Origin of the sequence: Natrialba sp. PRR66, assembly GCF_034808065.1 — an archaeon.
GTDB lineage: Archaea > Halobacteriota > Halobacteria > Halobacteriales > Natrialbaceae > Natrialba > Natrialba aegyptia.
The window spans coordinates 1-57,671 of record NZ_JAXHGN010000004.1 but is presented as its reverse complement, the minus strand read 5'-3'; the positions used below and the strand labels follow the sequence as shown (position 1 = coordinate 57,671).

At 52.5% G+C, this 57,671-nt stretch carries 45 protein-coding genes and 10 pseudogenes (1 of these 55 running past the window's edge); 39 read left to right on the top strand and 16 right to left on the bottom strand.

What is annotated here, in order from left to right:
• Nucleotides 1-590, bottom strand: partial view of a helix-turn-helix domain-containing protein gene (locus SM755_RS14390; RefSeq protein ID WP_323173267.1) — the 5' portion only. 55 nt of this gene lie to the left of the window's left edge; the window shows 590 of its 645 coding nt (coding positions 1-590); it begins with the start codon at nucleotides 588-590; its stop codon lies beyond the left edge, outside the window.
• 190 nt (nucleotides 591-780) lie between these two features.
• On the opposite strand from SM755_RS14390, the pseudogene SM755_RS14385 reads away from it, so the two are divergent.
• The 10 genes and pseudogenes from SM755_RS14385 to SM755_RS14340 all read left to right on the top strand — a co-directional run bounded on the left by SM755_RS14385 (nucleotide 781) and on the right by SM755_RS14340 (nucleotide 13,191).
• A pseudogene (locus SM755_RS14385) lies at nucleotides 781-1,446 on the top strand (helix-turn-helix domain-containing protein).
• A 58-nt stretch (nucleotides 1,447-1,504) separates the two neighbouring features.
• On the top strand, nucleotides 1,505-1,912 hold the full coding sequence (locus SM755_RS14380; protein ID WP_323173266.1) for a hypothetical protein: 408 nt from the start codon (nucleotides 1,505-1,507) through the stop codon (nucleotides 1,910-1,912).
• A gap of 433 nt (nucleotides 1,913-2,345) precedes the next feature.
• Nucleotides 2,346-4,003 (top strand): annotated as a pseudogene (locus SM755_RS14375) (transposase).
• Nucleotides 4,004-4,495: 492 nt separating this feature from the next.
• The gene (locus SM755_RS14370; RefSeq protein WP_006667125.1) at nucleotides 4,496-4,855 is read left to right on the top strand and encodes a VOC family protein; all 360 of its coding nucleotides are present in this window, start codon (nucleotides 4,496-4,498) and stop codon (nucleotides 4,853-4,855) included.
• 110 nt (nucleotides 4,856-4,965) lie between these two features.
• Nucleotides 4,966-6,624 carry a transposase gene (locus tag SM755_RS14365; protein WP_323173265.1) on the top strand — a complete coding sequence of 553 codons (1,659 nt, stop codon included), beginning with the start codon at nucleotides 4,966-4,968 and terminating at the stop codon, nucleotides 6,622-6,624.
• A gap of 364 nt (nucleotides 6,625-6,988) precedes the next feature.
• Nucleotides 6,989-8,107, top strand: a complete 1,119-nt coding sequence (locus tag SM755_RS14360; RefSeq protein WP_006825347.1) for a tyrosine-type recombinase/integrase — start codon at nucleotides 6,989-6,991, stop codon at nucleotides 8,105-8,107.
• 377 nt (nucleotides 8,108-8,484) lie between these two features.
• Entirely contained in the window at nucleotides 8,485-8,844 is a 360-nt protein-coding gene (locus SM755_RS14355) for a hypothetical protein (RefSeq protein ID WP_152422662.1), read from the top strand.
• Nucleotides 8,845-9,294, top strand: a complete 450-nt coding sequence (locus SM755_RS14350) for a PEP-utilizing enzyme (protein WP_323173264.1) — start codon at nucleotides 8,845-8,847, stop codon at nucleotides 9,292-9,294. It begins immediately after the preceding gene.
• Nucleotides 9,295-11,682: 2,388 nt separating this feature from the next.
• Nucleotides 11,683-12,523 (top strand): annotated as a pseudogene (locus tag SM755_RS14345) (IS1595 family transposase).
• Nucleotides 12,524-12,651: 128 nt separating this feature from the next.
• Entirely contained in the window at nucleotides 12,652-13,191 is a 540-nt protein-coding gene (locus tag SM755_RS14340) for an Rrf2 family transcriptional regulator (RefSeq protein WP_006825352.1), read from the top strand.
• 41 nt (nucleotides 13,192-13,232) lie between these two features.
• Here SM755_RS14340 and gdhB read toward each other — a convergent pair whose 3' ends face one another.
• On the bottom strand, nucleotides 13,233-14,513 hold the full coding sequence (gene gdhB / locus SM755_RS14335; protein WP_049915112.1) for a glutamate dehydrogenase GdhB: 1,281 nt from the start codon (nucleotides 14,511-14,513) through the stop codon (nucleotides 13,233-13,235).
• Between the two features lie 192 nt (nucleotides 14,514-14,705).
• Nucleotides 14,706-14,923: pseudogene (locus tag SM755_RS14330) on the bottom strand (transcription initiation factor IIB 3); the annotation flags it as partial.
• A 186-nt stretch (nucleotides 14,924-15,109) separates the two neighbouring features.
• Here SM755_RS14330 and SM755_RS14325 point away from each other — a divergent pair.
• On the top strand, nucleotides 15,110-17,077 hold the full coding sequence (locus tag SM755_RS14325) for an acetate--CoA ligase (protein WP_323173263.1): 1,968 nt from the start codon (nucleotides 15,110-15,112) through the stop codon (nucleotides 17,075-17,077).
• Nucleotides 17,078-17,231: 154 nt separating this feature from the next.
• Here the strand turns inward: SM755_RS14325 and SM755_RS14320 are convergent, their stop codons facing one another.
• Nucleotides 17,232-19,061, bottom strand: coding sequence for a multicopper oxidase family protein (locus tag SM755_RS14320; protein ID WP_239640940.1), 1,830 nt, complete (start codon nucleotides 19,059-19,061; stop codon nucleotides 17,232-17,234).
• Between the two features lie 633 nt (nucleotides 19,062-19,694).
• Between SM755_RS14320 and SM755_RS14315 the strand changes: the two genes are divergently transcribed.
• A complete protein-coding gene (locus tag SM755_RS14315; protein ID WP_006667323.1) occupies nucleotides 19,695-20,495 on the top strand; it encodes an IclR family transcriptional regulator in 801 nt (266 codons plus the stop codon).
• A 346-nt stretch (nucleotides 20,496-20,841) separates the two neighbouring features.
• Here SM755_RS14315 and SM755_RS14310 read toward each other — a convergent pair whose 3' ends face one another.
• Entirely contained in the window at nucleotides 20,842-21,123 is a 282-nt protein-coding gene (locus tag SM755_RS14310; RefSeq protein WP_006667324.1) for a hypothetical protein, read from the bottom strand.
• A 46-nt stretch (nucleotides 21,124-21,169) separates the two neighbouring features.
• Entirely contained in the window at nucleotides 21,170-22,504 is a 1,335-nt protein-coding gene (gene trkA / locus SM755_RS14305) for a Trk system potassium transporter TrkA (RefSeq protein WP_006825359.1), read from the bottom strand.
• Between the two features lie 708 nt (nucleotides 22,505-23,212).
• Here trkA and SM755_RS14300 point away from each other — a divergent pair.
• Both SM755_RS14300 and SM755_RS14295 read left to right on the top strand, forming a co-directional pair.
• Nucleotides 23,213-23,392 (top strand): DUF5786 family protein, encoded by a 180-nt coding sequence (locus SM755_RS14300; protein WP_152422665.1) that lies wholly within the window; start codon nucleotides 23,213-23,215, stop codon nucleotides 23,390-23,392.
• A gap of 60 nt (nucleotides 23,393-23,452) precedes the next feature.
• On the top strand, nucleotides 23,453-23,587 hold the full coding sequence (locus SM755_RS14295) for a hypothetical protein (protein ID WP_006825360.1): 135 nt from the start codon (nucleotides 23,453-23,455) through the stop codon (nucleotides 23,585-23,587).
• Between the two features lie 153 nt (nucleotides 23,588-23,740).
• Here the strand turns inward: SM755_RS14295 and SM755_RS24430 are convergent, their stop codons facing one another.
• Both SM755_RS24430 and SM755_RS14290 read right to left on the bottom strand, forming a co-directional pair.
• Nucleotides 23,741-23,923 (bottom strand): DUF2243 domain-containing protein, encoded by a 183-nt coding sequence (locus SM755_RS24430; protein WP_204366372.1) that lies wholly within the window; start codon nucleotides 23,921-23,923, stop codon nucleotides 23,741-23,743.
• Between the two features lie 212 nt (nucleotides 23,924-24,135).
• A pseudogene (locus SM755_RS14290) lies at nucleotides 24,136-24,810 on the bottom strand (DUF2270 domain-containing protein); the annotation flags it as partial.
• A gap of 249 nt (nucleotides 24,811-25,059) precedes the next feature.
• On the opposite strand from SM755_RS14290, the gene SM755_RS14285 reads away from it, so the two are divergent.
• On the top strand, nucleotides 25,060-26,031 hold the full coding sequence (locus SM755_RS14285; protein WP_323173262.1) for a deoxyhypusine synthase: 972 nt from the start codon (nucleotides 25,060-25,062) through the stop codon (nucleotides 26,029-26,031).
• 406 nt (nucleotides 26,032-26,437) lie between these two features.
• Complete coding sequence (locus SM755_RS14280) at nucleotides 26,438-26,638, top strand: TFIIB-type zinc ribbon-containing protein (RefSeq protein ID WP_323173261.1); 201 nt, start codon at nucleotides 26,438-26,440, stop codon at nucleotides 26,636-26,638.
• Between the two features lie 99 nt (nucleotides 26,639-26,737).
• Here the strand turns inward: SM755_RS14280 and SM755_RS14275 are convergent, their stop codons facing one another.
• Nucleotides 26,738-26,953 (bottom strand): hypothetical protein, encoded by a 216-nt coding sequence (locus SM755_RS14275; protein WP_323173260.1) that lies wholly within the window; start codon nucleotides 26,951-26,953, stop codon nucleotides 26,738-26,740.
• Between the two features lie 185 nt (nucleotides 26,954-27,138).
• Between SM755_RS14275 and SM755_RS14270 the strand changes: the two genes are divergently transcribed.
• Together SM755_RS14270 and SM755_RS14265 are read left to right on the top strand one after the other, a co-directional pair.
• Nucleotides 27,139-27,564 (top strand): PKD domain-containing protein, encoded by a 426-nt coding sequence (locus SM755_RS14270; RefSeq protein ID WP_241433880.1) that lies wholly within the window; start codon nucleotides 27,139-27,141, stop codon nucleotides 27,562-27,564.
• 134 nt (nucleotides 27,565-27,698) lie between these two features.
• A pseudogene (locus tag SM755_RS14265) lies at nucleotides 27,699-28,001 on the top strand (IS5/IS1182 family transposase); the annotation flags it as partial.
• A gap of 227 nt (nucleotides 28,002-28,228) precedes the next feature.
• On the opposite strand, the pseudogene SM755_RS14260 reads toward SM755_RS14265, so the two are convergent.
• Nucleotides 28,229-28,577 (bottom strand): annotated as a pseudogene (locus tag SM755_RS14260) (transposase); the annotation flags it as partial.
• A gap of 52 nt (nucleotides 28,578-28,629) precedes the next feature.
• On the opposite strand from SM755_RS14260, the pseudogene SM755_RS14255 reads away from it, so the two are divergent.
• The 5 genes and pseudogenes from SM755_RS14255 to SM755_RS14235 form a co-directional block, all read left to right on the top strand.
• Nucleotides 28,630-29,358, top strand: a pseudogene (locus SM755_RS14255) (IS6 family transposase).
• A 65-nt stretch (nucleotides 29,359-29,423) separates the two neighbouring features.
• Complete coding sequence (locus SM755_RS14250) at nucleotides 29,424-29,654, top strand: hypothetical protein (protein WP_083873423.1); 231 nt, start codon at nucleotides 29,424-29,426, stop codon at nucleotides 29,652-29,654.
• A gap of 370 nt (nucleotides 29,655-30,024) precedes the next feature.
• The gene (locus tag SM755_RS14245) at nucleotides 30,025-31,335 is read left to right on the top strand and encodes an NRAMP family divalent metal transporter (protein WP_006667336.1); all 1,311 of its coding nucleotides are present in this window, start codon (nucleotides 30,025-30,027) and stop codon (nucleotides 31,333-31,335) included.
• Between the two features lie 5 nt (nucleotides 31,336-31,340).
• Nucleotides 31,341-32,105, top strand: a complete 765-nt coding sequence (locus SM755_RS14240; RefSeq protein WP_006667335.1) for a sulfite exporter TauE/SafE family protein — start codon at nucleotides 31,341-31,343, stop codon at nucleotides 32,103-32,105.
• Between the two features lie 214 nt (nucleotides 32,106-32,319).
• A pseudogene (locus tag SM755_RS14235) lies at nucleotides 32,320-32,912 on the top strand (IS6 family transposase); the annotation flags it as partial.
• Between the two features lie 576 nt (nucleotides 32,913-33,488).
• Here SM755_RS14235 and SM755_RS14230 read toward each other — a convergent pair.
• The gene (locus tag SM755_RS14230; protein WP_323173259.1) at nucleotides 33,489-34,358 is read right to left on the bottom strand and encodes a hypothetical protein; all 870 of its coding nucleotides are present in this window, start codon (nucleotides 34,356-34,358) and stop codon (nucleotides 33,489-33,491) included.
• A 276-nt stretch (nucleotides 34,359-34,634) separates the two neighbouring features.
• On the opposite strand from SM755_RS14230, the gene SM755_RS14225 reads away from it, so the two are divergent.
• The 12 genes from SM755_RS14225 to SM755_RS14170 all read left to right on the top strand — a co-directional run bounded on the left by SM755_RS14225 (nucleotide 34,635) and on the right by SM755_RS14170 (nucleotide 51,164).
• Nucleotides 34,635-35,099, top strand: coding sequence for a pilin (locus SM755_RS14225; protein ID WP_083873422.1), 465 nt, complete (start codon nucleotides 34,635-34,637; stop codon nucleotides 35,097-35,099).
• A gap of 169 nt (nucleotides 35,100-35,268) precedes the next feature.
• Complete coding sequence (locus tag SM755_RS14220; RefSeq protein ID WP_323173258.1) at nucleotides 35,269-36,885, top strand: hypothetical protein; 1,617 nt, start codon at nucleotides 35,269-35,271, stop codon at nucleotides 36,883-36,885.
• Complete coding sequence (locus SM755_RS14215) at nucleotides 36,882-37,745, top strand: hypothetical protein (RefSeq protein ID WP_239640942.1); 864 nt, start codon at nucleotides 36,882-36,884, stop codon at nucleotides 37,743-37,745. The genes SM755_RS14220 and SM755_RS14215 overlap by 4 nt, the downstream gene beginning before the upstream one ends.
• Complete coding sequence (locus SM755_RS14210) at nucleotides 37,746-38,954, top strand: hypothetical protein (protein WP_323173257.1); 1,209 nt, start codon at nucleotides 37,746-37,748, stop codon at nucleotides 38,952-38,954.
• Between the two features lie 5 nt (nucleotides 38,955-38,959).
• Nucleotides 38,960-42,265, top strand: coding sequence for a conjugal transfer protein (locus SM755_RS14205; RefSeq protein WP_323173256.1), 3,306 nt, complete (start codon nucleotides 38,960-38,962; stop codon nucleotides 42,263-42,265).
• Entirely contained in the window at nucleotides 42,258-43,445 is a 1,188-nt protein-coding gene (locus tag SM755_RS14200) for a hypothetical protein (protein WP_323173255.1), read from the top strand. Before SM755_RS14205 ends, SM755_RS14200 begins: the two co-directional genes overlap by 8 nt.
• Nucleotides 43,435-46,512 carry a type IV secretion system DNA-binding domain-containing protein gene (locus SM755_RS14195; RefSeq protein ID WP_323173254.1) on the top strand — a complete coding sequence of 1,026 codons (3,078 nt, stop codon included), beginning with the start codon at nucleotides 43,435-43,437 and terminating at the stop codon, nucleotides 46,510-46,512. The genes SM755_RS14200 and SM755_RS14195 overlap by 11 nt, the downstream gene beginning before the upstream one ends.
• A gap of 336 nt (nucleotides 46,513-46,848) precedes the next feature.
• Nucleotides 46,849-48,159, top strand: a complete 1,311-nt coding sequence (locus tag SM755_RS14190; RefSeq protein WP_323173253.1) for a hypothetical protein — start codon at nucleotides 46,849-46,851, stop codon at nucleotides 48,157-48,159.
• A 514-nt stretch (nucleotides 48,160-48,673) separates the two neighbouring features.
• Entirely contained in the window at nucleotides 48,674-49,156 is a 483-nt protein-coding gene (locus SM755_RS14185) for a nucleotidyltransferase domain-containing protein (RefSeq protein WP_323173252.1), read from the top strand.
• Nucleotides 49,153-49,611 carry a DUF86 domain-containing protein gene (locus tag SM755_RS14180; protein ID WP_323173251.1) on the top strand — a complete coding sequence of 153 codons (459 nt, stop codon included), beginning with the start codon at nucleotides 49,153-49,155 and terminating at the stop codon, nucleotides 49,609-49,611. Before SM755_RS14185 ends, SM755_RS14180 begins: the two co-directional genes overlap by 4 nt.
• Before the next feature lie 885 nt (nucleotides 49,612-50,496).
• Nucleotides 50,497-50,772, top strand: coding sequence for a helix-turn-helix transcriptional regulator (locus SM755_RS14175; RefSeq protein ID WP_323173250.1), 276 nt, complete (start codon nucleotides 50,497-50,499; stop codon nucleotides 50,770-50,772).
• Between the two features lie 92 nt (nucleotides 50,773-50,864).
• Complete coding sequence (locus SM755_RS14170; RefSeq protein WP_323173249.1) at nucleotides 50,865-51,164, top strand: hypothetical protein; 300 nt, start codon at nucleotides 50,865-50,867, stop codon at nucleotides 51,162-51,164.
• A gap of 142 nt (nucleotides 51,165-51,306) precedes the next feature.
• On the opposite strand, the pseudogene SM755_RS24425 reads toward SM755_RS14170, so the two are convergent.
• Nucleotides 51,307-51,492 (bottom strand): annotated as a pseudogene (locus SM755_RS24425) (hypothetical protein); the annotation flags it as partial.
• Between the two features lie 222 nt (nucleotides 51,493-51,714).
• On the opposite strand from SM755_RS24425, the gene SM755_RS14165 reads away from it, so the two are divergent.
• Nucleotides 51,715-51,936 carry a hypothetical protein gene (locus SM755_RS14165; protein ID WP_323173248.1) on the top strand — a complete coding sequence of 74 codons (222 nt, stop codon included), beginning with the start codon at nucleotides 51,715-51,717 and terminating at the stop codon, nucleotides 51,934-51,936.
• 43 nt (nucleotides 51,937-51,979) lie between these two features.
• A complete protein-coding gene (locus SM755_RS14160; RefSeq protein ID WP_323173247.1) occupies nucleotides 51,980-52,711 on the top strand; it encodes a CPBP family intramembrane glutamic endopeptidase in 732 nt (243 codons plus the stop codon).
• 178 nt (nucleotides 52,712-52,889) lie between these two features.
• On the opposite strand, the gene SM755_RS14155 is transcribed toward SM755_RS14160, so the two are convergent.
• The 4 genes from SM755_RS14155 to SM755_RS14140 all read right to left on the bottom strand — a co-directional run bounded on the left by SM755_RS14155 (nucleotide 52,890) and on the right by SM755_RS14140 (nucleotide 55,581).
• Nucleotides 52,890-53,174, bottom strand: a complete 285-nt coding sequence (locus SM755_RS14155) for a PadR family transcriptional regulator (RefSeq protein ID WP_323173246.1) — start codon at nucleotides 53,172-53,174, stop codon at nucleotides 52,890-52,892.
• A 95-nt stretch (nucleotides 53,175-53,269) separates the two neighbouring features.
• Nucleotides 53,270-53,533 carry a hypothetical protein gene (locus SM755_RS14150; RefSeq protein ID WP_323173245.1) on the bottom strand — a complete coding sequence of 88 codons (264 nt, stop codon included), beginning with the start codon at nucleotides 53,531-53,533 and terminating at the stop codon, nucleotides 53,270-53,272.
• Nucleotides 53,534-53,983: 450 nt separating this feature from the next.
• Nucleotides 53,984-54,973 carry an HNH endonuclease gene (locus SM755_RS14145; RefSeq protein ID WP_323173244.1) on the bottom strand — a complete coding sequence of 330 codons (990 nt, stop codon included), beginning with the start codon at nucleotides 54,971-54,973 and terminating at the stop codon, nucleotides 53,984-53,986.
• A gap of 269 nt (nucleotides 54,974-55,242) precedes the next feature.
• Nucleotides 55,243-55,581 carry a hypothetical protein gene (locus SM755_RS14140; RefSeq protein WP_323173243.1) on the bottom strand — a complete coding sequence of 113 codons (339 nt, stop codon included), beginning with the start codon at nucleotides 55,579-55,581 and terminating at the stop codon, nucleotides 55,243-55,245.
• 308 nt (nucleotides 55,582-55,889) lie between these two features.
• Between SM755_RS14140 and SM755_RS14135 the strand changes: the two genes are divergently transcribed.
• Both SM755_RS14135 and SM755_RS14130 read left to right on the top strand, forming a co-directional pair.
• Nucleotides 55,890-56,813 carry a DUF955 domain-containing protein gene (locus SM755_RS14135; protein WP_323173242.1) on the top strand — a complete coding sequence of 308 codons (924 nt, stop codon included), beginning with the start codon at nucleotides 55,890-55,892 and terminating at the stop codon, nucleotides 56,811-56,813.
• 240 nt (nucleotides 56,814-57,053) lie between these two features.
• The gene (locus SM755_RS14130; protein ID WP_323173241.1) at nucleotides 57,054-57,389 is read left to right on the top strand and encodes a hypothetical protein; all 336 of its coding nucleotides are present in this window, start codon (nucleotides 57,054-57,056) and stop codon (nucleotides 57,387-57,389) included.
• Nucleotides 57,390-57,671 lie beyond the last annotated feature (282 nt).

Sequence of the window (57,671 nt, the reverse complement as noted above, 5' to 3'; positions counted from 1 at the left end):
CGTGACGATAGTGATTGCTGGGTGATGTCGAGCTCGTCAGCGATCTCTTCGAGCGACGCCTCGCGTGGGGTGTCGAAGTAGCCCCGCTCGTAGGCCAATACCAGCGCCTCACGTTGAGTCTCGGTCAACTCGTAGCCTTCCCCCTGGATCGGAAGCATTGCGTGGACGGCGGTGATCGCTATCGAAATATCGTTTTCCTGGCAATACTCTCGAAACTCGGTGATTGCCTCCTGACTCTCGGCGCGCACCTCGAATCGCCACTCGTCTTTCGTACCGATTCCGGAGAGCACAACGACCTTGGCCTCGGCAAGCGCACTCAAGATACCGAAGTACTCTTGCTCCCACTCGGCACGCATGAGATACTCGTCTTCGACGCTATCAACCACTCGGATGTTGCTCACGCCAGCGTGTTGTTCGAACGCCGCTTCGATGTCCTCCGTTTCCGCATCTCGTACCCAGAAATACGGGATAATCAGCGTCTCGTGTGGGATAAGTTGCTCCAGTTCGACGGTCACACCCGGCAAATTCTCGAACACAGTCCCCAGTGGAAACTCCGCTACCGGACTCGTGAACTCCATCACAGTCGCCATGTGGAAGCGTTCGTTCGGCAGGCGGATAACCAGCATGGGTGATATACCATGACTTCGAGACGAGCCAACGCACCGTTGATGGCCGGGATAATGTGTTCTGCGAGCGGGAAGTCCGTTGGTACCCGGAGGGCCATGGTGCACCATGTCGTCTCCTTTTGTACGACCGACCAATCTAGTCTTACAAGTTAGCATGAGTGTGATAACGGAGATTCGCATCCCACCCGATGATTTTGAACTCGGGCAAATTCTCAGTCTAGAGGATGCGTCGGCCATCGAACTCGAAACGCTCGTCCCGAGCGGGGACGTGACCGTGCCGCTCTTTTGGGTCTACGAACCGGTCGCAAACGGCTTTCTTGATACCGTCGAACGCTATCCAACTGTCAACAGCGTCACGGAGGTGGACGTGTTCGACGACCGGACGCTCATCAGGCTCGACTGGGATGCGAGCCAGGACCACCTTTTTCAGTGCATTTTGGAACACGACGGGCAAATACTGGGTGCTACTGGATAACCGGAAGGGTGGAATTTCGAAATACGATTCTCAGACCGCAAGGAATTGAGTCAGTGCCAGGACTGTTGTGAGGACGCACACATCTCTCTGGAACTAACCCGTGTATACAATCCGACGGACCCCGAGGCCGGCCCGTGGTACGGCTTGAGTGAGCCCCAACGAGAAGCGCTGACGCTCGCCGTTCGAATGGGATACTACGACATTCCACGTGGCTGTACGACCGCGGAATTAGCTGACGAGCTCGGGATTTCCGACCAGGCAGTGACAGAGCGACTGCGTCGTGCCATTGGTACGTTCGGAAGGTACGCACTTCTCACGCCTGAGTCAGCGGCACAAGTGGACTGACTGTTTCCATTATACACCATGGGGCAGGACCAGGCAGTTGGGCCTACGCTAGGTGAGTATGGATGAGAGTCGAAAGCTGGGGACACGTGATATCCAGTCAACTAAAGAGGTTTCCGGTTCTTCGGGGCGTGAGAGGCTAATCTCCCCCGATACGATTCTATCGGCAGTAGCGAACGAACACCGACGCGCCACCCTCAACGCGTTGGACAACGCTTCCGAGAAGACACTGGAATACGATGTGCTCGTAGATCGCGTTGCAGACCGGGTTCGAGACGAAGACGCGAAGCGGGAGTCAGACGAACACCGACAACGCATCCGGATCGTACTTCACCATACTCATCTTCCAAGACTGGACGAGGCACGGATAATCGACTATGAGGCTGAAACGGGACACGTCCAGTTTGTTGGCGGTGAACTGGAACAGAAGATCCGGAGGTTGGTCGAGCCGTACGACGTCCACGAGTAAGAGGCGGGTGTGATTGAGGATGAGTAGCTCCAGTTTCAAACTCAGTTCACTCGCCCAACGTGGTGATGTATTCACCAAGTGAAGAGTTGTGGCTCCATTCAGCGAATCGCTGCGATTCAGGATGGGTAGGAATTTGGGGGTCGTATTTCCTGACTTTGCAACAACGCGTGGATCTTTCGGATGTCTCCCGGACCAGACTATCGATTTTGATGTTTTCTTGACGATAAATAATCGAGATCCATTCAATGAACCACCAGAGCATTCAAAGCCCGATCAAAATGGCTTGAAACAATCGAAGCCAAAACGCTGAACCCATGTTCTACATGCAATTTCTATCAGGGGACAGTTAGATCACAATCTGTCGCGTTACATCCTTTGCCTGTACTGATCAGTATAGATAGACTCTTGCGATCGAGTTAGAAGCGTTCGACCAATGGCCTCCACGCAGTCTTCGCGACGCGATGTCTTTCGAGCGATCGCAACGGATTCGTATCGAGAGTGGCCAGCGTACGACACAACACAGTTGTACGACTGGAGTTCGCTCGGGACACTCAAAGAAGAGATTGGGACTGTCGTATCGGTCTGGTTTGCTCACAAAGCCCATAACTCGGTTGATGAGTTCATTTGCAAACTCCCGTTGCAATACGTTGATCTGACTCCGCATGATCAGTACAACGAGCCAGCAACGTACGAAATGCGAACGCTGGTACTGGCGTTTCTGCTGAAAGAAGCCTACGGCTGGGATCATGAAACAGCACTCCTCAAACACCTCAAAAACCGGCCATCGATCCAACAGCAGCATGGCTTCGAGACGGTTCCCGATCAATCAACACTCTGGCGGACGTGGCACTGCAGGTTCCCACCTGATCTGCGGGAGACAATCCAGAAGAGCGCACGACTTCTCCTCATCAACGCTAACAGAGAAGGCAGCGACGTTCCCAGAGATCCGTTTCATGATTCCGAGAGCCATGAAGAGACCAGCCCCACCGATTACGAAGTGCTCACCCATGCAGCCGAGATTACTGAACAGGTGAGCCACATCGTCTATCCGGCGTTCTCGCTCAATCGCGGAGACAGCTGTGAGATTCATCCGAATGCATTCTGGGATCTCCAGACGTATCTCGGGCTTCGGGAGAACTTGGCGGCGAACGAAGGAGTACGCAGCTTTCTCTATGACTCCCAGCGAGATCGGACACCGTTAGGACACGCTCATCGGGATCATATCCGTGGTCTCTCGATCGAATCGGTTCGCGAGATGTATCACGAGGCGTTGCAGCGGCTCCTCGACCGAGTGTCGGAGACAGAAGTTTTCCATCGTGCTGGACTCGTTGCGATCGACATGACCGAAGCAAAGCCCTTCACAGGCGATCGAACAGGCCACGAGGACGAGATACTCGGTACGAAAGATGGCAAGTACGCTTACCAGTGGGCAACCGTACAGTTGGTTGGGAAGGCTGTCCCGTTAGTCCTGGATGCTCGGCCGATCCGAAAGGGCGAGAGTCGCCGCAAGATCGTTGAGGACTTGCTAGACTCGGCGCAGGACCTTGTTCACGTCGATCGTGTGTTGATGGATCGAGCGTTCGACAGCCAACATATTCTTGAAGAAATCGATCAACGCGGCCTCGGTATGTTGTTCCAAAGCGGATATACACGAGCGAACGAGCTCAAGCAAAGCGTCTACTCCGGTGGGATCAGGATCGCTACGTTACTGACCGGAAACTGCACTTGGGGCAGAATGAATGGCATGAGACCACCCTAATCTACAGACGACGAGAGAGCGCTGAGAGTAACGACTACACGCAGTACAGTGTCTTCATGACGAACTGCCGACCAGGGGCAGTCCACTTCTACAATTCGCGGTGGGAAATCGAGAGCGGTTACAAGAGTATCAAGCGGTTCATAGCAGCGACGACCTCGAAGAACTTCGTACTACGGTTCTTCTACTTTGCATTCGCCTGTCTATTGTATTCGATCTGGCGAGCAGTTGATTTGCTCGTGCAGGTAGAGATGACTGATGAATACGAGCACACACCGCTTGTGACGGCTGAGAACACGCTCACGCTGTTGAAGAATGAGACGGGAATCGGGTGAAAAGTCACTCTACCCGCACGAGAGAGCTGTTTCTGAGTGGCGACACTGGAGGTGTTCTTGGAAAATCGCCGAAACTACTCTTTGGCTAACAGGAATTGGCGGCTGAGGGAGAGTCTGAAAGATTGCCGATAGACAGATTTGTCCGAATTCACCCATAACAAGCCTGCTAAACGGCCTATAGTCTCATCTTCTGACGCAATTGGAAGTTGAGACTGCGTCGCCCAATGCATATGGAATTGGTATCGTTTCGCCACTTCGTTTCAGCAAATCTTCACTGGAAGAGTCTATAGAGAGAAAGTGCTTGTTGATCACTGCGACCTTTATCAGATCTCTATAAGGTATCTCATCTTGTGCTGAATAGCAAGAGAATATGGTATCAAATGTTGCTCTAATTTTCTTTATTCCGTCATTCGATTGCATTATAGTAGATTTTATAACGATTATCACCGTGACCGGTAAGCTTTCATTGGAACCGCTTGATGCTTGTTGTGCATGACTCAAATCAAAACTATTACTTTCGCTTGTGAAAACTCGAGTCAGCTAGCATCGTTTTGGGCAGAGGCTATGGAAGGCGACCGCCGAGATCTTCCGTCCTATATTGATCCAGAGGTGGTTAATTTACCAGGAGAGGGACCAGATTTATTGTTCAAAGAAATGCCAAAGGGGACGCAACGAGATTTGCCGATTCACATTGATCTGACTGTAGAGGACCGCGAGTTGACCGTCAAACGGTTCTGTGACCTAGGAGCGTCCGTCCGCGAGACTAAGACTGAGACCTACGGACCGAACACGGAAACTTGGACAATAATGGAGGATCCAGAAGGCAACGGCTTTTGTGTGACTGAACAGTAAATTACCATCATCTGTTGTTCGATACACACCCAAATCAATCAAAATAGCTACTCCGCCTGTACTGATCAGTATAGATAGGCTCTTGCGCTCGACTCAGAAGCGTTCGACCAATGGCCTCGACGCAGACTTCGCGACGTGACGTCTTTCGAACGATTGCTACAAGTTCGTACCGAGGGTGGCCAGCGTACGACACGACAGGGTTGTACGATCGCAGTTCGCTCGGGGCACTCGAAGAAGATATTTGGACTGTCTCATCGGCCTGGTTTGCTCACGAAGCCCACAACTCAGTTGACGAGTTCATTTGTGAACTCCCGCTGCGATACGTTGATCTGACTCCCCATGATCAGTACGACGAGCCAGCAACGTACGCAATGCGAACGCTGGTACGGGTGTTTCTGCTGAAAGAAGCCTACGGCTGGGACCACGAAACAGCGCTCCTGGAGTATCTCAAAGACCAGCCAGTGATTCAACAGCAGCTTGGCTTTGAGACGCTTCCCGATCAGTCAACACTCTGGCGGACGTGGCACTGCCGGTTCTCATCTGATCTCCAGGAGACGATTCAGAAGAGCGCACAAACTGTTCTCATCAACGCTAACAGAGAAGACAGCGAAGTTCCCAGAGACCCGCTTCGTACCTCTGAGAGCCATGAAGAGACCAGTCCCACCAATCACGAAGTGCTCACCCATGCAGATGAGATTGCTGAACAAGTGAGTCATATTGTTTATCCGGTGTTCTCGCTCAATCGCGGAGACGGTTGTGAGATTCATCCGAATGCATTCTGGGATCTCCAAACGTACCTCGGGCTTCGGGAGAACTTGGCGGCGAACGAAGGAGCGCGCAGCTTTCTCTATGACTCCCAGCGAGATCGGACACCGTTAGGACACGCTCATCGGGATCATATCCGTGGTCTCTCGATTGAGTCGGTTCGCGAGATGTATCACGAGGCGTTGCAGCGGCTTATCGATCGAGTGTCGGAGACGGAAGTTTTTCATCGGGCTGGACTCGTTGCGATCGATACAACCGAGGCAGAGCCGTTTACAGGCGATCGAACGGGCCATGAGAATGAGATTCCCGGTACGAAAGATGGCGAGTACGCTTATCAGTGGGCGACTATACAGTTGGTTGGGAAAGCCGTTCCGTTAGTCTTAGACGCTCGGCCGATCCGAAAGGGCGAGAGTCGCCGCAAGATCGTTGAGGACCTGCTAGACTCGGCGCAGGACCTTGTTCACGTCGATCGTGTGTTGATGGATCGGGCGTTCGATAGTCAGCACATCCTCGAAGAAATCGATCAACGCGGCCTCGGGTATGTTGTTCCAAAGCGGATGTATACGAGTGAACGCGCTCAGGCAAAACGGCTACTCCGGTGGGATCGAGACCGCTACGTTACTGACCGGAAGTTGCACCTGAGGAAGAATGAGTGGCATGAGACGACACTGATCTACAGACGACGGGAGAGCGCTGAGAGTGCTGATTACACTCAGTACAGTGTCTTCATGACGAACTCCCGCCCAGGAGCAGTCCACTTCTACAATTCGCGGTGGGAGATCGAGAGCGGCTACAAGAGTATTAAGCGGTTCATGGCAGCGACGACATCGAAAAGTTTCGTGCTGCGGTTCTTCTATTTCGCCTTCGCCTGTCTGCTGTACTCGATCTGGCGAGCTGTTGATCTGCTCGTGCAGATCGAGTTGACTGGCGAGTACGAACAGACGCCACTGGTAACGGCTGAGAACACGCTCACGCTGTTGAAGAAGGAGACCGGAATCGGGTGAAAAACTGCTCTATCCGTATGAGAGAGCTGTTTTTTGAGTGGCGACACTGGAAGCTACCTCGGAAGAGCGCCGAACCCATTCTAAGACTAACAGGAATTAGCGGCTGAGAGGGAGTCTGAAGTATCGGAGCTGGACTGATTTGTCTGAATTCACGCTTTATAGGCCTGCTACACCTACTGTAGTCTCAACTTCCCGCTTGTCTATTTTATATAGCGACATATGGTTCACAGGTGCGCGTATTGTAGGTAGATGCTCTATAACCGCCGTCTATCCTCGATAGAGACAGTACCCTAATCACTTGGCTAAAAGGTAGTTTAACCAAGTAAGTTTAGGAGGGTGGACGCTGTACCCCACAGTGAGACTCATGGATTCGGGAAATTCGAGGCCTGCAACTGGTTCTCGCGATCGTGACCCCACGGATACGACCATCCAACAGTCGGTCGACCGCTACCTGAACTCGCTCGACTCGGGCGGTAGCCGCGCGAGTATGCGCCCGGCGCTGACCGAGTTCAGTTCGTTCTGCCACGAGGAAGGAATCGACGGCGTAGCCGATCTCGACTCGAGTGATTGCCGCGAGTACGGGCTTTGTCTCCGAGAACGCACGATCAACGGCGACCTCGCCGGGTCGACGGCGAATACGTACTTCCGCTACGTGCGGGCGTTCCTCTCGTTCTGCGTTCGCGACGAGCAGCTCGCGACGAACCCCGCCGACACCGAGCGCGCCGAGGAGTTCCTTCCTGAAGACCGAGCGACGAGAGACACGCAGTTCTGGACCGCCGAGCAGCGCCAGCAGTTACTCGCGTACGCGAACGAGCGCGTCGAAATGGCTCGCGAGGAAACCATTGAAGTACCACTCGAACGGGCCTATCGCGACCGAACCATCGTCGTCCTGCTCGCGGAACTCGGCGTACGCGGGGCCGAACTCTTTCGCGATCAGAACGACGACGATCGGCTCGGCCTTCGGTGGGGCGACGTCGATCTCGACAATCGGACCATCGAAGTGTACGGCAAGTCCCGCGAGTACGAGGCCGTCGGGCTGACCGCTCGGGCTCACAACGCACTCTCGCGCCTGCAGCGTGTTCACGAGCCGCCGATCGACGACTGGCCAGTGTTCCCGACCGGCCATACGGCGAGCAAGTACAACGCCGTCGAAGACGCTACGGGAGACCGGCCCGAGCCTGGTAGCGATATCGACGCGATCCTACGTGAGCAGGCGATCGCGCCGCCCTCGATTACGAAAGAGGCCGGCCGGCAGATTCTGAAACAGTTGACCGAGGAGGCTGGGATTGAACTCGAGGGCGACCAGGAGTATCTGAAACCCCACGGGGCGCGACGGGCGCTTGGTGCGGAACTGTACGAGCAGGGTCATTCTGAACTCGCACAGGCAGCGCTGCGGCACAAGTCAATCGAGACGACCCATGATGCCTACAGTGATATTCAGGCCGCTGACGTTGCCAAGTCGATCGATGAGGTTCGGGAGTGAGACGCGGGACGATCAGCTCGGTTATACCCGGTGTGTTCGAAATACATACTCGGTTTGACAATCCCTGTTATCGATTCCGAACCTAACAGGTTCGTCTGAAACTTGTCGGGACGCACATCATCTTCGACATCAGCGATGCACTGCTTCTTCTAACGGGAAACATTCAGAACTTCGGACTCTCAGCTACCTGCTCGTGAGACTCAGTACTTTACAAAGCCGTAGTTGAGAAGTCCGCTTGCTGAGTTGTATCCAAGTAACCAAAGCAAGCGGACGGTGAAATCCACGAGGACCATCTCCTTAACGTCCTTATCGGTACCTTCTCGCTTGATCTCGGTGAGAACGCTGAAATCAATCTTGGTCTAGGGGACCTCGCTGACTTGGCGAGTGGCTATCCAGCGGTCGTCCATGCACTGCGAGAGGGTACATCGCTCGAGGGAGGCGAGGCGTTCCATGCTGCCCTCAACGACTTTCTTGAGGCGTTCGGCCACCGTGCGACTGGTGAACTCGATATCAGCCGTCCTCGATGGTGCAATGAATCCTCCGGATTACTCACAATGGTTCGGGCGACCCTCAAACACGAGCAGGCAGGTGAACACCGTGAGCATCTCCGCCAGATGGTACGGCAGGCATCCGCAGTGACGGAGCAGCTCGAAGAACAGGCAAACCACGGAATATTCGGCCCGCTTTGCAAACAGATTGTCCGTCGTCTGATCCGAACCTATCGCGGCTACATCTAGATGTGCGAGCATCCGAAACATGGTCTTGCCCACCTATTCGCGGCGTGGCACAAAACCTTGGACGCACCACCCGTGTTAACCAGTCAGAGTGAAGCGCTAAGTGATCGCATCGAATGCGAAGACGTTCCCGAGGGGGCGCTCGTCGGCACTGGTGTCTCTGGTGGCGTCGTCAAAGGGGTCGCTCGGGTCGTCCGTGATCCATCCGGGGTGACGATTGAGAAGGGTAAAATTCTCATCGTGCCGTCATCCGATCCAGACTGGACGCCGTTGTTCCTGAACGTGGTAGGGATGGTCGTGGTGGTCGGTGGCCACGGTGCGCTCGTCGCCCCCGAATACGGACTTCCTGAGGTAGCGTTGGTGTCCGAAACAACCCGTCGCATCGAAACGGGACAATGGGTACGAATCGATGGGACACAAGGAATCGTCGAGATCATCGACGATGATGAATGACGAATCGGAGTACGGATTGCAGGGAAGTTTGAATTTCAGTCGGTAGTGAGAGAATCTCTCGGTTTCCCTATAAACATTCTACGCCTACTGTTCGGAGGTTTACTGCTTCTACTCGCTGATGATGGTTTCATATCGTTCCGCTGAGGGGGCGAGTTCAACCGGCAGGTCATGTCTGAAAGTGAAAACTGAGGGTGATACTCATCAGCTACGTGTATGCATCGGATAGACGGACAAAAGAAAGGTACGCATCAAACTCATCCTCCGAGGTTGTGCGATTGCTGTTAATCTCTTCTATAGCAATTATTCCTAGTAAATTCTTCTTACTTACTTCTGCCGTGAAAGGAGTTATGGAGAGTAGACTTAATAGCTGAAATGAAAATATCAATCTTAAATACTCAAATGAATTATATAATAGCATAATATAGAAACTACTATGAAGATAAAAATAATAATGGCTGGTAAGAATATCCCGTCTATTTCTTGTCCCAATAAGTAAGCAATATACAGCGAACTCGAGATAATTACAAGAGCATGGGAAGCAAGAGCAAAACTGGGCTTGCTATTATGGATGGACCGGAGAAATGATAAGTGGGCGATAAGATTCACTACCCAAAAAAAACCCCAATTCTATTATCATAAAACATTCTCTTCACGATAGTTTGGGCCAGGTTATATTATATCTTCCTATCATTCCCTAGTATAACTGTGATAGCAGAATTCCCTGCTGAGTTGAATAACGATCTAACCGGCTGATATCACTGGTTAGAAGGGTGAAGTCGAGGAAGTCGACTCTGTCCGTGCATTGATCACTGCAATTGCTTCCGAACTCCCGGCAAAACCTCAGCTTCCTCTCTCTCGGTTGAGCATCCTCAACATTCACATGGTTGCTGTCTGTGAGATAGATCCGTGTCTATCACCATCGACGACCGCCGTCTGGTTCAAGCAGGCAGTGATCAAACCTTGGACCTACACCACTTGAAAAACGTCCCGAAGCCCCGAGTTCAAACAGAAAGCTTCGCCCGTGCTGGATCTGTACAACGATGCCTGGAACGGTAGAGAACGCTGACAGGAACGTCATAGTCTGTGCTGACGAGAAGAGGGCCATTCGTGCCCGGTATCAGAGATCGCCGGGACCGGGCCGCCCACTTCGGGTTGACCATTAGTACGAATGCCACGGTGCTGTACGTATCAGGTAGCCCTCATCGTTGGGACAGAAGAGGTCTACGGGCCGTGTGTGGTGAAGAATTTGCGAGCGAATTTCGAACGGGTCGTTGAGATGGTGATGGCCAAGCCGATCTGCCAGTAGGCAGATCGCGTCTTCTGGATTACCGACAGCGGGATCTCTCACCACCCAAATACGTTCACAGGGTGGCGGAAAAAGTAGTACGATAACATCGAAGGGTTCCATCTTTCCACGGAAGTGTCATGATTGATTCTACTTTTCAGTGCTGACGCGGAAAGCGCTCAGCGGTGAGAGCTTCGATTCAAGTGACGTTATTGCATCAGATAAGTGGATTCGAAGTGCTATGGAACAGAGTTCCAGAGCCGTTCGAGTGGACCTACACGAACGAAGATTTGGAGAAGTTGCCCGCGATAGAATAAAGCTCGTTGGTGGCGTCTAAGTAGTATGATAATAATCCCTGTGCAGGCACGCCAGACCCTTACTGATCAGCTGGATTCCCACGCGCGCACCGCTTGGAGTGAGCGATGCGCGCGTGTTGATGCCCGATTCCGTGGCGAATACGCTTACACCGACGCCTTTGAGAGCAACCCTTGGTTCGGACCTAACGCGACCGAAGAAGAAAAAAGAACGAATTCGGCAGATCCCAACCAAGCTGTGCCAGTTAGCCTGGACCGAGGACCCGGACTCGTGGGGATTCGTCTTCTACAAGTATAGCGACAATCGGTACGAGCCGTCGATTATGCTCGACAACTCGTTCGCTAGCCCACCAGAATCTTGCTCCGACACCGCCGCCCAACTCTACCTCCAGTAGGGAGCGCAACCGGGTACGGGCTTAATGAATGGTCCACTGAGTCTCGCTCTCAAGAAGCGAACGAGTAAGGTAGGGCAGCCCATATATCTTAGCAAACTTTTCTCTCCCCTATAATCGTCCTATTATACTATACGCTTATTACAGATGTAGATAGATGACTGTTATCATTACAATCGTGCGACTGTAATATAACTCAACTTCGAAGTACGACAATCGCTTTATTGCTGTCATCGCTCCCTATTCTATCACTCTATGTCCGTATATATAGTACTATTATATACCCTCATCCCACAATTTCACCAAACGCTCTTCTGTAGGAGATTGTTGATGGTGCACAGCTGTCGCTCTGGAACCGAAGAAAGCAAGGATACCCCGTCAGCGGTGTCCGTTAGGCATGATTCCGCTGGATGTGTTTAGGTCGGAATCTGCCGCAGTGGATCTGTTGCAGCAGGTTCTCTGGCGAACGGAGTTACTTGCCCTTGCTGCCGTTCTGACCGAACGGTCAAGAACGGAGGCTATGGGCGCTTTCAGCGCTATCTCCGTAAGAATTGCGACCGCACGTTCAACGACAAGACTGGCACGATTTTCGCCCATTCAAAGATTGCACTCAGAAAGTGGCTGTTCTCGATTTACGCGTTTCTTCGGTTTAACACGAGTCTCCGTCAGCTTTAGTTCGAAATCGACATCCAGTACAAAGCGATCTACCAGCACGTCGAGCGCCTTCATGAAGCGCTCGACGCACCTTCGCTCAACCTCGTTGGTCCGGTCGAGATCGACGAAGTCTACATCTCTGTGGGGATGAAAGACCGCGAGCGCGACCGGTCGTCGCGCTCGCGTGGCCTCTTCAGGTGCGGACAAGGATCGTACGAACAGGACAAACCACCCGAGTTCACAATCGTCGATTGTAGCACCGGCGACCGATACGTAATCCCCGCGAAATCCACCGATGAATCGATGATTCGTCTCCTTCTTGTAAACCGCGAGAAGGAGCCACTGACCGTCTACACTGACGGATTTCTTGCCTACGATCCACTCAACGAGGACAACGCATTTGATCACGGATACGTCGTCCACGGTGACGGCCAATACGCGGATGAAGACGTTCACGTCAACACTGCGAGAACCACGGATCGTTGCTGCGACCGTGGCTCTCGCCACATCGAGACATCTCGAAGGATAAACTTACACAGTATCTCTGATCCTTTCATATTCGACAAGAATTGCTGCGGAAATAGGGGAAAGAAGTGCTCAAACACGCCATCAAAGCTACGCTGTGAGATCAGCAAAGTGCTACACAAGAGCGCTCAACCAAAATAATTCTTTGTTCGGCGACCTTAAATGGACAAGAACCGAACGGATAGGTATGGAGGCAATTGAACTAACGAGTAGCCAAGAGAAGATTCTTCGTACAGTGATCGATCTTCACACGAAGCTGCAGACGACAGTGAAGGGCGATGATATTGCTGATGAGGTTGGGTTGAAGGCCGGAACTATCCGAAATAAAATGCAGAGTCTCAAAGCACTACAGCTCGTAGAAGGGTTCCCTGGTCCAAAGGGAGGATACAAACCGACCGCTGCAGCATACACTGCCCTTGAAATTCAGCAGATAGATGACCCATCTGCCGTCACAGTCAAATACGACGGGGAGATGGTGGACAATGTGATTGTAGAAGGTATCTCCCTTTCGAGTGTACACCATCCCGACCTCTGTCGAGCCGAGATACGTATGCAGGGAGAGGTGGATAATATCTCTGAGGGTGATTTACTTACTGTTGGTCCAACTCCACTCTCGAGATTGACTGTAAAAGGAACAGTAGAACAAAAAGATAGAGCCTCTAATATTGTTACCCTTCAGATCGAAGGTATGCAAACCACGGAAAGTGAATCACCGCGAGTACGGTAGCATGTGACTTCCGTGGGTGGCTCAAGGTGTTTGAGAGACCGTCAGGGCCATAGTCCACGTGACTCGTGTGCATCAGCAATACGCGAAAGGGCGACAATATACGCAGCATCTCTCCACGAGACATCTCGACTCTCATATTCAACACATACCGCATTCCATGCATCGACCATTTCTGTCTCGAGTTCCTCCCGAACCGTTTCGAGGGTCCACGATCGTCGATTGATATCTTGGAGCCATTCGAAGTAACTCACTGTCACACCACCGGCATTAGCGAGGATGTCCGGAATGACCGGGACGCCTCGTTCATTAAGGATGGTATCTCCAGTTGACGTCGTCGGTCCGTTTGCACCTTCCACTACGATATCTGCTCCAATCCCATCGGCGGTAGCTTCAGTGATGACATTTCCTACTGCTGCTGGAATGAAAATATCCACATCGAGCTCGAAGAGTTCATCGTTCGACAGTACCGTGTCTGCATATTCTGTGACCGCATTAGGTTCCTCATCATACGAGGGAACAGCGTGAGTATTGATTCCTGCCGGGTCGTACATTGTGCCGTTCACGTCGCTAACGGCAACAATAGTTGCACCCCACTCATCGAGGAGGCGTGCAGCGTTTGCACCAACGCTCCCATAGCCCTGAATGGCGATCGTCGCTTCCGAGAGTGGACGGTCGTAATAGTCACAGGCCGCACGCGTAATTATCGCAACACTTCGGCCGGGTGCTTCAGTACGTCCTTTGCTCCCGCCAACGATGGGTGGCTTTCCAGTAACAACACCTGGAACTGTTTCTCCTTCCTGCATCGAATACGCATCCATCAACCATGCCATTGTCTGTGGGTCGGTCCCCATATCCGGAGCAGGGATATCGTGATTTGGCCCCAGTACATCTCGAAGCTCTTGAGTAAATCGCCGAGTGAGACGCTCTTTCTCGGCAGTGCTCAGATCCGTAGGGTCGACCGCAATACCACCCTTGGCACCACCAAAGGGCAGGCCCATGACTGCACACTTCCAGGTCATCCACATCCCGAGACCTACACACTCGCTTCTCGTCACCTCTGGGTGATATCGGATCCCACCTTTATACGGACCCTTGATGCTGTCGTGTTGAGCCCGGTATCCTGTGAACACACTAACTGACCCATCATCACGCTCAATTGGGACCGTGACTTCATGAACTTGTTTGGGGTGTTCAAGTCGCGTGATAATGTTCGGATCGATGTCAAGATGATCTGCAGCTCGACGAAGTTGTCTTCGGGCTGTCTCGAGAGCTGACTCTGGCTCAAATTCCTCTTCAGCCGTAGCTTGGTTACTATTAGACATTTTCTCTTTAAGGCGCCTCCCTTCAAATGGCGCCTTGAAGGAGATAATAGGTGTCTAAATATATACTTACTGCTCTGTGAGCTATATCTCGGAATTCTAACCAAAACCTGAGTGGTATACGATAATATATTAACAAGATCGGGGATCACTTCTATGGGCTCTTCTCTGAGACGTTTCTCCAGTCGAGTCAGCGACTAGGCTTGTGACCTCACGGACGCTTTGAGGAACACCGAGTACACTCGCCACGCGATCGATTTCGCTGAGTACGAACTGGAGTTCGCTCACCAGCACCTTCTCCGAATTCGTTCCTGCCATTCCCGTAGCCGATCCGTCTATGAACGCTTCTCCGTGGAAATCGAACGTCCGTATGCATCCTTCTCTTTCCAGTTGGTTTGGGTGGTAAGCCCTCTTGCTATGCAAGTTGAGCCTTCGAGGCAAACATGTACTGGTAACTTTTAGTCGCTGTCCGTAACTGCTTCTCGTAGATCAATTCGGACCCACTATGCTAGTATCTTCCCGTCTCGGGTTTAAACCACATCATCTCCAACGATAATAAATCAAATCTACAGGAGAATGGGTATCAAAGGAACGAATCTATGACCGAAGAGAGACCGGCGTATCCATCCCTCGAGAACCGAACGGCTCGCCACCGAACTCTGCAAGCAATCGGTCGCGACGGTACTACGACGAAGCCAGCCAGTGGCGACTGCTCTGATCGTAAGTGGCCGACGTACTGGATAACCGCCGCATCATTGCTTGAGTGGAGCGATCCTTACGAGCGCATCGTCGACAAGGAAAATGAGCCGTTCTATCGGTGGTTCGTCGGTGGGAGCTTGAACGCCGCGGAAAACTGCATCGATCGTCACCTCGAGGAGCGGAAGAATCAGGTTGCATTGCGGTGGGAGGGGAAACGTGGCGAGCGTCGAACCTATACGTACTACGACCTCTATCGCGAGGTGTCAGCTGTCGCAGCCGCGCTCCGCGAACTCGGCGTCGAAGAAGACGATGTCGTCACGATCTACCTGCCGAAACTCCCCGAGTTACCGATCACGATGCTCGCCTGTGCTCGTATCGGTGCGCTCCATAACGTCGTTTTCGCGGGGTTCTCCCCCAACGCGCTCGCTGAACGGATGCAACGTCTTGACTCACACACGCTCGTCACATGCGACGGTAGCTCCCGTGAGGAGACCGTGATCAATCAGAAGCGGAAAGCCGATACAGCGCTGGCATCGATCGAGGAATCGCTCCCAACAATCGTCGTCGATCGACTCGGTTCGAGTCACGATATGCACCTCGGTGGGAACCAATACGATTATGACAATCTCGTCGAGGCGTTCGTCGGTGCGAACGTGCCCCCAGTGCCGCGGAAGGCGACCGACCCCCTCTTTCATATCCACACGTCAGGAACGACCGGTGACCCGCAACGGATGACTCACGCAACCGGTGGCTACCTCACAGGTGTTGCGTGGACGGCCCAGACCGTATTCGACCTCATGCCGGGGACCACGATCTGGTGTACGGCCGGTGCTGGGTGGATTACCGGTCACTCCTATGTCGTCTACGGGCCACTGCTCTTGGGTGCGACAGTCGTCCTCGCGGAGGGGAGTCTCCGCTATCCGGACCGCTACCGTCCGTGGGAGGTGATTGAACGGAACGGCGTAGAGGTCTTCTATACGACACCGGGAGTAATCCGAACGTTCATGAAGTGGGGCGAGTCGTTTCCCTCGTCCCACGACCTTTCGTCGCTGCGACTGCTCGGTACCGTCGGTGAACCAATCAGTCCGGATACTTGGGAGTGGTACTACACCCACGTCGGCGATGAACGATGTCCGATCGTCGATACGTGGTGGCAGACCGAAACCGGGCGCGTCCTCATCTCGGACCGTCCCGGAATCGACGAACTGAAACCGGGTTTGGTCGGCCGACCGTTACCGGGAATTGAGATCCAGATCGTCGACGAAGACGGCCATGAACTTCCGCCGGGCGAATCCGGCTATCTGACGATTGACCGCCCCTGGCCGTCGATGCTCGCTCCGCTCGAGGGTGACCGGTACTGGGTGCTCGCAGAGTACTGGCAGGCGTTTTCGGACCCGCGGGCAGATACCTGGCAGTACTTCACCGGCGACCGTGCCGTCATCGACGATGACGGGTACGTGACGATCCTCGGCCGCGATGATGACGTTATTACGATCGGCAACCATCGTCTCGGAACGGCCCAACTCGAGGCTGCGATTACGACTGTTGACAGCGTTACCGAGGCTGCTGCCGTCGCTGAGCGTACCGCCGGCGAGACCGCTCTTTGCGTCTTCGCGACGCTTGAGCAAGGACAGCAGGATCGGACCGCCATCCGGAATGCGGTTGCGGATGCGGTCGCCGAACACGTCGGCGAATTTGCACGACCAACGAGTGTCGTATTCACACCCGAACTACCCGAAACCTACTCCGGAAAGACGATGTACCGACTCCTCGAGTGCATCGTCAACGACCGACCGCCCACGGACAGTGACACTCTCAGAAATCCAGAAATCGTCGGTGAGCTTACGACGATTTGGAATCAGGAGTGAGTAGGATGAGAGTGTTCCCGATTACGTTGTCTCGTCCACTGGTGATGGGGTATCTTTGCGGCCTCGAGTCTCTGCTGGCTGTTCGATTCTGTAGGTAACGATGAGAGGCGTTCGTGTCGCCTCCTTCGTCTATTCGTGGTCGATGCCTTGTGTCCTATTTAGTATGAGTCTCACCATCGTCTGTGCGTGGACGGACCTCTAGCGGGCGCATCATATCGTGATCTTCGTGTTCGATCATATGGCAATGCCACATATACGTGCCTGTCTGATCGTTGAATATCCCATCGTACTCTCCGAAGTGGACAATGACGTGGACGACTTCAGCGGGGTTCACAGTGACCACATCATTCCACCCGCGTTCATACGGTGCAGGTTCCTCGAGCGCGCCCGGGTTGATCTCGTCTTCAGCCGGATCGTAATCCCCGAGCGACTGTCGCCCCAGCACTTGGAAATGCACGAGGTGGAGATGCATCGGATGGGACATTGCACTCAGGTTGGCGAAACTCCAGATCTCGGTATCACCGAGCGCGGGTTCTTCGGTCACCGGATCGTCGAGTTCGAGACCATCCGGCTCCTGACCCGTTCCGAGCAAGTATAGCTGTCGGCCGTAGTCATCGGTTGCGCTACCGTTGAGCGTAAGATACCGCTCATTGTCGACTGACTCCACAGAGATTTCAGGAATCTGCGTCAGATTATCGGGGAGTTGATCGTTGTCTCGTGTGTCTCCCGTGCCACCCACGTCTACAAGCATGATCTCGGGAAGCGAGACGATGTCGTCATCGGTTGAACTCATCTCACCGCGGTACTGAGCGGGTGCGTCATTGTGGAGCAGCAGTGTCTCTCCAGCATACTTGGTAAAGTCGACGACGACATCGGCACGCTGACTCGAGCCGAGTTCAAGGCGATCGTCAATCTTGATTGGACTAGAAAGGAGTCCCCCATCGTTCCCGATCTGGACGAACGGTGGTCCTTCGTTGCCGATCTCATTCGACGACTCATCGTACTGGAGAAGTTTGAGGCTATAAAAGCGGCTGTTTGCGCCATTGAGGAGCCGAAAGCGATACGATCTAGGTTCGACAGAGAGCCGAGGCCAAGCCTTCCCGTTGACGACCGACGTATCGCCGTAGAACTGCGGAACGATACCCGGGTCGGGATACGACTCGTCTCCGCCGCCTTGCTCGTCTGAGACGGCCGTTGGATAGAACAGCGACCCGTCCTCGTTAAAACTCCGATCTTGGAGTACGAGCGGAATCTCGTACTCGCCGTCGGGCAGGTCAAGGTTCCGTTCGCGTTCGTTCCGCAGGAGGTAGAATCCTGCGAGACCGGCATAGACGTTGAGTCGCGTGATGCCGAGCGAGTGGTCGTGGTACCACAGCGTCGCCGGTGGCTGCTCATTTACGTAATAGTAGTCTTTCTTCTCGAACGCAGGTCCTGTCTCTTGGAAATCTCGAGTAAACCACGCCTGCGCGTGGCCATCACTTTCGGCTTCGACGTTCCCTCCATGAAGATGTGTGACAATCCGTACACCAGTTGTGTCATACGGAACGATGTCGCTGTGAATCGTCGGGTCTTCGGGCAGGAGGTGTTCGTCTGGGAGTTTGTTCTTCCACCGAACAGAGATCGGCTCGCCTTGCTCAGCCTCGATTGTTGGGCCCGGGTATTGACCGTTGTACCCCCAGACAGTCGTCGCTGGAAGATCACGATGTATCTTCTGCTCGACTTCGCGTATCTCAACCTCGTAATGAGGTTGTCCGTTCTTCGTTCCAGACGAGTCCATGACGTCTGGTCGAGGAACCTTGTCGACCCATCTCTCGAGGTCGGGCGACGAATGGTCCACTATCGTCGTCGGTTTCGTTTCGGAAGTTTGTGGATCTGTACTGTCCGTATTACAGCCTGCGAGAGCCGAAATGCTCGCGGTACCAGTTGCCGCGAGTACCCTACGGCGCGATAACTCCGGCCGGAATCCGCCAGCGTAATCATTCATAGTACATGTAACCGTATGAGCCCACCGTATATTCGGGATCAGCCAATTCCTATCGAGTCAGAATCCGAGGAAGGTACATCACTGGAAGCGGCCTATCGCGTCTGACCATCGTTCCCGAAACATGGAATGAGACATGCGAATCGATCCGGAGCCGATGTGGCTGGAGGATACAGCTACACCAACATCATTATGGTTCATCCGGAACAAACTACCTAGGTACATCGCGGTAGATGTGTCCGCTAGAGATACCTTGATCACTATGAACGAAGTTCCTCCCCGGTTACAGACGTTCGATATTGCGGAAACGAACGACGTAGTTCGAGAGTATCTGAAAACCGAGTGTCTGGAACATCCCACGAGAGGGCCCTACATAAAATCACGAGTACTGTATGAGGGTGTCGAAGACGAAATTGATGACCGGTTCTCCTTGGAACTATTCGGGTTATTCTGTGAAAGCCGAGCGTACCTTGAGAAGTGGTCAAGAGGATACAACGGATCGTATCGGTATCGAATCTTAAGAGAGCACCTCTACTAACGGTGCGTTGCATACGAGTTTCCGATAGGGACGACGGTAGGTACTTAATAGTTCGACTAGGGAGAATCTTTATGCTAACCCAACTGGTATGAAGAGCTATGACCAAACAGACGGCGAAAACGACGAAACGATCACTGGTCGTAATCGATACGATTCAGAAATTGGGCGGTGCAACACTCGAGGAATTGACTGGTGAATTGAAGATTTCGAGAAGTACGATTCACCTCCACCTCCAGACTCTTCTCGAAGAAGGGTATCTCACGAAAGAGGGTGCGGTATATCACATCGGGTTGCGGTTCCTCAATCACGGCGAGTATGCCCGCTCACGCAAGAAGGCGTACACGTTGGCGAAACAGGCTGTAACAGAACTTTCCGATCGAACCGATGAAGAGGTCGAATTCGTCGTCGAGAACGATAATCGCGGCATTCTCGTCCACGAATCCTTTCATCCGGACAGTCACTTTCCATCCAAGGAACGACATATCTCTACCGCGCCTAGCTCTGCTGGGATCTACTATTATCTCCACAGCGTTGCAACCGGTAAAGCGATTCTCGCCGAATTACCCGACGAGCGCGTCGAAGCGGTCTTGAACGACTGGGGGCTCCCCAGACAGACGGCACACACAATCACAGACCGGGACGATCTTTTGCAGGAATTCGAGCAGATTCGCGATCAAGGCGTTGCATTCGCGGACGAAGAGTACGTCGATGGTCTTAGAGAAGTTGGGCGGCGCGTGACAGGTCCCGATGGGAGTGTTCTCGGTGCGATTGCCATTATCGGCCCGAAGTATCGATTCACGGACGAACGGTACACTACCGAGCTGCCGGAGATACTGACGGAATATGTCAACGACCTCGAGACCGAAATCAGAGATTCGTACTTAGACGATTATCGCTAAGTAATCAGATCGCTCACGAGTTTCGGCGAATAGTCCGAATATACTAAGCAATTATATGGTTCCTATTTTTGGAACGAAGTTGTGGACATCCATTACACGCGTGTGCATATAATCCACTTGAAGATGATTTCGAAACTGCACGACACATCGTCAACATATTCGGAAAATAGGATTGCTGTATACTATCGAACATGAACATTGAGTTCTAGGAGAATCGCCGACCGTCGTCAACAGTGCTGATGGCAGCTAGGTTGGGAGGGACCAACTAAAATAAGAATTTCATCACACATTGAATAAAAGAGCCGTAATGAACGGGTCCACAGTACGATACCTAGCGAACAGGCGGTTACGATCCGTCCCTGTTGACTTCAACTACCGTCCCGATCATCGTCCATTCCGATTCGTCTACTCCCTTTCGTCCGACCAGAATTGATTCGTTATCCGTGCTCGTGATGAATCGATAATCCGCATCATCGTCCTTACGAATACCCTCTGCCTGAAATTCCTGCTGAAAGAACTCGGCCCCTGTAATATGAAATACGGCCGTCGTTCCGTCGTTAAGCGTAAGCTCGACGGGTTCGGGACTGATCTGGTGTATTCGCTTCGCGATCGGGTTGAGGTCTGCCATACCTGCGTACTAGCGGTCGCAGCCTATAAGTCGTGCTGATCTCGCGTTAGATCACTTCGGTGACGTTATCGAGTACATCCGTATCTACGAACAGAATGACGTGATCCCCCGGTCTGATTACGGTCGTTCCTCGAGGCGTCACGAGTTCACCAGTTCGAGCGATCGCTCCGATAATAACTCCATCCGGGAGGTTCGCCGTAGAATCCCTGATTTCACGATCTGCGAGAATACTTTCTTCTGTAACTACGATCTCGATCACTTCCGCGCGATCGTGGTCGAGCAGTACGATCTTTTCAGTTGGGATCAGTCGGGTGAATCGAATGATCTCTTCGGCGGTTTCTTCGCGCGGATTCACGGTCACATCGACGCCAGTGGTCTCGAATAATTCGGTGTACTCGGTATCCTCGACGATAGCGACGGTTTCACCGACACCAAACTGGCGGGCTACTAACGATACGAGTAAGTTCCGTTCATCGTGCGGCAATGCAGCGATGACGATATCGGTGTCTCCGATATGTTCGCGCTCCAGAAATCCAGCGTCTGCAGGGTCTCCCTTAAGTACTGTCGTACGTGGAAGCGCTTCGGCCGCGGTTCGGGCGAGATCGGGATCAGGTTCGATTACTCGAGGATGATAGCCATGCTCTTCGAACAGTTGGGCTATTCGAAAGCCAATCTCGCTCGCTCCAGCGATAACAACCTCGTCGGTCGGACTTCGCGATGACAGCGAAATACGGTTCGCGACGTTCGTAACGCCGCTAGCGCTTCCGATGACTACGATTCGATCGGTGGATTCTATTATAGTTTCACCAGTCGGAAGTATCAACTCATCGTTGCGAAAGATCGCCGCGACTGTTACCGATTCATCCAGATCGATCTCGCGCACGGTTCGATCGATGAACGGACTCTCCGGGTCGATTTCGAATGTAGCCATTCGGACGAGACCGTTCGCGAACGTATCGACCTCCTGTGCAGCAGGGAGTCCAGAAATCCGAAACACTGCTTCGGACGTCAACAAGTTCGTGCAAATCATGAAATCGGCACCGAACGCATCCTGACGGTCATTCCACGTTTTGAAGAGCGTTCGGTGCCTCACTCGGGCAACCGTGAATGCATTAGAGATCGTCGTTACGGTCGCACAGATAACGGTATTGACGTCGTCATCGTCGGTACACGCGATTACGAGATCTGCTTGATTAATTTCGGCCTCTCGTAGTGTTTCAATATCTCGGCCGTCTCCGTGGATAACGAGTACATCATACGCGTACGTGAGTTCCTCAATGATCTGCTCATCACAATCAACAACAACTACCTCGTGAAGGTCTGCGAGCGTTGCAGCGATCGTTCGTCCGACCTCACCAGCTCCGATAACCGTTATACGCATCGAACTCTCATTCAACGGGTAATCGAGGCTTGGCTTGAAAGTGACATCAGTAATCGTCATTGATCTCTGTGGACCATCCGATAGACTAATCGACGAGGCCGTAGTCGCTTTGTCCCGGATGTGTCCATAAATAGTACCCATTGACCAATATAAGTTCCGTTCATGACTGATGCAGTCCTCGGCCGGACCCAAATCACAGAGCAACGACGATTGAATTGATTACTATTAGTTCATCATCGTTTCTGTGATCAGTGGTGAAAGATAAGGTCAAGGACAGAAACGGGCTCTCATTCGGAGTATATCTCGTCTAATAGTTTGCTTACCAGTCAGTTGTGTGAATTGAGTGGTCGATTCACCCGATTGAATGTAACTCTCTACTCAAGAGTATAACAGAATAGTCCAGTATATATGGACTATTATTAGGCTATTATGTACGGAAAGAATTCTCAGGCTGACTCTTCAAATGACCGTTGGACTTATTTCTTCTATATTACTATTATTAAATATATGGAATAAAGCTCAGGAGGTGGACTGTTACAGACGTACGTTTGTATAAGCCTATAGATGGAATCGAACGCAAAACGATCGTAATCCTATTATATTGGACTAATAAGTACGGAGCCAGTAGGTCTCGTTATGGCATCTATATCGCTATTCTGTAGGTAACCAATACCTTGACTACGACTCCTCCCGAATATTTGGACTCACATGGGAATGGGTGACTATGACCAGCGTGAGTACGAGCGTCGCGAACAAACAATCTCTGAGATCGGATCCGAGTCGGACGACCAGCCGGACGAGTACCGAGGGAAACTAACGTTCGACGAGGGCAGTTCAACCGGTGAACTCCTCGAAAACCTCCGGAAAATCAAGTCGAACGAATTGTGATAGAGCTCGAGAACAAACCAAACCAAACGATTTATCTCAATCTGATGGGTACTACTGCATATGGGGCTTGACGAAATCCTTAACGGCAACCACCTCACAGGCCGGCAAGCCGCGATGATCTTCTTCGGATGGTTAACATTGGTGTTAATAGCTGGGATTACTCTCCTACTGATCACGAGTGGATCCATTGGATAGATGATCGCATTTGAACAAGTACTATGAGACGCATCGCTTTCCACTCTCTTCGAACCGTACCGTTCGACGAGAATCCTGGAGGTGTTCGGTCCCACCAGTAGATGAACCGACATTCACGCAGTAATCCGCTCTCCAAACACCAATGAGATGTGATCAAATACATGAATGCCCTAGGTAGTTGAACCGACTTGATCGATGCATCTGCTGAGTACTCGGATCAGTCTGGGCCGATATCATGTGGTGCCACTGGAGAATCTGATAAGGGACGATACCGTCGAAGAAGTCGCCTAGGCCTAATCCAAGAAAAATGCAGTTTGGACGAACGGTTTGGCGCATTGTGGAAGGCCGAGCCACTCGTCCTCGATGTCGCTCATAATATGACCCGCCACCAACAGGAAGAATGTGTAGTCTGAAGCAGAAAACATCGGATTACAGGCAACGTGTCGAGCAAACCGCTGTTCTTCCTCACAGATAATTTTGAGTAGAATATCACGGACAGTATAAAGATGAATGGGCCAGTTACCGGTATTTCCAATAGATCGTTCGTAAAGTTCATCCTCCGCCCGCCATGTTCGTGGTCGCACGGCTATGATTACTGCGCTGAAATATAGTACGGCAAGCATAGCCGCTACAAAGTACCCGAGTATGATCCCTATAGCAGCGCTTGTGGGCCACGGCGTTGACGTGAAGGTCAGAACGTGGATCAACCATGAACCTAACATGACTGTGAAAAGTAGTAAGTAAATTCGTCGTAAACGATGTGCGATCGCTTCTTCTCTGATGATTTTAACTATAGGATGGCGGTAATCTTAACTCAACTACTTTCGCCATACTGGATCTTCAATTCCCGCTGAGGGGTCTAATCCGTATGTAAAGACGTTTTTCTGCCTCATACGAACTCGTCCTCGCCATAGATCATATCCGAGATAGCGCTGGGCCTCCATCAGTAAGAAAGCGCACAGTGCGGCCATTCCTAACAGAAGAATGTAATGGAGACGGTTGGAACCGGAAAATGCCCACGTGAGGACGCCGCTCATGACGAGTATGGCCCGATTCGACGTCCGATCGAGGCGTTCTCGCCAGTACTTTATCCAGTGGATCTCGCCTTGATATAAGTGTGCCATCGACGAGCTGGGGGACATCTCTTCCTCTAACAGCCCTTCACCGATTTCGCGGTGATCAGCGTCAGTTAGATCAATGTCTTTTGCTGATTGTTGAGCCATTCTCGATGTATCTGTTCGGCAGCGAAACTAATAGAGGTAAAGCCAGCAAGTGAGCGACGGATACAGATCCCGTACAAGTTGAGCGGTGCTTATGGTCAATGTGTTCGTGTAGTGAGCGGTACTTCCACGAGCGAACACATCAAAAAATATATTTTTAATAGAGCAATCCGTTCATAATAGATACGGTCGTATCGGGAACGAGCAATCTATCTCGAGACATTCAAACCAGTCGTCGCGCTACGGAATCGTGTGAAGGAAGACGAATCGTACGAGCATGTTATTCTTGGCAGTGACGATGAACTAACCACGGCGGACGTCCGCGGATACGATTTTCGCGGGGAGTTCGACTTTCACGATCTCATCGAGTCTTACGAAACGACAGGGTTTCAAGCGACGCACCTCGCTGAGGCCGTCGATATCGCCGAGCGAATGCAAGAAGAGAAAGCGACGATCTATCTCACGTTCACCTCGAATATTATCTCCTCGGGATTGCGTGAAGTAGTTGCATATCTGGTCCGTGAAGGGTATGTCGACGTACTCATCACCACGTCTGGGGCGTTGACGGAGGACGTCATCAAGACCGCAAAGCCGTTCAAGATGGGGAAGTGGAACGCCAACGAGGCGACGCTCCGCGACCGCGGCATCAATCGGCTCGGGAATATTTTTGTTCCGTCTGATCGATACGTGTGGCTGGAGGAGTACCTGTACGACTTCTTTGATGACTTTTTCGCAAACGAAAAAGTGCGCACGCCGACAGCCTTCGCACGAGAACTAGGTGAGACGCTTGACGACGAAGATTCCGTCTTGAAACAGGCCGCGGACAACGACGTCCCCATCTACTGTCCGGCACTGACGGACGCCGAAGTCGGTAACTTTCTCTATTATTACCGCCAAGGATATGATTCGGAAGTCGGGATCGAAATTCTGGACGACTATGACTCGCTCATCGAGGACGGGTTACTCGCGGATACAACGGGACTGATCACCGTTGGTGGCGGCATACCAAAACATCACGCGATTATGACGAATCTATTCCGCGGCGGTGCGGACTACGTTGTCTACATCTCGACGGGGATGGAAGGTGATGGATCGCTATCGGGAGCGCCGCCGAACGAGGCGGTCTCCTGGGGAAAAATCAAGGAGAAACGGACGAACTACACTCAAATCGAGGCGGAGGCAACGCTCGTCTTCCCGCTGCTTGTGGCAGCAGTGTTCAAGTGATGACATTCAGTGGAACGCGACCCTCGAACGAACGGCTCAAGCTCGTCTCCCCCGTCGCGAATCCGTCATTCGACACGGAATCACTGTCGAAAGTGCTCTTAGGTAGCGAGACCGATTCGAGGGATGATGTACTGAAGGGATCTGGGGTGAACCTTTTCTTCGAGACGATGGTACGACAGCGTGGATTCTCTCCACCGAGAGCACAGGTTTTGGCCCCGGTCTGAGAAAGATATGAGCCGGTTCCTGTTTCAATGTAGATCGAAGATGGCTTACAATAGCTAGTAAAACGTTGTTCACTCGGCGGTGACTGAATCACTGACAGTCTTCGACAAGAACGAAGAAACCCATTTAGATACATGTATCTATAGGGAATAAAAAGGTGACAGGGTGTCCCGAGTGTGATAGCATGGTACAGTCTCGGAAAGATCGCGGTGAGCGCATCTGTGCTGATTGTGGCTTAGTGCTCTACAAAGCTGAAATTGAGTATGGACCTGAATGGCGATCGTTCTCCAATGAAGAAGCCGATGGACGTAGTCGAGTCGGCGCTCCTGTCACCGAACTCCTCCACGACAAAGGGCTTAGCACAACGATAGGTTGGCAACTGTAGTGAGCAATATTTTCGCGAGAGTTAATGTATGAAGGAGAGTGGTTTAACAGAGTCGGCTATCCAAAAATTAACCACGATCCCCAACGGAGATGATTAAAATTAAGAATCCGGCTCGAGAGTTTGGATACTTACCGAGATGAAGTAGACAAACATAAATAAGAAAAATCCAACACAGAGCGGGATGAGCCGCCGATCGATGACAGCGAGGTCCAGTATTGCTGTTACAGCGATTCCACTTACAAAGACCAGCATAACGAATACACCGACTGCATAGTAGAACCGGATATCAGATTCAAAGTATTCTTGAATTCCCATTATGCTTTGTTGGTGACTGGTGGCGAAAAGTATAGCGAAGTTCACTCAGTTCGCAGGTGCGGCAAGTAGGGATGTAGACACGTAATTCCTAACTGTTGGGAAGCAACTACTGAATTATATATAGCTACCTCTTAGAGTGCACGGTGCCACGAACTGATTCGATCACTCGGCGTGGAATCATGCGAATGACCGGAGCGACAGCCGTGGGAACAGTATTAGCAGGCTGTTCCGACGATGGTGGTAACGGCGGTGATGACGGTAATAGCGGTGGCGGTGGTGAGGCGATCGAGCCCGACACGCAGATTGAGTTCGACGGGCAGACGGCTGGCTGGGTCGGAATTGCGCCCGACTCGATTGCGGATGAGAAGAACCCGACGCTCACCCTCCAAGAAGGTGAAACCTACGAGATCGGCTGGACCACTGGCGACGACGCGAACCATAACATCGCGATTTACGACGATAGCGACGAGGTTGTCGACGACCTCGCGACCGAAGAGACAGCCGATCCCGGCGACGACCAATGGCTCGAGTTCGAGGCCAGCAGCGAGATGGTCACGTATATCTGCGAGGTCCACCCGAATTCGATGGTTGGCGATATTCAGGTCGAGTGACGGCGGTGGCAGTAATATGGTCGGCTAACAACTTTCACTTCGACAGAACTTGGCAGTAGTAATGGCGAAGCTGCGGGAGAATAGCTCTATCTTGCATTCGTTTCAATTGGAGTTGGAACTCGTCACTTCCGGTGGACGACCTGCTTTCTGTGGCTACTGACAAAGTCTTCCACAACTGGATTACGAAATACGAGTTCTACGCACTCGATGTCGAGACACTCATCTTACAGCGTGGGTCGTGACCGTTGACGTTAGGACATAAAGCTCTCATCCGGACAAAAGGCTACTCTCAGCGCTGGATGGCTGAAAATTCGTATTCAACAACGAAGCGCTCTCTCGGCGATGCCGTGAAAGCGCTCGGCTGGTATCGACAGTTCCGTGAAATCGTCCTCATGTTCGCCATCTTGAACATAGAACCGCTCTGTAAACCACTCTAACCGTGATTCAATATCTATTCACCTATGGAAATTCTGCTAACCGATCAAACCACGTTTGCTAAGATAGTTCTTCGGGCGACAAAGACTTGCTGTAGTTTTCGAGCGTAGAATCAACCACCGGCGAACCGATGGCTACTAAAACAGCCATCAGGCGGGGGACTTCTTGTTTGCGAGAGCAGTTGCTCACGCTGCCACCAACCGGCCAATGAGCGCCGCCCCGGCGGCGCTCAGGCACTTACCCCTGGTGGATCGTATACCTCCTCACGGTCCAGCATGTGATACATTGAAACCAGCAGCTTCCGGGCGGTTGCTACAATCGCTGTTTTCGAGTTCTTTTTTCGAGCTAACCGGTTGTAAAACCGGCTGAGGTACTCGTCTTCGCACGTATGTACCGCTGAATACGACGCTTGAACGAGCAGCCACCGGACTCGTCCTGATCCTCGCTTCGAGATGCTCCTCAAACCGCGAGTCGCCAGACTCGCGGATTATCGGGTTCAACCCAACGTAACTTACGACCTCTTTGGCCCGGTCAAACCGGTCGATCGCTCCCAACTCCGCATAAATCGTCAACGCGGCACTGTCTAGTTGAGCCAGTTTGAGAAGTGAGCAGGTCGTAACGTTGAGTTGGTTGATGCTCGCAGACCTGCTCAGCGAGAGCTATGAGACGGATTTAGAAGAATCTTGGGAGAATGAGCGGACGGCGACGCCCGTCAGGGCGTTCGCCGTCCGCCTCCATCAGACGGGTTGTTCGCTTCGGGAGACAACAACGATTCTCGCTGAATGAGGCGTTGAACGCTCTCATGGAGCAGTTTGGAACTGGGTTCATCGGCTGGCTGACAGCGGACACGACCCGCCGACGGCAACGTCGTCGCGGGTCGCCGTTGACGAAACTGCTGTCAAGATCAACGGCGAGTGGTCTTGGTTGTATGCTGCAATAGACATTGAGACAAAGTTGATTCTCGACGTTGCGTTGTTCAGCCGACATGGCACTGATCCAGCGGCTGCATTTCTGCAGAAACTCCGCGAGAAACACGATCTCTCTGAGGCTGAGTTTCTCGTCGATCAATGTGGGTATCGGACTGCCCTCTCCCGAGTCGGGCTGAGCGGTCGAGTCAACTATACCGACCGAAACCTCATCGAAAAGTGGTTTCACACCCTCAAAATGCGCATCGACCGCTTCCATAATTCATGGGTGGGCAGTCGGGCGAGCGTCCGAGAGTGTCTTGAACAGTTCGTGCATTACTACAACCATCAACGACCGTATCAAACTCTCGACGGAAAAACACCAGTTGAGAGGTGCAGAACTATACAGTGCCGATACACCAATAACATTATTTATATTATTTACGAGAATTAGAAATTAAGATAGAAGGACTGAGAAACGGGGCTCAACCTCTTCTGTGAGCAAGAGATAGTACAGCTATGAGCGAGGATGTATCGAATCAAAATGCAGCGACTGAAATCGCAGAGGAATATGCTAACAAAGAGTGTGTTGGGCAATTTGGTGAAATTACCGAAACTGAAGAACGCAACACAAAGTGGATAATCGAGTTCCAGACACACACGCTCTCCGATGCATATACACATCGTGTTCAAATCACCAAATCCGTTGGGAATGTGATTTCACACGATCGATCGAGCCGCTTTGATTGATCCTGGCTATCGCGGGTGAGAACCCATTCATCGACATTATCTGGAGAAATTAACCTGACATGATGTGTCTAAAGAATTATTGAATATAATTCACTTTATATAATCTGTGGAATTAATGTGTCATCACATGATTATAGTCCAGAGTCACTACCTGCTGGTTGGTAACTCAAACCACGTTACGTTTTTATTCCTAAAGCTACTGGCTAGTTGTTGTCTTCATCGCGGTTAGTGCAGTTCCCGAATTATCATCCACATATAACATGGCTGGGAAAAAAGATGTCCTCAAAGCGATGCATCGACTCGTTACTAGACAACTGCTCTTTCCACGGATCCGTCTGCGCACGACTCTACAGGAGGTGACTCTGGACGCGTGACTGAAACGCTTCTGAAAACCATCTCCCAGAAGCAGTTACCCTCTCTTTCGGAATTTTTCGAGCGGTTCGGGTTGGCATTCGTGATGGTTGCTAGCTATTTCGGTTCAGGCTCGGTATTCATCATGAGTACCGCAGGCGTGCAGTTCGGATATGCACTGATCTGGCTCATTGGGATTGCAGTTCTGCTCGGTATTATGGCTCAGGATATGAGTGCCCGGGTTGGTATCTTCGGCGACTCGTTAGGGCAGTTCACCCGCCGAAAACTTGGGGAAAATGGAGCAACAGTTGTGCTGGTGTTCGTGTCAATTGGTTGCATCCTGTGGGGGCTAGAGTTGACTGCTGCTGTCGGTCTCGGAACCCAGATTCTACTCGAAAGCGTCTTCGGCATCTCCATAAGCTGGATGATAATTGCCGGATTCACTGGCATCCTCGCTGCTGGTCTAGGAGTATTACGGTACCAGATTATTGAGTATCTGATGACAACAATGATGCTGGTGCTGTTTGTTATCTTTGGCATTGTGGCGGTTGCCAGTGACCCGAATCCTGCCACAGTTGCTACCGGAGTGATACCAGATCAAACATTTCTGACTCCAAGTGGGATGACGCTCGCGGCAGCCATTCTCGGAACAACGGCGTTATGGCCGAACTTGTTCCTCGAATCGCTGTTCGTTGAGGAGAAAGGATGGCAAGAACAATCAGACCTCTTCAATATGCGTCTCGATCTCGCGATGGGATATGGTCTCGGTGGCCTCGCATCGATTGCCATCGTGGTCGCGACGGCCACAGTTCTTCGACCCGCTGGAATCACTGAATTACAATCGTTTATCACACCTGGGCAAGCGTTAACAAACGTACTCGGCACATGGGCGATGTTATTGTTCCTGGGTGGAACACTGGTCGCTGCGTTCAACAGCATTATTCCCATTCTCTGGGCGCCGGCATACATTCTCCACGAAGCTCGAGGGAAGCAGATCAAGTCATCGAACCCGAGTGAGGCCCGGCAGTCGTTCCGTCTGTTGTTTATCGGCCTGTGTCTGCTTAGCGGACTCTCACCGCTGGTTCACCTTCTTGGCGGCCTAAGTGTGATGGATATGATTATTCTGTTTCCGGCTTGGAACGGCGTATTCGGGCTCCCTATCTCAGCAACCCTCCTGTTCTTGGCCGTCAATGACAGTGAGACAATGCATGGACACGAAAATGATTGGCGACTAAACGCTGCCAATCTCGTACTGGTCGTTCTCGCGATCATACTAGCGGTCCTTTCCGCTCAAGATGTTGTTGGCGCGATCTTTGGTGGCGGTCTCTGATTAATATGTTTCCAGTACTGGCCGCCATCTTAATCGCTATCGCGCTATTTGCTGGTGTCGGTATCACGACTGTCGGCCCTGGCGGTGTGTTCGTCACTGCAGCACTCTACAGATTGACGAACCTCTCCTCGGCAGCTGTTGCTGGGACCGCTAGTGCAACGTTTATCGCAACGGGCCTCATCGGGAGTATTGTCTACGCTCGCTCCGGCGAACTGACGACGGGGCCAGCACGCAAAGCTACGATACTACTCAGCGGAACCGGAATCGTCGGAGCGCTCGCTGGCACCCGTGTGAACCTTGTCATCAATGATCAACTGTTCGGAGTCCTCCTTTCGGTGTTTCTCGCTAGCGTCGGTGTCCTCCTTGCGTATCGTGAACTCGTCGGGATCAAACCTCGAGGGCTCCTAGGTGAGACGGCCATACAGCGGCATATAATACTCGCTATCGTGGGAGGGAGTATCGGTATCCTTGGCGGAATGCTCGGCATCGGGGGACCGGTTGTCGCAGTCCCTGTGTTAGTTGCGCTGGGAATGCCGATGCTCCAAGCGATTGCAGTTGCGCAGGTACAGTCAATATTCCTTGCACTCTTTGCAACAATTGGGTACCTAATTGTCGGAGCTGTCGACGTGACTACAGCGGTATTAGTTGGTATTCCTCAGCTTATTGGCGTTCTTGCTGGTTGGTATGTTGCTCATCAGGTTTCACCCCGCCGGTTGCGAATTGCGCTCGCTGGTATTCTCGTAGTTGTCGCAGTTATTATTCCTCTCTAATGACTTGATGCTTTTTTCGGCTCTGGTGAATCGCTAGATGACGGCGACTTCAGGCACTAGATCAGGCGGCTCGATGCACTACTCTGGGACAATTCTGGTTTCAACTTCTAGCGGATTTCTGCTGGCGAAGTGATTGTACTCATTCACAGTGCCACTAACATGGTCTAACCCAACGCTCTATGGCGATTCACCAGAGCCAATTTGATGAACGTTGAGAGCGTTCGCCGTCCGGCTCCACGCGACTGGTTGTCCGCTTCGAGAGACACAAACGATTTTTGACTTACTCGGCGTTGAACGCTCTTATCAAGCGATCTGACACTGGGTACATCGGCTGGCTAACAGCGTTCCAGACCGTCGACAGTGCAGCCGTTGGCGGGTCGCGGTTAATGAAACCGCTGTCAGGACTAACGGCGATCGATCTTGGATGTATGCTGCAATAGATCTTGACACTAAACTCATCCTCGATGTAGCACTGTTTGAACGGCGAGGCACTGATCCGACTGCTGCGTTTCTGCATGAACTCACCGAGAAATACGATCTCTCTGATGCTGAGTTTCTCATCGATGGTGCTGGATATCTGACTGACCTCTCTCGATTTGAATTGAGCGGTCACCTTGACTATGTTGATCGAAACCACATCGAAAAATGGTTTCACACCCTCAAAATTTGGGTTGACTGCTTCCACAATTCGTGGGTCGGCAGTCGGGCAAGGCCAGAGAATGGCTTGAACAGTTTGTCCACTACTATAACACACAGCGACCGCACCAGTCACTCAACAAACAACCGCCAGCGGAGGTGCTAAACTAGACAGTGCCTTATAGCCGTACTTCACATCATGCTTATCTAAGAGAGCAGTTGCCTTCTTGATCTTGCCATTATTAAGATGGTTCCGGACTGCGGTTTTGATTCTCTCTGTCTCTACTGAGCCGTCCTTTGGTCGGGCTGTCTGAGCAAAGACAGAAGTCGATAGGCCAGTTGTAACAGCTCTGGTCGCAACCGTGGCTTTCACGAACGTGCGCCGTGATTGGCGGGATGAATAATAAATTATTACAACAATATTGTTGTATTATATATACATGAATGTGGCACTGTCTAGATAAGGAAAGCCGCAAGGCTGAGAAACGTTGCCGTTGCGATATCAACTGTGAAATCACTGTCGAGGCGCTGAGACAACAAGGCTTTGTTCCACGAACGGCGAAAATTCGGCTGCATCGGCACACGTCTCACGAAGAGCGACTATCTCCTTTCTCACCTATAGTGCCTCAATAGGCGTTAAAACGTCTCTCTACACCAGAAGCGCTTAACTAGACAGTGCCATAAATGTTTTGCTAATGGTAATTACTAATGGACCAATCATAGTCCGGTATTAATATGTGCTAATAGCTACCATGACCTCGATGTTCGATATCGGTCGATTCGGGCTTTGTTCTCGGCGTACAACCGGCCCGAATCATAGATCGGGTCATCCGGAAGCGCCGCCTCACCCTCAGGAACCGTCGCGACGGGGAGCTCAGTCTCCGCAAGGAGGTCCTGAACCATCGATTCCCACGTGCCAAGTGGCGACTCATCGTCCATCAGCCCGCGTAGGCGCTCGAATACGTCTGCGACCTCCGCATAGGCGGCATTGAAGTCCTCGATCCACGCTTCCAGGTCATCGAGTTCATCGTCGACGCCGGCCTCGCAAAGCCGATCTTCGATTCGGGCCTGGACATCGTCTTCCCACTGCTCGCTGCGGCGGGCGTTCTTACGAGGGAGATCCGGATCGGTGTACCGTTCGAGGGCATCGCGAACGATGCGGCGGAACTCGTCAGGGTGTTGCTCGAGCGCGTTCAACTCGGTCGCGCCGGCCCCGTGTTCCTGCTCCCACTCGGAGATACGACGATTGTACGCAACGCCGCCAGTTCCTGTCGCTGAACTCTCTTCGATGGGTTTTCGCGGGAGGTCCAGGTTCTCGATTTGATCGGTCGTCACAGCCAGCCGTTCGATCACGACGCGTTGTTCGTGGTCGCTGCGTTGATGCAACCAGGCGAGTTTCCCTGCCATGTTCGCCGGCATATCGTAGCCTTTCACGTCGAAATCAGCCAGATACAGAATCACCGCGGGTTTGCCGGCATCGTCGATGCGCTGTGCCAGCTCGTTCGCGACGGTTAACGAGAGGTCGCCCTCGCCCTCGACGACGGCGTTACAGACGTACTCGACAGTCAACCCGCCCCGGCCGCGGCTATAATCGGGCAGTGTCTTCCCAGACCCCATATTGGTATCATATACATACATTCCAACTCACCTATTTACTCTAGGATATATACTATATTCCTCATTCTATATATTAGTTCTACCAGTGAATTTATATCAGATGTAGATAGAGTATTACCTGTGTGAGGACATAATATATGAGAACAAACGGTATAACTACAACCCAACCTCTCCCGTCTTTAGACGTATTGTGCTTCAAACAGAGCCGTAATACTATCTTAGGACCATTCGTTTGAATCGGTGTTTGAAACAACCCTTTCCAGATCACACTAAGTCATGAGTCCGAGTCCCCAAGCCCCATCTGAACAGTCTACCAACCATGGATCGAGTTACTCCGTTAGCTTACCGAGCTCCCAAAGCTGCCTCCATTCGATACGGTCACGACTTGTCCCAATTGCTGTGAGCATTGCCTTCCTGCTCCTCAGTACTACGACCGTGGCCGCCCAGTCAGACGTTGGCGATGTTTACTGCGGAACCGGTGTCGAGACTGGAATCGGGATCGTCTTCGGTGCCGTTGCTGGCCTTGGACTTCCTGCAACTGGGTTCTATGTCGGTCGAGCAGGGCTCTCGTATATGCGCGCTGGCGGAAATCCCGAAAGGAAGAACCAAGCCAAAGAGAAGCTTGTTATGTCGGGTATCGGGTTCGCCATTATTGTCCTCGCCCTCATTTCACCAGAACTCATCGACAAAGTCGGAAGCCAGATGGGATTCGGCTTCTCCAACTGCGTGAAACCGTTCTAACCCATCAGCTGACGTGGTTCACTGGAACTCCATGCCCTCGCCGCGGACGATCGCCCTCGCTCTAACGGTCCTCGCCGCTAGCGGAGGCATTATCAGCCTAACCGGAGCCGTCACTGCAGTTGAGTCGAGTTCAAACGCAACGATTCCAGCCGATGGACCAGCATACGGTGTGAACGAAACACGATACCCACTGCTGTGGTCCGAAGACGTCGATCACGGCAATCATTCGAGTAACGGTACAGAAGATACCGTTTCCTCCGGGTTGGAATTCTCTACCCGGCTTGCAAACTCGACAGATGTTCCGTTCGACGAGCCGATCACGGATGTTGAGACGTGGAACAGCGGTGATCTCCAGGATTTTGCTCCCGGAGAGGCAAATACGTCAGTCTATCCTGATGGAACCCACCGTGAGAACGGGCTGTACATCAAAGATGCGTATACGAGCATCGTTGCGGTTCAGCCGTCGACGATCCTCCATACAGAGAATAACTCAACTCGGTATATCGCTCCGGACGGTGAGGTCCTTACGATAGCTGATTATCGAGTTGCGCTTCCAGACAATGATGATAGCGGATCTACTCGTGATCAGTGGTCGATCGCTAGAAGCTCAATCGACAGTGTCACATTGCAGGCAGATGGTCGTGAACTCGACACTGACGGCGATCACCGCTCCACGCTCGAATATAGCGGGTTAGCAGGCACGCAAAATCTAACCGTCGAAACGAACATTTCCGTTCGGCTTCGTCACGAAACACAGACGTGCTGGCTGTACAACAGCACAGCCGATTCCTGTGACGGATCGTGGAAGAACGAAACTGAGTACCTGACCGACCAGGTCACAGTGACGGATTCTTACCAGGCAGTTGCAACCCAGATCAACGAACGTGGCGGAAAGCGCGTTACGTTTGAGAATGCCGAGAATCATACTGGTGTCGTCATCCATCCGGGAACCACGTGGGCGGGACTCGATATTAGCAGTGATGTCCGTCTTCGTGGGAACTGGCGCTTCTATTCCGCAGGGATAGACGGCTGGCAGACGATGGTGTCTCGAAACGAGACCACCACTACTCGACGGAACTCTTCGGTTCGTCCGGCACAACTCCACGCCGTTCCCATGCAGCAAGAGCCGGAGCTGGCGAGCGAGGCAACAGGTGATGCCGAGATACCGTTGGTGATCGAAGAAGCGTGGGGACGTGAGCAAAACGGTACATCACTCCCAGACACGATTTCGATTCCGGTCGTTGAGCGTTATGTGAACGCAACGTCCATTGCGGTCCGTTCGGAGACGCTCCCCGCAGCAACCTTCGATGAGGTAACCGTCCATGGTATTGTTCGTGGCCAGTCACAGACAATTTCGGTCACTGACAACGGCACCGTTAGTGAAACGAACCTCAACCTGACGGTTCTCGAAGTGGACTCCTCAGGAGCACTGGTACAGGCAATCGTTACTGAAAATACAACCGGCGACCCGGTCACGACCGGTCGAGTCGAGGTTGGCAACCAGTCCGCGGCTGTGAACGCCAGTGGAATAGCCGTTCTTGAACTCGAAGAGCGCCCATCGCTGGTCGTTGATGGCCAGTACGTTCCCAGAGACTGGTGGCGTGCAGAGCAGTTGTACTCCTCAGCATCGGATCGAGCAAAGATTCCTGCGAACTATCCTGAGTTCCAGAAACTCGTCGAGTTCGTTCTCGTAACACTCCTCTGGTTCTTGCCAGCTGCTCTGGCTGTCTATGGCTTCGACTATGTGACCGGTGGCGCGGCCCTTGGACTGAGAGATCAACAATGACAGAAGACACGCATCCAGACGAGAGTCGTATCGCTCGCCGATCAGTTCTTGCCAGCCTTGGCGTTGGCACAGCCTTGCTTGCTGGCTGTACCTCTAATCCCGTTTCTGGGCCATCCACAAACAGTACAGACGGAACTGGGCTCAGTGTCGAAGAGAGTGATGTCTTCTCTGCCGTTGAGATGAACGACGAGTACCTCGAAATCGAGGTTACCGATGAGACCTCTATCGAGTTCATCAATCTCGTTGATCCTGAGGGAGAACTCTACAACCAGCAACGACTCGAGAACGGTGAAACCAAAACGTCGTTCGAAGTTCTTGGTCGCTATGAAGATGCTTTTCCCACTGGGGACTACAAGCTGATCGCTCTCCAGGGTGACGAACAAATCGATACGACGACGATTACGCTCGAGGCCGATTGTACGATCACAGATGTACTCTGGGCTGCAGAGAATCCCGATATGGACTGGGATACAAAGCCGTCTGATTGGGAGACCTATGCAGCGGTCGTAATTGAGAATACGGGAACAATTCCGTCGTTACTCACAGAGCTTGAGTGGACAGAAGCCCCGGTCGCGAAACTACAGTCCAAGGGGTCGCAATCATATTATCACGAAACCCGATTGCCGCCAGGAAAAACTACAGTCTATTCGAAGGGGTCTGTTTATGCAACGAATGGTGCAGTGCATTCTCTTGACTGTAGTGATCTCGAGACGGAACCATTGACTGTCACGGCTACTGTTCAGGTCGGGTCAAATCCATCGTATACTCAGCAAATCCAGTATGGAGACGGCAAGTCTTGTGAAATCTCGATTGTCAATGACAGCGCTGACGCATCTACATCTAGCGAGGGTGAGAATTAAATGGCATGGCTGCAAGAAGAAGTTGAAAACGCAATTGAGAATGTCATTGAGGATTTCACTGATGCTCTTCTCGGCCTTATTAATAATATCTATGAGGCAATCTTAGGTCCTATTGTCGGCGTCCCGACTCCGAAGTCAGATTCTGGATACATGGTTGTTGGTGCCCCAGATAATGCGCCGTGGGAGAGTCTGTACCAGGATGTATACCTCTCGTACATTATGCCGCTGGCAATCATGATGTCGGTCATCGCTTTTGCATTCGTTGGTCTCCGAGCGGGATCGATGAGCGAGTATCGACGAAAGCAACTCCTCCGACGGCTTGGTCTCGTATTCATGGGAACATTCGTCTGGTTCCCACTCGTATCTATTCCCTTGCAATTCATCGATGCAGTGGGGATCACGATCGCTCCAACCGACGAGATGTCTGCGGGGCTCGGAGGGCTTATTCAATCATCTCTCGGAGGCACGTTTGCTGTTCTTGCGATGGTTGTTATAGCGAATTTCTTCTTGGTAGTTGCTGGGTTCATAGTTGCGCTTCGCTGGATTGCACTCTGTGTATTAACGCCGATAATGCCATTGTTGGGCGTTCTCTGGTCAATGGAAGTCTGGCCATTTAGCCCAGCAGCGAACATGGCCCGTCAAGCTGCTGGAATCTATCCTGGACTCGTGCTTGCTGGCATTCCTCCAGCTATCCTTTTCCGAATTGGGTGGGAGGTTGGTGGTCTTGAAACCTCTGTCAAGGGGCTTTTTTCGCTATTCATTGGATTAGCCTTGATCCCAGCAGCGATTATCGCGATGCTCATGACAGTCTACTGGAGCAGCCCAGCAATGCGGACCATCGCTCAGAAAGGTGTGTCTGCGACGAATCCTGGCGCAGCTGCATCGGGAGCGGCAAAGGCGAAACGCGCTTCTGGAAAGACCGTCCGTGGCGCCCGAAATGTCCACCGAGGATACGCAGACAACAAGATTGGCGCAGTCACAAAGAGCGGACAAACCACGATCGGGAGTAGCAGTTCGAAGGCGTACAAGCTCGGTGCATCCGCTCGCTCGACAAAGACCCATGCTGGCCGCTACAACAACCTTCGGAAGTCGAAGACGGGCCGAATGCGCGATAAGGCCGCCGATGACGCTCGAAAAGCGACACAGAAGGTCTCGACTCGAACGAAACGTGGACTCAAAAATACGAAGCGAAAGGTCTCACGGTGGTGATACTCGTGAGTACGAATACAGCTGACGGCGAGTATAACGCCCGAAAAATCCACCAATCACTCGGCGGCACAACAGCCTTCTTTCGAGGTTACACGATTGGCGAACTCATGCTGTTTCTCGCGGTGGCCTCCGTCACCGTCGTTGCAGCAACGTTCGTTCCAGCGGCACTGACAATCCCAGTATTAGGGTTTGGGACGATGGTCACAACAGTGCTGTTCTTGCTGCATAAGGTGAAACCGAGATATCTCTGGCTTACAGAGTGGCTTGCCGCTCGCTTTGGCTGGGCGATCAAGAACAAAGAATACACTCACGGCGATGCGGACAGCAGTGAAGTCCGGTATTTAACTCGCCTACAGCGAGTCTATCCCCACGCTCTGGAACGAACGGATGGTGCACTCGTCGGAGCGATGAAAGTCGAGCCAGCGAACATGGCTCTCGAAGACGACGATGCCTGGGCGAAGGCCGTCCAGTCCCTTTCAGAGTTCGCCAACTCGACGATTGACTTCCCGGTGAAGATCTACGTTACCAGTCGAGAGGTCGCCGAGGACGATGTCGTCCGTGCACACCGTGATCGACTTGGCGATGCTGATGTCCGCTCTCGCCCAGTATTGAAACGACTGCTCTCGGAGTACGTTTCTACAAACACAACCGACAACGGGGATATCGACGCCGAAACAACCACGATCCGAGAGTATTATCTCATCACTGCTGTCACTGACGACGATATCGACCAGTTCGACGAAACCAGCGACAGCGTCCTCGCGTATCTCGCCAATGTCCCTATTCTCGGACGGCTCTTCGGTCGCTTTCAGACCGATGATCTGACCGAATCCGAGCGTGAGCAACTCAAAGAGGAACAACTCGAATCTCGACTTGCACAGCTGCGTCGTGGCGGATCGTCGCTCTACCGGTGTACGATCAGCCCTGTGGATGCATACGATCTCACTCGGATCACGAAGGAGTACTGGACATGTCGATCGGAAGACTACGCTAACATCGCCGAGGCTCTGGGGACGTTCCCGGTCGTCTCCCACGGAATTAGCGACGGTGTGCCGGCGACACCCGATCCCGATGCTGTCCTTGAGGCAATGGCCGAACGAGGCAGCATAGCTAACACGGATTCAGATTCCCATGAAGGGGCCGCTAACGAGGATACTGACACTCCATCTGTTCCTGCTGCTGATCGATTACCAGATACGTCGACGATGCATCAGTCGGTTATTGCGCCGTCAACAGTCGACTGGGAGACGACCTACGCTGTGATCAACGACGAGACGTACGTTCGAACGTTCTGGATCGAGCAGTTTCCCGAGGAGCCAACGGATGGACTCCTCGAACGACTGCTACTCGAGACCGATCTCCAGACGGATATCAGCATCCACCTCGATCCGTTCGATAGCCAGTCCGCCCAGGATATGATGGCAGACTGGATTTCGGATTTGAAGATCAATCAGCACGACTCGAACAGCCTCAAAGCCGAGGATCTGCAGGAGGATATCGACCAAGCGAAGTACATGCGGTCACTCGTTCGCGCGAACAAAGCGTCGTTCTACCGCGGTGGCGTGTTCATCCGACTCGCCGCTGAGAGCGAGCAGGCACTCGACAATCAGACAACCCGCTTGCGGTCGATCATCAAAGACGCACCGGCAAACTGTACCCTCAAGGTCGCGAGCCGCTGGCAGGAACGTGGACTCGCAACAGTGTCGCCGCTTGGAACGAACGAACTGGGACGTGATCGGATGTCGACGCTCACGAATCAGGCGATCGGCGCGATGTTCCCCTTCTCGTCGAACTACCTGATGATGGACGACGGTATCGAGTACGGCTATCACGGACACAACGGCTCGCCTGTCCGCATCAATCCGTGGGCGCTCGAGACTGGCCACAGCGAACTCGTCGTCGGAATGCCGGGTGCCGGGAAAACGTTCGGCGGGATCATGCGTCACCTTCGAATGATGAAGCGCCGTCACGACACGATGCTCGTTCTCGTCGATCCGGTTGGCGGCTTCCGCGGCATTGCGGATGCCCTGAACGCGAAGACGATCACCGTTGGTGGCGATACGAAACTGAATCCACTCGAGATCCGTGAAACGCCCCAGCACGTTCTTGACTCGGGTGAAGGGATCTCTCCCCTCTCGGCGAAGAAAGACGAGGTCTACGCTGTCCTCGAGAACTTTCTCGATGCTCGTGATATCGACCTCGGGACTGAGACTGGCGTCCTCTCGTATGTCATTGACGAGACTTACCGGCAAGCAGGTATCGTTGAGGACGATGTCTCGACGCATACGTCGGCAAACTCGCCGACGATGCAGGACGTCCATCGAATCCTCTGTGATATCGCCGAGAACCCAGACGAGCACAATATCGCAGCATCCGAATCCGCCCGCGAACGTGCCGCCCAGTACGCCGATGAACTCGCGATTGCGTTCCAGCCGTTCCGAGAGGGTGGAGCCTACGAAAACCTCTCCCATCACTCGGAGATCGATATCCTCAAAGGCGACAACAAGGTTGTCTACATCGACCTCGGCCAGATCGAGGGGAGTGCCTCGGGGATCGACCGCCAGACGTTCCTAATGCAACTGCTGCTGTCGACGATCTATCAGCAGGCAAAGAACACCCAACGGAACGTTGAACTCGCGATCGACGAAGCTCATTACCTCTTCGAGGACCAGGCAAATCTCGATTTTCTCGAGACAGCGTTTCGTCACCAGCGCCACGCCGGCCTTCGGATGGTACTCCTCTCGCAGACGGCCCAAGAGTTCTACGAGACCGAACAGGCGGAGAAGATTATCGGCATGTGTCCGATCAAGGTATTCCACAAGCTTCCTGACCTAGATGATCGGACAGCGGATAAAATCGGGCTCACAGAAGAGCAACGCCGGTACGTCAGAGGGGCTGACGCCGGAAAGGAAGATCTCGGCTATAGTCAGTCACTCGTCCGCGTTGAAGAACACGGCACGTACCCGCTGCATGTCGTTGCCGACGAGTTCGAGAAACGAGTTATCGACTACGAGCCCGATGACCGAGAATTCATCCAGCGAGCGATTAGTGACGACCCAGTGGAACTGCTCGCCTTTGAAGAGTTCGTCGAGAGCGAGGTACAGCGCAATTCCCTATCGACACAGCTCGATATCACTGCAGATGAAGCAGCTCGTCTCCTCGAAGCAGACCTCACGCAAGAGGAGATCATCGACGCGGTCATTGAATATGCCACGGAGGCGGATACCGATGAGGTATCTGTCCGGGCCGATGGCGGGGAGTCAGCTACCGAGGATAGAGCAGCCGGAATAGAGGGTGAAGATCATGCCTAAGATTGGTCGTCTCAGAGAGATCCTGCGTACATCGCCACAATACGAGGCGACGCAACTCGAGTTCGGTGAGCAGGAAGCGTTCAGCCAGCGGCAAGCAGATACGTCAGGCACGCTTCTCCGGATTCGTCCCTACAAAGAAAACGAAGGTGTGGTGGATGGTGCAGGAGTTCTGCAGTCAGTCCACGATGTGACGACGAATTTTCGTGGGAAGAATACGAGCGATCACCACTCGTTCGAGGTCTGGTTCGACGAGGGAAAGATTAAATTCTACATGCATGCTGCCACTGAGGCAGCGGCGGACAAGTTCCGGCGGCGTGTCGGGAACAACTACGCCAACAGTGAGGTATTCCCCGTTGAGGACAGCCACGCGTTTCCGGTGATCGATTCCGGCGAATACGTTGCCGGCGCGTGGCTTGAGATGGAGAAGATACCCTACTACCCAATTCGACATCACAACAGCGAGGGGTTCGAGACGGATCCGTACGGCGAGATTACGAGCGAGATGCTGTCACTCGATGAGAGTACGGTCGTCACACAGGTTGTTTTCCGCCCCGCGAAACAGTCCTGGACCGACGGAGATCGGTTCAAGCACAACAGCGTCGACGAACTCGCTCATGCACTTCGGCAGGGAACATCCGTCGGATGGCTCAACCCGAAAACGAGGCCGCCAAGCGAGAAGGACAAGCAGGCTGCAAAGACGATCGAACGGCAACGCGGGCAACAGGCGTTTCACGTCAATATCCGCGTTCTCGCTGTTTCGTCGAATCGGGAGGAAGCCGAGGCCCGAGCCCGGGGTGTCGCGGGAATGTTCAGGAAGTACTACAACGCAATCACAGAGCAGGGTCTCGACGACAATCCGGTCTGGCATCGCAGGAAGCAAAAGCGAGTCAAGCGGCTTCGACAGTTCGTACAACGGATAAGCGACCGCGAGTGGATCGACCGCCACATGATTATGACTGTCGACGAACTCGCCGGCGTCGCTCATATTCCGAATTCGGATATCGAGACGCCGAAGATAGACTGGCGGTACACCCAGCGTGGCGATCGGATTCCAGCGGACAGTGTGCGATACGAGTCCGACGATTCTTTTCGAGGGGGTCAGTCTTCTGGTCTCCCGGACGAGGGTGCAGAGCAATTCCAAGGGATGACACGAGATGCGGAGGAATTCGATGGTCATTGATCGGTTCTTCAATCGGGGACGGGATTCCGCTGCTGACGACCAAACTGGTGAGTCAGACGTAGACGAGGGTTCCGGTGAAAACCTACCAGCGGTCGCCTCAAGCACGGATGAACAGACGACTCGTGAACCAGGTGACGTGAGTCAGCAATCTGGTCTTGACAGCGAATACGATATCGTCGATCGAGAGACGATTCGTGTCGGAGGGAAGCCGGTCATCACGGAGACCGTCGGCGAAGGAACTGTCGCCGGTCCGTTCGTTCGTGAGATGTTCGAAGCCGGACGACACAACGCACCTGCCCCGTTGTGGGTCGGCTACACTGAGGATCCACAGACTGGATTTCGTGAAGCACCACTGCGGTTCGAATCGCTCTTCCGGCACACGTGGATCGCTGGCACGACCGGCTACGGGAAGACGACTGAACTCCTGAATATGATGGTTCAGTGGGCCTACGCTGGCTACGGTTTCACCTACTTCGATCCCAAGGGGCGTGATTCACGAGAGTTGCTTCGGATGCTTCCTGAACACCGTCTTGAGGATATCGTCTGGATCGAACCTGGATCGACAACTCACGAGAAGACGATCGGTCTGAATTTCCTCGAAGTTCCCGAGTGCGAAACCACTGAGGAGTTCGAAAATGAGATCGAGAATCGTGTTGAGAACCTGAAAGCGGTGTTCGACACGTCCGACTACTGGGGCATCAATATGGAGGCGATCACCGAGTCGATGGCCCGTGCCATGATGAAGTCGGACAAGCCGTTCTCGGTTATCGATATGTATTTTACGCTGCTTAACGCCGATCGCCGCGAGGATTTCGCGCTCGATGTGGAGGACCCCTACATCCGGGAGTTCTGCCTCGAGATCGCAAAGATGGAGGATGAGACCGTTCGGCCACTGCTGAAACGCATCAAGTCGTGGGTCGAGAACTCGGTTATCCGTCGGATCATTGCTCATCGCGAGAGCACGATCAATTTCCGCGATATCATCGACAACGACCGCATCGTCATCGTTCGAACACCCGTCGAGAACGCGGATATCAAGAAGATGGTGACGCTTGGTGTAATGCGTAATCTCTGGTCGGCGATCCAGCGACGCTCGTACGAACTGGATACGACGCCGGACCCATACTTCGTCCTCTGCGACGAGTTCGATGATATTGCGAGCGAGAATCTCGATATCGAGTCGATGCTCGCTCGCGCTCGATCGATGCGTCTGTCGGTGACCCTCGCTTCTCAGTATCCCTCTCAGTTCGACGAGGACACGCTGAAAGCGATGCAGAACAATTGCGACAATCTCCTCACGTTCTCGGTCAACGATAGTGACGACGCCGAGCTGCTGATGAAACGCTTCCGCGACTATACAGCAGAGGACCTCATCACGACCGATCAGTTCAGAGCCTGGACGCGGATTCCGCTGTCAGGTGGTCGGTACTCGGAGCCAGTGTTGCTTCGAACGTTTCCACCATATCCTCCGCTTCGAGAACCGGCTGAAGTGGACGAGATAATCAAACGAAGCCTCAAGCAGTACGGAACGGATCCCGTGACCGATACGGAAATCCTCCGGAACCTCATGTACCGCGAGTACAACGAAGTGGCCAGTGCTGATGCACTTACAGTCGATCGGGTGATGGCCAAAGCGGTTCGTGCTGTCCAGTTACGCGAGAACGTGCGTGATCAGAACGGCTGGGTGCCCGTAACTGACGTCGACGAGGAAGTCATTGAGCGTCTCGAGAGCAATACTGAGACCGAGGGCCTCGACAGAGATCTCGAGAAGTTTCCCGATGTCCGCCAAGAGTCACCACTGATCGATGTTGATCTCAGCGTTCGCGATGAAACGGTCGTGGTTCGGTTGACCAGCGAAGGCGAAGAGATTGCCGAACCTGAGACTGGTGATGTGCGGTCTGCGGGAGGGGCGGCTCATGACACTCTCCTCTTTGATCTTGAGGCTGTACTCACGCAACTCGACTTCAGTGTCGACATTCTCGAACAGGATGGGGGTGAGCAGCCAGATGGGACGGCGACACATCCTAGCTTTGACGTCGAGTTCGCGCTCGAGGCCGAAACGACGACACCGAATCGCCCGGCGAAAGTCCTGCAGAACCTCAAGCGGGCACAGGAATCGAATCGTGTTCCGATGTTCGTCGTTCGTCCCGGTGAGGACGATTTGATGCAGACAGCAGCCCGTCTTGAAACCATTCTCGAGCCACCAGTACGGGAGATGGCAGATGGAACTACGCAGTTCTATAATATGGACGAACTCGTTACGTTTGGTGATGGAGCGGCTGCTCGCGGCGGCGTGACAGCTGTTCGACCGTCCAGCGACTCTACACGAACCGTTTGGACACTCGATGCTGGTGAACGCGTCCTTTCGGATGGGGAGACGGAGTTCGTTCGTACAGTGTCTTCGGCTACGCTTTCGAAGGACACGGTTCCGGCGTACTACAGTTTTGATCGTGAGACCGGTCAGTACACAGTCTACGAGCAAGGTGAAACACACGTCTATGAGACAGTAGAGGAATTTGAAGCCGATTGGACGCCCGTCAAACGGCCGTTTATGCCGTCTCTTGAGTTACCGGATCCAGAGTATAGCCGAGACAGCTATACCGTTGTGATCGTGCCAGAAGACGGCGAGCCACATCTCTATCGAGAGGGCGAAACCAAGCCATTAGCGGACAGTATTAAGAGACTTGATCAATCTAATCAGGATTTTCCACAGGATGAGGCCACCGGTAGCCGATCAACAGCGGATCGAGAACAAGATACGACGACTGACCTCGAGTTGGATCCGGACGAGGACGGTGTTGACGTCTTCGTCAATCGCTTCATCGTCGCCGAATCTGATAGATCGATCCCGAAAAAAGAGCTGTACCAAGCCTACCAGCTGTGGGCAGAGAGGCACGACCTCGACTATACTAACGACGTCTGGTTTGGGCGAAAGCTCGGCGACTGTATCGATGTTGGCAGTGAGCGACGACGGGAGGACGGCGAACGCATCACAATTCATACTGGAATCACACTGACTGAGGAAGGAACTCGTCTTCTCGAGGAGGCGAACAACTCAGATCAATGATTTGTAACGGAAGTCTCCGAATCCATCCGATGTCCAGGGAAAACGAAATCCAGGAATGTTGCTTAGACCCGCTTCCAACCGGTTTCACACCGATTTTGGAACCGCTGTCCAGGGTAAATCCCTGTCCAGGGTAAGCTCACATTTCGCTGTCCAGGGTAAAAATCGCCGGACGGCGTTACTGTCCAGGATAGAACCTGGCCGAAAACCAACTAGTATAGAGGAGGGTTCACCCGTTGGAAGACGGATACTTGAGCGAGAGCGCCTGCGAATTTTTGTTAGCCACCTGATAGTGAGTGGCTGGATCGAGAGCCAGGCAATAGATCGAGGTTCGATAGTATGACAAAAACTAGAGAGAAAGCAGTTCAGGCACACACGATTCCAGAGACGCTCATCAATCGAGAGCAGTGGATCTGTTGGCGTAGGCAAGAACGTGACGGGAAGACAACGAAGGTTCCGATTGTCCCCAAGACTGGCGAATATGCCTCAGCAACGGATCCCGAAACATGGCGACCGTTTGATGAGGCGCTCGAGTATCTCGAGCGTGGCGATGCGACAGGGATCGGTTTCGTGTTTTGTGAAGATGATCCGTTCGTCGGAATCGACCTTGACGACTGTCGCGATCCGGAGACGGGAGCGCCGAGTTCAGCAGCGCGGACGATCATCGTTGAACTCGATTCATTCACTGAGGTGTCACCATCGGGGACGGGCTATCACGTCATCGTTCGGGGATCGATTCCTGGCGACCGAAGCCGGCGTGGGTCGGTCGAGATGTACGAGACAGCGCGGTTTTTCACTGTGACCGGCGATCACGTCGATGCAACGCCAGCTCAAGTCGGTGAACGAACCGATGCACTTGAGGTAGTGTACAACGAGTTCATTGGCGAAACAGAGTCTCGAGAAGAAAGCGAAGCGGAGCCACAGCAGGCTTCTGAATCGGGTCCCACTACGGGGAGTAGGTGTAATCAAGAGGTCACGCTCGAAGATGAGGAACTCCTCGAGCGAGCACGGAACGCGTCGAACGGCGAGAAGTTCGACCGGTTGTGGCGCGGCTCGACCGCTGGCTATGAGAGTCAGTCAGAAGCGGATATGGCCCTGTGTTGTTTGCTGGCGTTCTGGACCGGTGGTGACGACGCTCAAGTTGATCGGCTCTTCCGACGGTCAGGGCTACTTCGAGACAAGTGGAACGAAGTCCATTACAACGACGGCTCGACCTACGGTGAGAAAACGGTTGAGCGGGCGATCGCGAGTACGGACGACGTCTATAATCCGTCGAGTGAGAACGAGACTAGCACTGCGACGCAGCGAGCGCAGGTAACGGCTGCACAGGGTACCAGTTCAGATAGATCCACATCAACGACTGGGCAGACTGTAGGTGGTACTGACGGCGCACGAGCAGCCTATCTGGCCGAGAAGAACCAACTCTTGAGTGAGCGTGTATCTGATCTTGAGGCTACGATCGAGCAGAAAGACGATCGCATCGAAGAGCTCGAATCGGAGAATCAGGTGCTTCGAGAGGAACTCGCGACCTGTAAGGAACAGCTCGAAGATCGTGATCAGTCTTCAGCAATTGACAACGCTGAGATTGCTGATGATGCGAACTCGATCTGGAACTGGACGAAACGGCTACTCAGAGGGACAGACGAGTAGTCCGTCTACAAATGAGCAAGGCGAGTGCCTCGGAGCTTGACCCCGAGGCGGTTCACGTACTCAATTTGCTGAGTGGATTTCCCTATACTAACCGATACGTGTGCCCCCTGTACTTACCGTTTGTTGGGTAGCCACGGGGAAGTATGAGAACTGATTTATGACACTCTGGAGTCTTGTTCCAAAACTCTCCGCCGAGTTTATCGACTCCCTGAAGGGGCGAGGAATTCAGAAATGATTGCAATCACCCAGACAGGTGACCAACGCATTGCATGGGTGGACGAACCAAACGAGGAGTGTCAGCATGATCCGATTCCAGCGACGCTTGGTTCTCTTGAATCACCAATCGACTGCTCGAGATATGGCGCATCAGACACTCTATTCACTTATGGTACGTAATTTGAGTGAGATCAGCCACGATATAGCCCGTGTAGTGGACTCCCCTCTTGTTATGAGAACCCGACTCCCATGGCTATCACCTGAGTGTTTATGTGCAACAAGAGCGTCTTTTCCAATAATGAGGACCACTGGGGAAGCAGCTCTCGGTGAATCCGTCCCGCTCGAGACCCTTCTGGAGGTCCTGCAGGAGCATCCAGTGAAGCTAGCGATTCTGTTCGGGTCTCACGCCCAAGGAGAGACGCATGCTGGGAGTGATCTCGATATCGCAGTTGTGCTTGAGACGGTTCGACCTGATCACCCAGACTACAACGACGTCTTTTTCGGTTTGAGTGCTGACCTCAGTGCTGCACTCGAGACCGATGAGATCGATTTGGTTGACCTCCAAACGGCATCACCGGACCTTGTAGAGAGTATCTTCGCTCAAGGTGTTCTGCTCATCGGTGAACCGGAGGATGCGGCAGCCATCGAGACCCAGCTACGACCAACTGAGTCCTCCGACCAATCACCACGTGAACGGTTCGATGCGGCACTAGCGAAAATCGACGAGCATCTTGGCAGTTCCGCTGTCACGGCTACTGATGGCGAGACCCGTGACCGATGACAGGCGAGACGTTTCCTTCTGACCGTCTCAATAGAATACTCACCGCTGTTGAGACGATCGAAGTGAGTTTGGGTGTCCTCGCTCGGAAGCAGGCGCTGAGTCGCGAGGCGTATCATGCTGATTCAGATACGCAGGATATCGTTGAGCGACGGTTCGTAAAAATGACTGAGGCGGCCATCGATATCGGCGAAGAACTGGTCAAACACGAACGGGGAACTCCACCAACGAGTAATCCGGAATCGATGCAGGCACTTGAGGAACTTGAGATACTGTCTGATTCAACGGCTGACGCAATGGCACAGGGTGCTCGATTCCGTAATGTCCTCGCACACACTTACGGTGAGATCATCGAACACGATGTGGTGTACAATGCACTCCAGGATCTCGAGCGGTACCGACAGTTTGTAGTCGAAATCCGTAGCTATCTCGAGTCTATCGGAGCTCTTGACGAATAACTAGCATCGACTGCTACCATACTGGGGAGATCCTACGTGCAAAAGACGAGAGGGCAAGTATGTGATCATGGCTGTTCCAGTAGCGCTCAGTTTGTATTCTCTTAGGTACTTCCGTTGAGGCGGCCGATACATTCAGGGTGAAACCTACATGGCAACTACGAACAGCATCACGCGACAGCAGCTACTGACCGATAGCACCGATAAGTTTGGATCTCTTCACTACTGAATAAGTGGAGCAGTAAGTACAGGGTATGCGTTTACCGATCAAGTGCGGTGAGACAACCGTAGAGCACGAATAGAACCCCTAATATCAGACCACCACCAAATTTGCCGACACTAGTTGAGGCGACGACACCGAGCATGGCAAGACCGATACCAATGAGTATCCAGAAGAGACCAGTCCAGTGAGGAGGAAGACTAGTAAACCACGGTAACACCCGGGGGCAAGGAACTCCGCAATGCCAACAGCCGCGAGGGCGCCACTCGTTACAACGCCACCAGTGTTGATTGGGTCCGACGTGAACACGAACACGCCTAATGCAAGCACTGAGACGAGGATGGTACTCAGTCCGGCCCAAACACCACTGAACTCGACTTTATCTCTCGCATTCATATTTCGTGAAGGTTCCACTTACAGCAGAGACTACCGAACATAACGCGATTTACAACTTGTGCCATTTCAACTGTTCGATGAGTATATATCTGTAGTATACGGCTGTTCCACGACCAAATTGACCTGAAGGATAGAATTTCAGGGATTAAAATATTGTCGAACTAGTATAAATGAACCCAGATAGTAACAGAGACCAGATCGTCATACAGTATACACATACAATTCAGATATGGAAATAAGTCAAATACAGGTTCGTTGATGACTCACATACAATGAACGACCTCACTGGCTTCCAGCGAGATTTGCTGTATGTGATTGTCGGTGCCGACCAACCATCCGGCCAAGACGTGAAGGAAGAAATCGAGGGGTATTACAGCGCTGAGATCAATCACGGTCGGCTCTACCCGAACCTCGATACGCTCGTCAACAAGGAGCTAGTCGAGAAAGGGCAACTCGATCGCCGCACGAATTACTACGCTATCACCGACGCAGGAACAGATGAGATTGAGGACCGACGAGAATGGGAGAGTCAATATGTAGACACGTGAACTGACCCTGATTCGGATTCAGAACATATTCACTGATTTCTACGTTTTTGTCGAAGAGAAGTCTTATGGAGGGAGAATAGCGTCATCAGAGTATGTTGACTGAGACTAACGATGTCCTTCCACATCTTCTTACGATCGTTGGCAGAGGCGTTCCATCGAACTACGAAATCACCGTCGACGGTGAACTCGAACTAGTGGGAGCCGATCCACTTGAAGAAGCAACCGTTGTCACAGACCACTCCGCAGAGGGCGCGGTCGATATCGGTGTGATGTGGTTCCGATTCTCTGGCCAGATGGCGAACGTGCACGTCGTTGACTGGAACGGTGTCGCCGCGCCAGACTCACCGAGCACGCCAGAAGTCCACATCAATTACGGCGTATCTGGTCGGTGACTGAGTCTTCAGCAAGCGTTAGCAGTGGTTGCGCCGCCTTGTGAGGGCGCTGGCAAGTGATTGGACCGATAACTAGGGATGGTGCAGAAGTCTCACTCTGTTCTCGGTGAATTCATGGAACAGTTGGTGAACGCAGGATGCATCACTCCAACTGGACGAGCAATTGGGTAACGTACGGACTAGTATCCCAACTTCGATAGGGACTAATCGTCGTGATGAGTGTTCGTCCTTTCTCAGTGGTCATGTGATCGTTACGAGCGTAGTCACGGATGAATCGCGGTGTCGGTACAATACGGGGGCTGCGAAGGGCTGCATGAACGAGCGCGAAGACCCTATATATTCTTGTTCAGGAGAGCCCGGCACGTCTTGAAATCGATGTTTCTGTGGCGGATGAAACACTCACAGCAATAGTCAATGAAACAGGGCATGTTATTGACGACCGCCTCATCAGAGAGTGACAGATTTTGTATAGAAAAAATCTTCGCCGAGAGCTTATAATATGACGAACCAATGTCGGAATATGCGTTCGAATACAGGAAAGCGACGGTACGTGTCCGACGCAACGTGGCTCAAGCTGAGTAGTGAAACTCTAAACAGGATGATGGCCGCTACGCTCCTTGCTACTACAGTGTACCTCTTCCTCATCTCCTCTGGGATGCACGAAACAGCGATCATCCCAATCGTCTCTGTTGTTGGCGTGATGGCAATCGGATTCGCTTTGATCAAGGTCTTCGAGCATTTCAGAGCCGAAGGCACACCGTTGACCGCATAAACTGGAACGTAGTATGTCCAAAATACCGTTTTCTAACAGATAGATGTCGAGGAATAGGTCAAGAATCTCCTCTTGGTTTCCATCGGGAGGATCAGTAACTGGATTTGCGGCTGTTGCCGTCCTTACGTGGATAGTTGTCGAAGTTGGCTTGCGTGGGGGTGGTGTGTGGATACTTGCGGATGTAGTTGGAAGTGCTCGTGGAGCAGACGTGATTTTCCTCGCTGTTGGGTTTCCACTGCTCGCATATGCGATCGCGCTAGGAGGAATGCGACGGGGGATTGCCCCGTCAGACTGGGACTACGATATTTCGCTTCGATCGATTGGACCCGCCCTCGCTAGCGTTGTCGTGTACTATGTTGTCATTGGAGCGTTTACCGTAGGATACACGCAGATTGTTGGTACGCCTCAATCGGCAGCTGCCAGTACTGCTCTTGCAGAAAGCGTTGGTGGGACACTCTGGATAGCTGCCATGCTCTTTTTGGCAAATGGAATCATCGTTCCGATTACAGAAGAACTCGCGTGGAGAGGAGTAATTCAGACGGCTCTCATGGACTCATACGGCACTTACGTCGGTGGGGTACTTACAGCGGTTGCTTTCGTCGGAAAACACCTCATTGTAGATGGTGGTGCTTCGGTTCTCCGTTTAGTCTCACTGGTCGTCCTTGGATTCGTTCTGTGCGGGTTACGAGCACGGTATGGAACAACCAGCAGTACAGTTGCCCACCTTGTGGCAAACAGTATTGCAACCGCGTCGGTGGTTTTCATCGCTCTCTGAGCAAAGCATTTAACCAGCACACCGTCGCGCTATTGATGCGCTCCGATATTAACTATACCAATCCCACTGCTTCGATGCTGGCTGGATACGAAGGAACTATGCGCGAATATAGTGACAACTATCTGGACTCGGAGATCAGTGCTTTGAAAATGTACAAGAGGGAGTAAAGTGATTGATCCTAGCTATTGTCGGGATTGACATACTGATTTTCCCACTCACGTCGGGCCTCAATCTCACGAGTTCCGCGACGCGTCACTGCGTAGAAGTTCGTTCGGCGATCTTCTTCCCCTTTCTCGACGAGGCCCTTGTCGACGAGTGTGTCGAGGTTCGGATAGAGACGGCCGTGATGAATCTCTCCCTCATAGTATGCTTCGAGTTCATCCTTGATTGCGAGTCCGTGTGGGTCATCCTGTCCGGCGATTACGTACAGCAAATCTCGCTGAAAGCCGGTAAGGTCGTACATACCTGATCTAGAATAGATTGCTAGATAAGACTATCTATTGCAAGACACTCTATGAATTCACATAAGTACTGAATATGGCGATTAAAAATCACAGCTCAGTACTCTGGTGTCGTCACACGGAGTTCGTCGTCGACTGCATAGAAGTAACCCCGTTCGAGAAGGCGAGTAAGTGCATGATCCGCATCGCCAGGTTCGAGCGCGAGTTCATCAGCACTGAGAAGGATATCACGTGCCTGCTCCCGAGGAACCGACTGTGCGCCTTCGTGATTCCCAGGATCGGTTCCGTGGGCACAAATGACATCGTAGGCATCCAGAATCCACTCTGGGAGCGGTGGCCGTGGATCGATGATGTCGGTCATTGCGTCTTCGTACTGGATTCTCCATCGTTGTCCGCTTAAGGATATCCCCGATAAGCCGTCGATCCGATATCAAGAAAAAGTAAACACAGAAATCGTATTTGTATAGGATCCTCCCAATCTATTTCGTTCGGACTGTGACCGCTCTGAGGAGTGGTCGCGGTGACTGCACGCAAGTTCCTCAGTAGAATCAACACGAACAGGTCAAGAGAAGCAACGAGTGCTCTGTTGAATAGCGATTTCTTCGTAGATAGCCGCTCTTTAGATTCGCTTGTGAGCGGCTGACACCACTAGTCTCAAATTGGAGGGAGCGATATCCTCACTCCGAGGCCGCTATTCAACATGGCAACTTCCTCAAGGGTTGACTCCGGGTAACTCATCTTGTTTATCTAGAGATCAGTGAAATGGGCTCGCCAAGACAATAATATCGGAAATACTCCGAAGAGAGAAGAATTAAATCCACTCGAGCGTTGCATTGTATCTCTGAAGATACTCAGGATCAATCGCCTTGTCTGGCAACGGAAGTCGCTCTCCCTGTTGATCATAAATTGTCTCTTGAAGTAGCGGACTGTCGGTCTCGAAATCTGGATTCACTCGGAGACAGTATTCTTCATCGATAGTAAAGAAACCACGATCAAAGGCAGCGTGATGTGTCTTGCTCAGTGGGAGAACGTTCCGAAGGTCAGCACGAGACTCCGGATATGCGGTCCACGGAAGGATGTGAGCAACATCTAATAGCGCCGGATGGTCGACACCAGATACTGGACAGGTCTGATCGAACTGTGAAAGTGCTATCGCCCTAAATTCCGGATCAATTGATCTGGCCTTGACCGTTGTCTCATACGTTCCGGCTGTCATCGGATCTGCTGTGACTGCGTCATCAACTGTCGTGGACCCAGCCCACGTTTCAACAGCTTCATCGATGAAGTGGTAACCGTCAGACGTTAGTGCGTATTGCTCACCAGCTGTGGTAACGAGACCAAGACTCCGGAGCCAATTGATGCGCTGGAGGGCCATGTCGTCGTTAGCCGGATCCCAACCCAGCTCCGGATGTGTCTCGAGCTGCTGACAACCAACTTCTTCAATCGACATTGGTCCGATAGCCAACGCATAGAGCAGGCTCCGAAGCCCGAGGTTCCGTCGACACATGATTTCGAGTAAGGTTTCGGTCGATTGGTTCGCAAGATAGCGTTCTCCTTCTGAACCAGTCGTCCATTCGTTAGCCTGAACCGCAAGAAAGCCAACGTTCTGGAGATAATTACACCGTCTTAGGATCGAATCCTGACTCGAGACTCGCTCAAATCTCCCTCGATGCCAGCCGACGAGTTCATCCGTCGTTGGCTGTTGAGAATTGACGTATTCGATAATTGCATCGAGTGTTTCAGCATAGTTCGTCGCTCCACCAAACATTGGAACGATACTCCGGAGTCGTTCAGAAGCCATTCTATATCTCCTTTTTAGCGTGCATATATCACTATTATGGAGGATTCTTCCTACTTACCTTCGAAGGTTTTGCGCGCCTGAGGTGGCTGCAAGTTCCTTTTGAGATTGTCTACATGAGAACCAATGAAACAAGGACCGACTCAACTATCCAGGTATATGAAGAATCTGTCTCTTGATTCAACATGTAAGTATAATAAAACTATCTGCATGGCGTTCTTTTCACCCAATCAGGGGTGAACTATCCGTTCACTACACTTGCGAACACGCCGTTAGGAGGACAAATCATGGCCTGAGGGGTCACAAAGTGCGATACGCACTTTATCGTTAGAAACGCTGACTATCACGACGTGTAACCCGTGTCTTTCAGCGATGTTCTGTATACTTTCCGGGGCATTTTCCGGGTTAGCATTCACAGCAGCACTACCCGGTAGGTAATCGCAAATACGTATCAAGAGCGACTGGTTGTCATTTTTCAGTTCTCCCTCCCGTGAAACCTTACCAATCAACCACTCTCCAGAGAGCCCCGGTACAGCGGTTTTTCCGCTATTGAACTCGAACCCAGCATAGCCCGCATCTCGTAGTTCCTTCTTCACCCGTTCCCAATCCATCGGTAGTCATCTAATCGAGCGATGATGATAACTCCTTGTCCTGTACTTACCGTTTGTCGGGTAGTCACAGAGAAAGGATGTAGGAACTGTTCTATGACACCCTATCAACATGCGAAATTCGCTGTCGACGGCACAACTACGCTGAATGTGGTTGTCTCCTGACTCGCTAGCGTTTTCTGTAGCGTTGGAAGCCCCAATATAGGTCTCTCAGTGAAAGATCTTGTAACTGCTCGCTGCCGGCGTGTCTTTTGAGACCCCAAAGGGGGTGGAGGTCTTCTCGAGTTCATCTCGGGAAGCACTGATTGACCATGACTACGAGCAGCAGCAATCAGGAATCGTTCGACGATTCGGACACCCGACATGACGAGATGCATCGGACGATCGAAGCGTGGGCTGAAGACCTCGTTGACGAAGTCGAGACCGCCGCTTCAAGCGACCAGTTCAAAGAATGGTTAGACGTCCAGAGTCGCTTCCACAATTACTCACATCGAAATACACTGTTGATCAATCTTCAATGTCCGACCGCAATACGGGTTGCCGGCTATCGAACATGGCAGACCGAGTTCGATCGGCATGTCAAAGAAGGCGAGAGTGCGATCTGGATCTGGGCGCCGATCATCGCCAAGCAGTGTCCCGAGTGTGAGAACTCACCGTCGTACCACGAGCGAAGTGATTGTGAATACGACGATACACCACCCGAGGAGTGGTCGAAAGGACTTGTCGGCTTTCGGCCAGCGCCAGTCTTCGATATTTCTCAGACGAAGGGAGAGTCACTTCCCGAACTCGAAACGGAGGCGACCGGGGAGGCCGACGAACTGGTGCTAGCGCTCCTCAAGGGGGCACCGATGCTTGACATGGAAGTTGAGGTCGTTTCTCCAGCGGAGTGGCCTCACGGTGATGCCAGAGGCGTGTGTCAGTACCGCTCTCCTGTGGAGCGACCACTAATCAAGGTTCGCGATCGAGAGAACAGTGCCGACCTTGCCGTAACGACCGTCCACGAGTATGCCCACGCACTCTTGCACGGTGACGTCGACGACAAGACTGAACGCTCGAAACGCGAAGTCGAGGCCGAAGCCGTCGCGTACGTCGTCGGGCGCTACTGCGGGCTCGACACGAGCAGGTCAGCGTTCTATCTCGCTGCGTGGGAGTCGGACGATCCCGAGGTCGTTCGCGAGCGCCTCGGCCGGATCAGTCGGACGGCAGAAGAACTTATCGACGTCCTCGAAGACTGAAGATTTAACCAACACTCAATCAGGCTAATTCGGGTATAGGTTAATTTCAAATTCCATCGAGAGGTGGAGGGTTTCGGCCGTGGACCAGAATACTGACAGGCTGTAGCGCTAAAACACCTAGGCGCGTAGGATTGTAGGTGTCACCATCATCCTAGGGGAACTGGTTTTTATTCTTCGCTAATATAGAGGTCAACAGTTGTTATGCCGGCGCCTACTGGGGCTGATGGAATCGGACGCGGTGTGGAGGAGGTGTTTGTTCCACCGATTGGTGTCTTCCTCATCGTTGTGGTCACAAAGGAGTTTGTGGGGCCGGTAATTGCTGGGCTGGTGTATCTGCTCTTGCTCGCTGGTATCTTTTTAGGAATCTATACATCGGCAAAACACTGGAATATCCGGTACACGACGGGGTTTGTCCTCTCTGGTCTCGTCTTGATCTGGATGGCTCCCAGCATCATCTCAACCGTGATCCACCCTGTGTTCGGATTCTTGGGTACCGTAATTGGGATGGTATTCCTCGTAGGGATGGCGTTCCTATTGCTCGAGAAAGCTGGTCTCGATGAACTATTGCGGTTTTGATTAGTAGTGCGGACTCGTCACTGGTGGGATCTGGCCCTTACCCCACGATGGGGGACTCAGACGATTCGAAAGTAATCCAAAGGAACCCTAACTTGATCAATCAGACATCGATGGGATTTTGAGACATTCGCGAAACTTGGTCCGTTTCTCCAACCCATTAACCAACAGTTAGACTATCCCCTGTCGTCCGTTGGTTAAGTTTTTCCGCTCTTATGTAGAACTGCGGAAAGACCGTATAGTTACACTGAGCCGGTACTAATCTGGCAATATGGCTTCTACTCA

Excerpts from the sequence above, each read along its gene's own strand:
- SM755_RS14380 (WP_323173266.1), top strand. The coding sequence starts at position 1,505 with ATGGATGAGAGTCGAAAGCTGGGGACACGTGATATCCAGTCAACTAAA.
- SM755_RS14370 (WP_006667125.1), top strand. The coding sequence starts at position 4,496 with ATGACTCAAATCAAAACTATTACTTTCGCTTGTGAAAACTCGAGTCAG.
- SM755_RS14365 (WP_323173265.1), top strand. The coding sequence starts at position 4,966 with ATGGCCTCGACGCAGACTTCGCGACGTGACGTCTTTCGAACGATTGCT.
- SM755_RS14360 (WP_006825347.1), top strand. The coding sequence starts at position 6,989 with ATGGATTCGGGAAATTCGAGGCCTGCAACTGGTTCTCGCGATCGTGAC.
- SM755_RS14350 (WP_323173264.1), top strand. The coding sequence starts at position 8,845 with ATGTGCGAGCATCCGAAACATGGTCTTGCCCACCTATTCGCGGCGTGG.
- SM755_RS14340 (WP_006825352.1), top strand. The coding sequence starts at position 12,652 with ATGGAGGCAATTGAACTAACGAGTAGCCAAGAGAAGATTCTTCGTACA.
- gdhB (WP_049915112.1), bottom strand. The coding sequence starts at position 14,513 with ATGTCTAATAGTAACCAAGCTACGGCTGAAGAGGAATTTGAGCCAGAG.
- SM755_RS14325 (WP_323173263.1), top strand. The coding sequence starts at position 15,110 with ATGACCGAAGAGAGACCGGCGTATCCATCCCTCGAGAACCGAACGGCT.
- SM755_RS14320 (WP_239640940.1), bottom strand. The coding sequence starts at position 19,061 with ATGAATGATTACGCTGGCGGATTCCGGCCGGAGTTATCGCGCCGTAGG.
- SM755_RS14315 (WP_006667323.1), top strand. The coding sequence starts at position 19,695 with ATGACCAAACAGACGGCGAAAACGACGAAACGATCACTGGTCGTAATC.
- SM755_RS14310 (WP_006667324.1), bottom strand. The coding sequence starts at position 21,123 with ATGGCAGACCTCAACCCGATCGCGAAGCGAATACACCAGATCAGTCCC.
- trkA (WP_006825359.1), bottom strand. The coding sequence starts at position 22,504 with ATGCGTATAACGGTTATCGGAGCTGGTGAGGTCGGACGAACGATCGCT.
- SM755_RS14300 (WP_152422665.1), top strand. The coding sequence starts at position 23,213 with ATGGGAATGGGTGACTATGACCAGCGTGAGTACGAGCGTCGCGAACAA.
- SM755_RS14295 (WP_006825360.1), top strand. The coding sequence starts at position 23,453 with ATGGGGCTTGACGAAATCCTTAACGGCAACCACCTCACAGGCCGGCAA.
- SM755_RS24430 (WP_204366372.1), bottom strand. The coding sequence starts at position 23,923 with ATGCGCCAAACCGTTCGTCCAAACTGCATTTTTCTTGGATTAGGCCTA.
- SM755_RS14280 (WP_323173261.1), top strand. The coding sequence starts at position 26,438 with ATGGTACAGTCTCGGAAAGATCGCGGTGAGCGCATCTGTGCTGATTGT.
- SM755_RS14275 (WP_323173260.1), bottom strand. The coding sequence starts at position 26,953 with ATGGGAATTCAAGAATACTTTGAATCTGATATCCGGTTCTACTATGCA.
- SM755_RS14270 (WP_241433880.1), top strand. The coding sequence starts at position 27,139 with ATGACCGGAGCGACAGCCGTGGGAACAGTATTAGCAGGCTGTTCCGAC.
- SM755_RS14250 (WP_083873423.1), top strand. The coding sequence starts at position 29,424 with ATGAGCGAGGATGTATCGAATCAAAATGCAGCGACTGAAATCGCAGAG.
- SM755_RS14240 (WP_006667335.1), top strand. The coding sequence starts at position 31,341 with ATGTTTCCAGTACTGGCCGCCATCTTAATCGCTATCGCGCTATTTGCT.
- SM755_RS14230 (WP_323173259.1), bottom strand. The coding sequence starts at position 34,358 with ATGGGGTCTGGGAAGACACTGCCCGATTATAGCCGCGGCCGGGGCGGG.
- SM755_RS14225 (WP_083873422.1), top strand. The coding sequence starts at position 34,635 with ATGAGTCCGAGTCCCCAAGCCCCATCTGAACAGTCTACCAACCATGGA.
- SM755_RS14215 (WP_239640942.1), top strand. The coding sequence starts at position 36,882 with ATGACAGAAGACACGCATCCAGACGAGAGTCGTATCGCTCGCCGATCA.
- SM755_RS14210 (WP_323173257.1), top strand. The coding sequence starts at position 37,746 with ATGGCATGGCTGCAAGAAGAAGTTGAAAACGCAATTGAGAATGTCATT.
- SM755_RS14200 (WP_323173255.1), top strand. The coding sequence starts at position 42,258 with ATGCCTAAGATTGGTCGTCTCAGAGAGATCCTGCGTACATCGCCACAA.
- SM755_RS14195 (WP_323173254.1), top strand. The coding sequence starts at position 43,435 with ATGGTCATTGATCGGTTCTTCAATCGGGGACGGGATTCCGCTGCTGAC.
- SM755_RS14190 (WP_323173253.1), top strand. The coding sequence starts at position 46,849 with ATGACAAAAACTAGAGAGAAAGCAGTTCAGGCACACACGATTCCAGAG.
- SM755_RS14185 (WP_323173252.1), top strand. The coding sequence starts at position 48,674 with ATGAGGACCACTGGGGAAGCAGCTCTCGGTGAATCCGTCCCGCTCGAG.
- SM755_RS14180 (WP_323173251.1), top strand. The coding sequence starts at position 49,153 with ATGACAGGCGAGACGTTTCCTTCTGACCGTCTCAATAGAATACTCACC.
- SM755_RS14175 (WP_323173250.1), top strand. The coding sequence starts at position 50,497 with ATGAACGACCTCACTGGCTTCCAGCGAGATTTGCTGTATGTGATTGTC.
- SM755_RS14170 (WP_323173249.1), top strand. The coding sequence starts at position 50,865 with ATGTTGACTGAGACTAACGATGTCCTTCCACATCTTCTTACGATCGTT.
- SM755_RS14160 (WP_323173247.1), top strand. The coding sequence starts at position 51,980 with ATGTCGAGGAATAGGTCAAGAATCTCCTCTTGGTTTCCATCGGGAGGA.
- SM755_RS14155 (WP_323173246.1), bottom strand. The coding sequence starts at position 53,174 with ATGTACGACCTTACCGGCTTTCAGCGAGATTTGCTGTACGTAATCGCC.
- SM755_RS14150 (WP_323173245.1), bottom strand. The coding sequence starts at position 53,533 with ATGACCGACATCATCGATCCACGGCCACCGCTCCCAGAGTGGATTCTG.
- SM755_RS14145 (WP_323173244.1), bottom strand. The coding sequence starts at position 54,973 with ATGGCTTCTGAACGACTCCGGAGTATCGTTCCAATGTTTGGTGGAGCG.
- SM755_RS14140 (WP_323173243.1), bottom strand. The coding sequence starts at position 55,581 with ATGGATTGGGAACGGGTGAAGAAGGAACTACGAGATGCGGGCTATGCT.
- SM755_RS14135 (WP_323173242.1), top strand. The coding sequence starts at position 55,890 with ATGACTACGAGCAGCAGCAATCAGGAATCGTTCGACGATTCGGACACC.